This is a genomic window from Rhizorhapis suberifaciens (assembly GCF_014200045.1).
Lineage (GTDB): Bacteria > Pseudomonadota > Alphaproteobacteria > Sphingomonadales > Sphingomonadaceae > Rhizorhapis > Rhizorhapis suberifaciens.
The window spans coordinates 1-57,671 of record NZ_JACHOV010000008.1 but is presented as its reverse complement, the minus strand read 5'-3'; the positions used below and the strand labels follow the sequence as shown (position 1 = coordinate 57,671).

Genomic DNA, 57,671 nt, shown 5'->3' with positions numbered 1-57,671 from the left:
TGCCGTCGATATAGCCGTATAGCCGGTGCTGGGCGCTCGCCATTTCTTCAGCTGACGGCCGCGCCGAAAGGACGGTGAGGTCGGCATAAACCTGGCTGGCGTCGGCGTTGATGATCACAGCGTCCTGCCGCCCGGCCAGCGCCAGCGCCAGAGCGCTCTTGCCGCTGGCCGTAGGTCCGGCAATAAGCGCGACAGCCGGTCGGCCATCGGGGCCATGATTCTGGCCTGAAGGGAATTGCGAAATAGTCATGTTCGTTGCGACCATAGTGGCAAGCGGCGTTTTGCGTCAGGGGGATATTACGCAAGCGCGCGATCGTCTGGCGCAGGCGGGGTGCGCGCCAAGCGATACTGTCGATCTTGATGCGGGCAAGGCCGCCGACATCCTTTTTGCCCAAAATCCCGAAGCTGCCCGCCAGACGCTGCAAGCCATGGATGGCGCAATCGACGTGATTGTCCAGCCTGTGGCAACCCGCGAAAAGAAGCTGCTGGTCGCCGACATGGACTCCACGATGATCACCGTGGAGTGCATCGACGAGCTTGCCGATTATGCGGGCATCAAGGAGCAGATCGCCGACGTCACCGAACGCGCGATGCGGGGGGAGTTGGACTTTGCAGAGGCGCTACGCAGCCGCGTGGCGCTGCTCAAGGGCCTGGAGGAGAAGACGATCGACGTTTGTCGCATTGAGCGCGTGAAGATCATGCCCGGCGCCAAGCAGCTGGTACAGACGATGATGGCGCGTGGGGCGAAGACGGTCCTGGTGTCTGGAGGATTTACGCGCTTTGCTGAGCCCGTCGGCGAAGAGATCGGCTTTGGCCGCGTCGTGGCCAATATCCTTGATGTCGAAGGCGCGGCCCTAGCCGGCACGGTGCGGTTGCCCATCGTCGACGCCATGACCAAGCGCGCAGAGCTGGAACAGGCCGCCGCCCAGCACCACATTCCTAGCGAACTCACCATGGCCGTGGGTGATGGCGCAAACGACATATTGATGATGCAGGCCGCCTCTCTTGGCGTGGCCTATCACGCCAAGCAAAAGGCGCGCGAGGCCGCTGACGCCGAAATCAACCATGGGGATCTCAGCGTTCTACTTTATGCCCAAGGGATTGCGCGAAGCGCTTGGGTAGGGGGATAGGGACTGAACGCCCCCTCGATCAGTAGATCTTGGGTGAGCTTTCCTTCCCGGATCGTCGTGCTTCCCCGCATGGCATCGGGTTCCCACATTCGTGAAACAACAAGGCTGTAGCCAATCACTTGTTATTCCACGGTTACAGACTTCGCGAGATTCCTTGGCTGGTCAACGTCAGTGCCTTTGGCAACGGCGACGTGGTAGGCGAGGAGTTGGACCGGCACGGCATAAACCAACGGCGCTATTAGAGGGTGAACGCTCGGCATTTCGATGGTGGCCAGGCAGCCTTCGCCCGCTTGGGCCAGTCCTTCGGCATCGGATATGAGCACCACCTTACCTCCGCGTGCCTGAACCTCGTGCATGTTCGATGCCGTTTTTTCAAACAGAGGGCCTGAAGGGGCGATGACAATGACGGGTACGGCATCATCGATCAGGGCTATGGGGCCATGTTTCATTTCGCCCGCCGCATAGCCTTCGGCATGGATGTAGCTGATTTCCTTTAGCTTCAGCGCGCCTTCCAACGCCATGGGATAATCGGGCCCGCGGCCAAGATAAAGCACGTCCCGAGCCGGGGCGATCAGGTGGGCCATGGCTTCTATGTCGCCGTCGTGCAAAAGCGCCTGGTTCATGGCCGCCGGCGCTTCGGTCAAATGCTCGACAATCTCCGCTTCCTCTTCAGCCGACAAACGCCCATTGGCGCGGGCGAGATTTGCGGCAAGCGCCGCCAGCACCGCGAGCTGGCAAGTAAAGGCCTTGGTCGAGGCTACCCCGATTTCCGGGCCCGCATGAGTCGGAAGGAGAAGATCGGCCTCGCGCGCCATTGAACTCGTCGGCACATTGACGACGACGGCGATGATCTGCTTCTCGGCACGTGCATGGCGCAGGGCCGCCAGCGTGTCCGCGGTCTCTCCCGATTGCGAGATGAACAAAGCCAGACCGCCCGGCTCAAGCACGGGGTCGCGGTAGCGGAACTCGCTGGCAACGTCGATATCGACGGGGATCCTGGCGAATTTCTCGAACCAGTATTTGGCGACGAGCCCGGCATAATAGCTGGTCCCGCAGGCAACGATCGTAACCCGCTTTATGCCGCCCAGTTCGAAATCCATATCGGGCAGCGCCACCTTGTTCTCCAGCGGCCGAAGATAGCTTTGCAGGGTCTGTGCGACGACGACAGGCTGCTCAAAAATCTCCTTCTGCATGAAATGGCGGTGGTTGCCCTTGTCTATCATGGCGCCGGAGATGCCTGAGCTGGTGACCGGCCGGTCGACCGGCATGTTGTGCCGGTCGAAGATTTCAACGGTGTCGCGGCTCAGGACTGCCCAATCGCCTTCTTCCAGATATGCGATTTTCTGGGTAAGCGGCGCAAGAGCCAGTGCGTCCGAGCCCAGATAGTTTTCACCATCGCCATAGCCCACCACCAGGGGCGCACCCAAACGGGCGCCGATCAAAAGGTCGGGATGCTGGCGAAACATGATGGCCAGCGCAAAGGCTCCCTGCAGTCGGGGCAGGACGGCTGCGACTGCCTGACGCGGATCGGCTCCCCGCTCGATTTCTCGCGCCAGCAAGTGACCCACGACCTCGGTGTCGGTCTGGCTGGTGAAGCGGCGACCTTCATCCACCAGTTCATCGCGCAGAGGTTTGAAGTTTTCGATGATGCCGTTGTGAACCAGGGTTGCGTCGCCAACAACATGGGGATGGGCGTTGTCTTCTGTAGGGGCGCCATGAGTGGCCCAGCGCGTATGGGCGATACCGCTACGGCCTGGCAGGGGCTCCTGGATCAGTTTTGCAGCAAGGTTATTGAGCTTTCCTTCCGCGCGGCGGCGGTCGAGTATCCCATCGTGAACCGTGCAGATCCCGGAGGAATCATAACCGCGATATTCCAGGCGGCGAAGGCCCTCCACCAGCCGGTCCGCTACATCGCCCTTGCCCAAAATACCGATAATGCCACACATAGATTGCCCTAACTTTTGGTGCTGAACGCAGTCGAGACGCTACTGCGCCTTCTTCTTCGCACTCATTTTTTCGCGAAACTTTGCGGCCCATTGCGGCTTGACCGACTGGTGCCCACGGGCCAAAACGAGGGCGTTGCTTTCTACATCGCTGGTCACGACAGAGCCAGCGCCGACAATGGCGCCGTCGCCTATCGTGACCGGAGCGACCAACGAACTGTTCGAACCGATGAAAGCGCCCGCGCCGATCCGGGTGCGGTATTTCAGAAAGCCGTCATAGTTGCAGGTGATTGTCCCCGCGCCGATGTTGGCTCCCGGGCCGACCTCGGCATCGCCAATGTAGGACAGGTGATTGGCTTTCGCGCCCGGACCGAGCACGGCCTTTTTCATCTCGACGAAATTGCCGACCTTCGCCCCCCGGCCAATCTCCGCTCCGGGACGAAGGCGAGCATAAGGCCCGATCTCGGCTCCGCTGCGCACAAGCGCGCCTTCCAGATGCGAAAAGGCATGGATGGTGGCTCGGTCCTCCACCGTCACGCCTGGGCCGAAAACGACGTTGGGTTCGATGAGCACATCGCGACCTATCACCGTATCATAGCTGAAGAATATGGTTTCGGGCGCAGTCAACGTCGCGCCATCGCGCATGGCCTCGATACGGCGGCGGCTCTGCCATTCAGCCTCTACCGCCGCCAGTTCGATGCGGCTGTTTACGCCGGCAACTTCCCAATTTTCGGTTTCCACGACGGCGCTGGGGCGGCCTTCATGAGCCGCGAGCATGACAATGTCGGGAAGATAATATTCCCCGGCTGCATTGCTGTTACCAACCCTCGCGAGCAAGGCGAAGATATCCTCTTGGCGAATGGCCATGAGGCCGCTGTTACACAGGGTAACCGCGCGCTCCGCCTCATCGGCGTCCTTATATTCCACCATCTTTTCGATGACGCCCTGGGTGTCGCTTATGATTCGACCATAAGCGCCGGGGTTCTCGGGGCGAAAGCCGAGCACCACCGCAACAGGTGCATCCGGTCCATGCAGCCGTTCCAGCATCATCCGCATGGTTTCCGGCCGGACGAGCGGCACGTCGCCATATAGAATGAGCACATCCCCCGCAAAACCGTCGAAACTTGCCTCGGCCTGCTGAACGGCATGACCCGTGCCAAGTTGCTGGTCCTGAACCACGAGCGTCACGTCACGTCCAGCAACAACCGCTTCGACCTGTTCGCGGCCAGCCCCCACGACAACAATTTTCTTCTGCGGCGACAAAGTGTCGACACTCGCCAGAAGATGGAGCAGCATGGGTCGGCCCGCAATTGGATGAAGAACCTTGTGCGTCGCGGATTTCATGCGCGTACCTTGCCCTGCGGCAAGAATGATGGTGGCTAACGGGCGCATCGTTGCTTCTTATCGGTCCCTTGGCAATTGGGTCAGCTTCTCGTCCCTCTGCCATGTTTGGCTTGCATATGCCACTGGGCAAAGGGCATGAGCCGCCGTATGAAAAAAATTCCTTTCGATATCGTTGGCTTCGATCTGGACGGAACCTTGCTGGACACCAGCGGGGATCTCGCTGCAGCGGTCAATCATACGCTGGCGATTATCGGTCGCCCGCGGTTTTCCATCGAAGAGGTCAGGTTACTGGTCGGCAACGGCGCCAAGGTGATGCTTCAGCGCGGTCTTGAACGCTCCGGCGGCTGCACTGACGAGTTGATGGCGCAGTATCTGCCGGTGCTGCTGCAATTTTATGGCGAGAATCTGGCGCATCACAGCAAGGCTTATCCCGGGCTAACCGAAGCCATGGATGAACTGCACGCGCGCGGAGTGAGATTGGCGATCTGCACCAACAAATATGAACGTTTCGCCAAGGCACTGATCGAGCAGATGGGGCTGACTGAAAGGTTCGACGCGATCATTGGCGGCGATACGATGGGGCCAGGCAAGGCGAAACCGCATGCCGCCCCCATAGAGGAGATGATCCGTCGCTGCGGCGGAGGGCGGACGATCTTTCTTGGCGACAGCATCAACGACACAATGGCCGCCAAGAGCGCCGGCATTCCCAGCATCGCTGTGAGTTTCGGATTTCTCAACCAGCCGATCGAGGAGCTTGGCGCCGATCTGATCATCCATCATTATGAAGAATTGATCCCGACGCTGGAACATTGGGAAGTCGCCTAGAACCGCCACGACCGGCGGCGCTCGGTTATGAACTTCAAGATCATTGCAGCCAGCATGACCTCCTCCAAGCTTTTTCAATTCATTGCTTCCGCCGACCCATTAACCCCTGCTGAACCGCGGGTACGTTGAAGCGTTCAATATCCGCAAAACACATACTGGTCTGAAAGGCGCGTCTATCCTATATTGATTACACCGCCGTTGCAGATCGTAGGAGATGACATTGGCGATTAATGATCTCTTTTCGGAATTCACCCGGAACTATGAAGCGCGCCGCCAGGCGGAGATGACCTTAGAGGAATATCTCCGCGGATGCCGCGGAGATCCGATGATGTACGCCAGTGCGCCCGAGCGGTTGCTTGCGGCTATCGGAGAGCCTGAGATCATCGATACATCGAAGGATCAGCGGCTTGGCCGCATCTTCATGAATCGAACGATTCGCCGCTATCAGAGCTTTGCCGAATTCCACGGCATGGAAGAAACGATAGAACGAATCGTCAGCTTCTTTCGCCATGCTTCCCAGGGCCTGGAGGAGCGAAAGCAGATACTCTATCTGCTGGGACCGGTAGGTGGCGGCAAATCCTCGCTGGCCGAGCGGCTCAAGGCACTGATGGAAGTTCATCCCATCTACGTGCTGAAGGCTGGTGACGAACTCAGTCCGGTCTTCGAAAGCCCCTTGGCCCTTTTCGATCCGGAAACCCATGGCACGATGATGGAGGACCAGTACGGCATTCCCCGTCGCCGCTTGTCAGGCCTGATCAGTCCGTGGTGCCGCAAGCGTCTGGATGAGTTCAATGGCGACATCTCCCGCTTCAAAGTGGAAAAGATGCTGCCGTCGCGCCTGCATCAGGTCGGCATTGCGAAGACGGAGCCAGGCGACGAAAATAACCAGGACATTTCATCGCTGGTCGGCAAGGTCGATATCCGGAAGCTGGAAATGCTCTCTCAGCATGATCCCGATGCCTATAGCTATTCGGGCGGCCTCAATCGCGCCAACCAGGGACTTCTTGAATTTGTCGAGATGTTCAAAGCGCCTATCAAGATGCTCCACCCGTTGCTGACCGCGACGCAGGAGGGCAATTATATCGGCTCTGAAAATATCGGGGCGATACCGTTTACCGGCATCATCATGGCGCACTCGAACGAGTCCGAGTGGCAAAACTTCAAGAACAACAAGAACAACGAAGCGTTCATCGACCGCATCTACGTTATCAAGGTGCCTTATTGCCTACGGGCAACCGAAGAGCGGCAGATCTATGAAAAGCTGTTGCGCGGGTCCGAACTGTCCGGATCGCCCTGCGCTCCTGGCTCACTCGACATGCTGGCGCGCTTCTGTGTGCTGAGCAGGCTGCACGAGCACGAGAACAGCAATCTCTATTCCAAGATGCGGGTCTATGATGGGGAAAGCCTTCGTGAGGTCGATCCGCGAGCCAAGAGCATGCAGGAATATAAGGATGCTGCCGGCGTCGATGAGGGGATGGACGGGATTTCCACCCGGTTCGCCTTCAAGGCGCTTTCGGCGACGTTCAACCATGATCCGACCGAAGTGTCAGCCGATCCTGTGCACCTGATGTATGTGCTGGAACGGATGGTGCGGCAGGAACAACTGCCTTCGGATACGGAGACGCGCTATCTGGAGTTCATCAAGGGCGAACTGGCGCCGCGCTATGCCGAATTTATCGGCAATGAGATTCAGAAGGCTTATCTGGAATCCTACCATGACTATGGCCAGAACCTGTTCGACCGATATGTCGCCTATGCGGATGCTTGGATCGAGGATTTGGATTTCAAGGATCCGGACACCGGCCAGCTATTTGATCGCGAACTGATCAATCAGGAACTTACCAAAATTGAAAAGCCCGCGGGCATAGCCAATCCGAAGGATTTCCGGAACGAGGTCGTGAAGTTCGCTTTGCGCATGCGGGCAAGCAATAATGGCCGCAATCCGTCATGGACCAGCTATGAAAAGATCCGGGAGGTTATTGAGCGCCGGATGTTCAGCCAGGTCGAGGATCTGCTGCCAGTCATCAGCTTCGGGTCCAAGAAGGATACCGAAACCGAAAAGAAACATCATGAATTTGTCGAACGCATGATCGACCGGGGCTATACGGAGCGGCAGGTCCGGCGGCTGGTGGAATGGTATATGCGCGTGAAACAGGCAGGGTGATGGAGGATTGACGCAGAGCCTCTCGTTCAATGCGTTCCTGCGAAAGCAGGAGCCCAGGTCCAAGGGTCCAACTGGACTCCTGCTTTTGCAGGAGTACGATGTGCTTGTACAACAGGAGGCCCTAGCGCACTGATATGTATGTAATCGATCGACGCCTGAACCCCGGCGGCAAGAGCCTCGTCAACCGGCAGCGCTTCTTGCGCAGGGCGCGATCATTAGTCCAGCGGGCGGTCCGTGACAGCTTGAAGGGCCGCAGCATAAAAGACATCGATCAGGAAGGTGAAGTGTCGATCGTCCGAAAGGGCGTGCATGAGCCGAGCCTGCACCGCACACAAAGTGGCGGAAACCGCGATCACATCTTTCCAGGCAACAAGGAATATATCGAAGGCGACAAGATCCCGCGCCCGCCCGGTGGCAGCGGGCAAGGCAGCGGCGGCAGTGAGGCCGGGACCGGGGAAGGGGAGGACGAATTCCGCTTTGTACTGACGCGGGAAGAATTTCTGGACCTGTTTCTCGACGATTTGGAACTGCCGGACCTGGCGAAAAGGCGGTTGATAGGGGGGACATCGTTCGAGCTTCGCCGGGCGGGATTTCAAACCACCGGTTCTCCCGCGACCTTGTCCATAGGTCGCACCATGCGCAACGCCATGTCGCGCCGCATCGCCTTGAAGCGGCCGAAATCGGAAGACCTGAAGGCGCTGGAGGAGGAGATCGCCCGGCTGGAGGAACTGGGCGATACCGATGCGGACCTGCTGCTGAAGCTGATAGAAGAGCGCAACCTGCTTGAGCGGCGTCGCAAGCTCATCTCCTATATCGATCCCATCGACCTTCGTTATCGGCGGTACGAACATCATCCCAAGCCCATTGCCCAGGCGGTGATGTTCTGCCTGATGGATGTTTCGGGTTCAATGAGCGAGCATATGAAGGATCTCGCCAAACGCTTCTATGCCCTGCTCCACCTGTTCCTGACGCGGTGCTATCGGCATGTGGAGGTGGTGTTCATCCGTCATACGGACCGGGCCGAAGAGGTCGATGAAGAGACCTTTTTTTACAGTCGGGAAACAGGTGGAACCCTGGTTTCGAGCGCCCTCGACAAGATGATGGAGGTGGTCAAGGACCGGTATAATCCGGAAGACTGGAACATCTATGTTGCGCAAGCGTCCGACGGCGACAACATGTCGAGCGACAATCCGAAAACGGTCAGCCTGATGCAAAATGAGATCATACCGATCTCTCAATATGTGGCTTATCTGGAAGTGGGGCGAGAGGAGGACCCGATGGCGGGCGGAACGCTTTCCAGCGGGAGCGAACTTTGGCAGGCCTATGAACGGGTGGAGTCACCCCCTGAGCGCTTCGTCATGCGGAAAGTACATCACCGCCGGGAAATCTATCCTGTTTTCCGTGAATTGTTCCAGAAGCGCGGCGTGGGGGCAAAGACGACATGATCGATCGGGTAGGCACCCCTTTGTTCGAAGGCGGGGATTGGAATTTCGACCTGGTTCGGCGAATCTATGATGCGGTTGAGGACATAGCGATCAATGAAATGAAGCTGGACGTCTATCCCAACCAGATAGAAGTCATCACAGCCGAACAGATGCTGGACGCCTATTCATCCACCGGCATGCCCTTATTTTACAAGCACTGGTCTTTCGGCAAACAGTTCCTTGCAAACGAGATGCTTTACCGCAAAGGCATGCGAGGCCTGGCCTATGAGTTGGTGATCAATTCCGATCCCTGCATCAGCTATATCATGGAAGAAAACACCGCGATGATGCAGACCTTGGTCATTGCACATGCGGCCTTCGGTCATAACCATTTTTTCAAGAATAATTATCTGTTCAAGCAATGGACCGATGCCGAAGGGATCCTGGATTATCTGGAATTCGCCAAGGCCTACATCATGGGCTGCGAGGAACGCCATGGACAGCAAGCCGTCGAACGGCTTTTGGATGCCGCCCATGCGCTGATGCATCAGGGCGTTCACCGCTACCCACGCGCCAAAGTGCGCGACCTGAAGGCCGAGGCTGAGCGGGAGGCGGAGCGCCATGCACATCAGGAGCGGATTTACAACGACCTTTGGCGGACATTGCCTCGAACCGAAACCCATGCGCGCGAGCCGGCGGATGACAGACGCGCGGCGCTCAACCTTCCGCAGGAGAATATTCTATACTTCCTGGAAAAATCCGCGCCCCTTCTGCAACCCTGGCAAAGGGAAATCCTGCGGATCATCCGTTTGATCGCCCAATATTTTTATCCCCAGATGCAGACCAAGGTCATGAACGAGGGATGCGCGACCTATGTGCATTACCGGATCATGACGCGGCTGCACGAAAAGGGGCTTATTACTGATGGCGCCTTCATGGAATTCCTGCAGTCTCACACCAATGTGACGCATCAGCCCATGTTCGATTCCGGCCATTATGGGGGCTTCAATCCCTATGCGCTGGGGTTTGGAATCATGCAGGATATCCGCCGGATCTGCACAGAACCCACCGCAGAGGATCGTGTCTGGTTTCCCGATATTGCGGGGTCGCAGAACCCCGACGAGGTGATGAAGCATATATGGGCCAATTACCGTGACGAAAGCTTTGTCGGCCAGTTCCTCAGTCCGCATCTGATCCGCCATTGGAAATTGTTCAAGCTGGGGGACAAGGAGAAGGAGCCTGCGCTCACGGTCGACGCCATCCATAATGAACGGGGATATCGGGAAATCCGCCGCACGCTGGCAAGGCAATATGATATTGGCTGGATTGAACCTGACATTCAGATCGTTGATGTCGACATGGCGGGCGACCGGCATCTGATCCTGGAACACAAGGTTGCGCATGGCGTCCAGCTTGTTGCCTCCGACACTGAACTGGTGCTGCAACATCTTTCGACTTTGTGGGGATATGACGTTGTTTTAAGAGAAAAATCAGCGGAAGGTGGTAAGCCGATCAAGGAATATCGCGCCTCCCCGCGACCGACGGAGGGCTGATCCGGACGAACGTTACGCCTTGCTATTTCCTTTTGCATGAATTTGCGCTAAGGCATGCAGGTTGTACTTTTTGAGGATCGGAGCAGCACAGGCTTTCAAAGGGTCGGCGTCCGCAGACGCGAATAGATCCGCTGAATGGCCAATCATTGAAATGACGGAGTGATAGAAGCGCCGCCCAAAAGGCAGGCCGCACGGGAAGCTCTCTCCGGATTTTGAACGATACTGCTTCGAGATATCAAAATAGCAGGAGTTGCCTTCATGCTAAATTCCGATGACCCCTCCATCTATTTGGAACGCGCTGAAATGCACGAGCAACTCGCAGCGGGCACCGATGACCTTCCCGCCCGGAAGATGCACTTGGCCATGGCAGCGGAATATCGGCGCAAGGCCGCTGAAATCGGCGCCATTTCCATCGAACGCAACCACATGGACAATATGGTGAGGTTGCACGCAACCGCGAGTTAAGTCGGCACTCAATAAAAGCACCTTAACCTGTCAAGGTTCGCAAGGTGTCCGAGCTTTATGCAAAAAAAGCTAGAGTATGAAGATTTGCTTTGATCCGGTTGTCCTGAGCCAGGTCAAGGGACGCTGGCCTGCGGACGTGTCTCGACTTCGCTCGATATGACCGGATGTGGGTCTAAGGTCGTCAGCGCCCAAGTTAGCGGATGCCTGCGCCGGCGCTTGTGGCTTTTCAAATAGTGGTGCCGCTTGTCAGACTCGAACTGACGACCTACCGCTTACAAGGCGGTTGCTCTACCAACTGAGCTAAAGCGGCATTGCAAAGCCCTTTACAGTCACAATACCCCAAAGGTCCAGCCCTCCGTTCGTGCAATTTCATCCGTCAGGGACGCTGGCGACCAATAGGCTGGATCGGACGCATGCTTACGCATCCAGGCAGCGGTCAGGATGGCGTCGGTGGCATGGTCTTCGTAAACAGCGATCGGTCGATGCGGGGCGCTGTCCACTTTCAGCAGTGCGGCATCAAGCGTGGCCGCGTCCCTAATTTTTGTGCGGCCCTTCGGACGGCCAGCCGCGCGGGCCGCGATACTGGTGTAGATTTCGGTCACAGCCGAGCCGCTTTCGGGCAAGGAGTCAAAGGGCCAGATCGGCAAATGGCGGCTGAGCCGGTGGAGCAGGCGCATGCCGGCGAAGCTCGCCTTGGCCACCTGGGCTGCTCCAATAACATCATAGACCGTGGAAGGTTTGCCGCCTCCGTTCGCGTTGTAATGGGCTTCGCACCGGCGGAAATGCATGTAGGTGGATTTCGCGCCGTCCGCCTTTCCAAAGTAAAAATGACGGCGGTGATGTTGTTCAAGAAAGCTGGAGGCCCCTATGTCCTCGTCCATGCAGACACGGTCGACATAGGCCCAGAAGGTCTTTGCGGTCCCGGGGACATTATCACCAGGCAAATAGGCGCGGCGTTCAACAAGCGGCGGTGCAAAGCTGAAGTCGAAGCCAAAGAGAGTGGGTGAGGATCCGGCCTGAGAAAGCACCCAGTCGGCCACTTGCTTGCGCGACCATAACCGATTTGGCGGCGGTACTATTTCCGGTGCTTGGGTCCCTGCAGCACAAAGTGCCACGGCTATACCCTTGTGACGCGTACCTTTTGCTCCAGACCAATCGATCGCTGCAAAATGCGTGAAATATGGAAGCGGTCGAGCGCTATTTTCCTGCATTCCGGTTCGCCCGCAGTTCATTCCACCAGGCAATGCGTTCGGCCACCCGCTTTTCAAAGCCGCGGTCGGCGGGGTGATAGAATGTCTGCGCCTCCATCTCCCCCGGCCAATAATTGTCGCCGGAAAAGCCCTCTTCCATATCATGGTCATAGGCATAGCCCCTACCGTAGCCAATTTCCTTCATGAGCTTTGTAGGAGCGTTGAGGATGTTCTGCGGCGGCATTAGCGAGCCGGTGTCGCGGGCCGACTTCCACGCCGCTTTCTGCGCCAAGTAGGCGGCGTTGGACTTGGGTGCCGTGGCGCAATAAAGGCAGGCCTGAACGATGGCGAGTTCGCCCTCCGGACTGCCCAGGAAATCATAGGCGTCCTTGGCGGCGAGGCACTGCACCAGGGCCTGCGGATCGGCCAGACCTATGTCCTCGCTGGCGAAACGGACGATGCGGCGCAGCACGTACAGGGGTTCCTCGCCAGCGACCAGCATACGGGCGAGATAATATAGCGCTGCTTGCGGATCGGAACCTCGCAAAGACTTATGCAGAGCCGAGATAAGATTATAATGCCCCTCCCGATCCTTGTCGTACACCGCAACACGTCGATGCAGGAGGGCCGAGAGGCCTGCGGAGTCCAACGGTTTTTCGATGTCGACCGAATAGAGCGTTTCCGCTTGGTTGAGGAGGAAACGACCATCGCCATCCGCGCTGGCGATCAGCGCTTCACGAGCCGCCTCCGTAAGGGGCAGGGGGCGACCCAAGAGCTTTTCTGCGCGGGACAAAAGCTGTTCCAACGCGGCGCTATCGAGCCGATGGAGGATAAGAACCTGCGCGCGGGAAAGGAGCGCCGCATTGAGTTCGAAGCTGGGATTCTCCGTGGTCGCGCCCACCAAAGTGACGGTTCCATCCTCCACATAGGGCAGGAATCCATCCTGCTGGGCACGGTTGAACCGGTGAATTTCGTCCACGAAGAGCAGGGTCTTTTTACCCAGCCGGGCATGCTCCCGTGCGGCAGAGAAGACCTTTTTGAGGTCCGCGACGCCGGAGAATACGGCGGAGATCGCTTCGAACCGAAGACCCACGGCGTCCGCCAGCAAACGCGATATCGTGGTTTTTCCGGTGCCTGGGGGACCCCAGAAGATGATCGAACTTAACCGTCCAGCAGCCACCATTCTGCCAATTGCGCCTTCAGGGCCGGTGAGATGGTCCTGGCCCACGACTTCGCTGAGCGATTTCGGCCGCAGCAGATCGGCCAGCGGCGCGTCCTTCTCGGGTTCGGCGGGCCTGCATTCCTCATTGGCGCCGAATAGATCAGTCACGAATTGGCCTCGGGTCCGGGTGCATCATGACGATCTATATGGGTGAGCCGGATCGATTCCAACAGTGGCGCTCACCACAAGCCGATTTCAGGGGACGGGACTGTGCGCTGGCGGACCGAAACCGGAACTTCGGTGCTGAACGACACGCAAATAGGTTTCGGCAAGTGTCTGGTTTACTTGGTCCCAGCCATAATGCTCCGCACGCAAACCTCCGGCCCGGCCCGCCGCATGGCGAACATCGAGATCCTCGCAATAACGCTGCAGCGCATCAGCGAACTGTGTAATGGCCCCTGGCCTGATCAGCCGGCCGCTAACCCCATCGCAGACGAGACTTTCGCTTCCCGTCGCCTTCGCCGCGACGACCGGAAGGTTGCAGGCCATGGCCTCCAGCGTCACATTGCCAAAGGTCTCGGTCACCGACGGATTGAACAGCATATCCATGGAAGCAACGGTGCGGCCAAGGTCCCGGCCGGTCTGGAAACCCACAAAGACGCCGGAGGGAAGGCGGTTCTGGAACCATTCTCTGGCAGGACCGTCGCCGACAATCAGGACACGATGCTTAACGCCCTTGGCCATGAGTCGGTCGATTGTATCTGAAAAGACATCCAGGCCCTTTTCCATCACCAAACGACCGATAAAGCCAATTACAGGCTCCTCGTCAGCGATGTTCAAGCTACGCCGCCATTCCAGATCACGACGATTGGGGTTGAATATCTCCTGATCGATCCCGCGCGACCAGATCCCGACATTATAGCTCATCCGCTGTTCGCGCAGCAGTTGTGCCATGCTTTCGGACGGCGCGAATATGGCGTCGCAGCGACGATAAAAGCGGCGAAGCATTGCCTCGATCAGCGGTTCCAGAAAAGCGAGGCCATAATAGCGAGGATAGGTTTCAAAGCGGGTATGCACCGATGCAACGGCGGGAAGGCCGCGTTTGCGAGCGAAAGCTATCGCTGCATGGCCCAGGGGATCGGGGCTGGAAACATGGATGAGGTTCGGATTGAAACGCTCAATGTCACGGCGGACCGATCCCGACATCCGCAGCGGAATTCGATATTCACCGCGACCGGGTATGGCAACAGAAGGGGTGCCAACAAGGTCGCCTGTGGGGTGAAAGGCCGGTTCGGCCACCACTGGAGCGTAAATCCGCACCTTTACGTTCTGGCGCAATAAATATCCGACCAGCCGGTTCAGCGCCTGATTTGCACCGTCGCGAACATAATTATAGTTCCCGCTGAAGAGCGCTATGCGGAGGCCGTCGATGTCCATCCGGCTCCCATTAGAAGCGAAACGATCAGAGGACAAGAAAAGCGTTTTTGCCGCTGGTCGAACACAAGTGGAATCTGGTCCCCCCTGCTAACTTACCAGAAGCTTCTTCTCAGCCGACAGGGCCGTAGACATCTGATCGACAGCTCGCACTTCCGCATGGAGATATCGGCCGTCGAATAGTGCAATCTGCCTCAACCGGTTCAGGTCTGGTATGCGCAACCAGCGGGAGCGGAGTTCGATGAGTTCCAATGTACGCATTTCCTGCAGAGTGCGGTTCACGTGGACGGGCGTGAGGCCGGTTATGTCGGCAAGATCAAGTTGCGTAAGCGGCATTGCGCATTGGTCGCCACAGGTAAGCTTGGCCGCCTTCAGCCGATAATAAAGCTCGCAGAACAGGTGGCTGAGTTTCTCAAGGGCGCTTTTTCGCCCCAGGTTTACAATCCACTCAGTTTGCAGGTCGGCGCTTATACGTGTGTCGTTCCAAAGCAGGTCGTACACTTGGGAATCATTGGCCGCTCGTTGCTTAAGCTCTCGGCAAGGCAGGCGGATGGTTCGGACATTGGTCAGGGCCACAACATGCTGCGATGCCGCCGGATCGCAGGTCCAGCCCAACTCGCAATAATCGCCAGGCAGGAATAATGCCGTTATCTGGCGGCGACCGTCAGGCAGCAGCTTGTATCGGCAAGCCCATCCCTCATTGATAAGATGCACGTGATGTTGCAACTCGCCCTCGCGAGCCAGGCTTTGGTGGGCTCGAATATAGTGTAGGCTTTTTCGTCCCATTCTGCCGTCGGCGGCGGGCGGTCCGGCTTGAGCAACTAAGCTTTGAATGAACATCCTGGTCCTTCCCTGTTGGGCTGGCGCCCCGCTTCGTCGGCCAAACAACCTGCACGTCAAATGCACGAGAGAGGACTTGGGTCCGCCCTTGTTTCGGGAATTCATGGCATTGCGCGACGAACCGAAGAAAAGCGAAAGAAGGGTGCGGTTACGTACAAAGAAAATCCTTTGGAACGGTGCGCAACGATTCATTTTTGGGAGCAAAGCAGCCTCTGATGCGTCGAACATATCATAGTAGCTTTACCCAAAATGCGGGTTTTGAGCGGGTGGCGTCATGAAGATCGCTGACTTTCGTGCCAGCGAGGAGTAAGTACAATGACCAGCTCCGATCATGAGCGTTATTTCGCCGATCGTGAACGACACTGTCGAACGCTGGCTGAGACCCATAATGATCCATTTTTGAGGCGCATCTACCTGAAGTTCGCTGACAATTATGCCAGAGCTTTGGGGGACAAGGAGCATTCCCGGCCGCGGCCGCGATCAGAGGCTACAACTTCGGAGCCAGCGCCCAGGGTTCGGCGCACGGTCGTTTGAAAGCGTCGCCCGCGGCGTTCTGGAAACATGGTAGCGGCGGAGCATCGAGGCGCAGAATTCAGCGTATTCGAGCGGCTCAATCGGAGGGCTGCTGTGGTGCGCCTCAATGCCGCGATGCTCCGGCGTAAAGCAAAAGGTTAGCGTGACTTCAAACTCGGCAAGCGCCTCCATTTGCCGATCGAACCATTTCAGCGCGCCGGGTCGAAAGGAGTCCGCCCAGGACAGACCCGTACGCAGCTTCGTAACGCCAAGCCGCCGAAGCCATTGAACGGCTTCATCAAGGCGCGGGTCTTCGAAGTGGAACCACTGGCATATCCCCAATTGACCCTCCAAGCTTGCGAATATCGGAAGTGCGGCCTTGGGACTGCCGTCCGCGCGGATGAGCCCCATGTGGAAGTGGCGATAGTAGGAGGAACCTTCCGCTTCCTTATGCCGCGTCGTTGCTCCCCAGGCTAGCGGCAGGTCATAAAGGCTGTACCAGTGCACTGGATATTGCCGTGGGGCCAGCAATTCCGCCGTACGCGCCAAGCCCCAGGCCTGCACCTCTTCAGCCCCGAAAGAAGAGACGCCTACCTCCGTAACCCACACTGGCTTGTCTGTAATAGCCTCGATCTCGGCAATGCGGTTCGGCCATTCATGTATCGGCCACAGGTTCCAATCCAGGGGGAACCCGTGCACGGCCACGGCATCGACACTGTCCATAACGCCGAGATCTTCCAGCCGGAGAAGAAAGCCAGGGTCTATGGGTGAGATACCGCCCAAAACTCGTGTGAGACCGGGAGCCACTTCGGCAATCTTGTCCCCGGCAAGACGGGCCATCTCGGCAAAGCGTGCCCAGTCGGGATCGAGATCAGGATTCCAGTGCGACTTGTTATTGGGTTCGTTCCAGATCTTGACTGCCTTTATCATCGGTTCACTCCATTATAGGAATGGGACTGCTCGATGGCCCCACCAAATGTCATGACCAGATCTCGTTCATCGATGTCAGCCGATAGCCTTCATCATCTGCTTCGATGGAAGTGACGGAGGCGCAGTCGATTTCGAACCGCTTCCAATGATCGGGAGACAAGCCCAGAACATGGCAAATGGCGGCTCGGATCACGTCGCTATGGCTGACCATAGCGATTGTCGCTTTGGGATGTTCCTCCCGCATAAGATCAAGATGATTGGCGACGCGTGCCTGGACGTCTACAATGCGCTCGCCGCCCGGTGGGCGACTATGTGCTCGCGCTTCGTTCCAACGCCGCCAGCCGTGATCGGCATGAAGACTTTCAAAAACTCGGCCGGACCACTCGCCAAAATCGATTTCATCTAAAGCGGAGACAATCTGTGGGATGCCGCCACAGCTTTGGGCCATTCGTTCGGCCGTTTCCCGGGCGCGCTTGCGAGGGCTGCACTGCAAAATTGGTTGATGCTCCGCAAGTGCTGCGCCGAGTAGATCGGAGCGACGACGGCCTGTCTCGTTAAGCGAAAGATCCAAGGTACGTCCGCAAAGAACACGGTCCAGCGCATCATGTTCTCCATGCCGAATCAGGAAAAACCTCATTCCTCAATCTCACTTGCATCTGCTTAGAAATTAGGTGGCCGCGACAAATGAAGATTTATTCGCCTTATCTTTAACATATCCAAATGACCTTATAACTTTTCTATATCAAGCTATGACAAAGATGAAGATTGTCCACCAACATATGTAAAGGATGGAACAGAAGGCCAGATTTTTCATTTAGGCCCCGTGGTAAATATTAAAATGCGTCAACATTTATTCTGGTTTCGCAGATAACATAGGTTACATCTTATGAAGAAGCTCGTGCTCATTACGGGCGGCGCTGGTTTTATTGGTCGCGCCGTTACAAAAGAATTATTGTCGCAGGGCTATGGCGTAAGAGTGCTCGACGCGCTGATAGAGCAAGTGCACGCCGGCAGAGCGCAACCTCGGAATCTTGAACCCGATGTGGAGCTTGTCGTCGGGGATGTGCGCGATTCCTCTTCCGTAAGGCGCGTGCTGGATGGGGTGGATGCGGTCATCCATCTGGCGGCGGAGGTGGGCGTGGGTCAGAGCATGTACGCCATATCCCGTTATACCTCCACAAATGACATGGGCACCGCTGTCCTGTTCGAGCAAATGCTTGAAACATCAATTCAGCGCGTGATCACGGCGTCGTCGATGAGCATCTATGGCGAGGGGCTGTATCGATCGGCAGACGGAGATTTGTTCGAAGACGTTCAACGGCCGATCAGTTCGTTCGATCCTGTGGATGAAAAGGGAAGAGCCCTGATTCCCGTTCCCACCCCCGAGAGCAAGCGGCCAGCCCTCGCCTCTATTTATGCCATCGGGAAATATGTGCAGGAACGGATGACCCTGACGCTTAGCCAGGCCTATGGCATGGAGGGTGTCGCACTGAGGCTCTGGAATGTTTACGGGCCGGGTCAAGCGCTATCCAATCCTTATACAGGAGTGCTGGCTATTTTCTCATCGCGGCTTGCCAGCGGTCACAGCCCTTTGGTGTTTGAAGACGGCCAGCAGCAGCGGGACTTTGTACATGTGCGGGACGTAGCGCGGGCTTTTGCGCAGGCGCTGGAACGGCCCGAGGTCGTCGGCAAGTCCATCAACATTGCCAGCGGCCAGCCCCGGACGATTGAAAGTGTCGGACGTGACATCGCCCTGGCGATGGACCGGGACATCGATCCTACGATCACCGGCGAACGGCGTGCCGGCGACATACGCCATTGCCTCGCCGACATCAGCCTCGCTCAAATTGCGCTCGGTTTCGAGCCGCGCGAAGACTTTGCGGAAGGATTGGTCGAGCTGGCCGAATGGGTGGCGCAGCAGTCATGTGAGGACCGGGTGGTGACGGCGTGGGATGAACTGGCGGTAAGGGGGCTCGTGGCATGAACGGCAAGGATCACATCCTCATCACTGGCGGCGCGGGTTTCATCGGCAGCAACCTTGCCCAACGCCTTGTCAGCATGGGTGAGCGCGTGATGATCTATGACTCTCTGGCTCGGGCGGGGGTTGAAACCAATCTCGACCGGCTGAGAACGATGTATCCTGGCCGGGTGAAGGTTACCGTGGGCGATATACGTGACCATGACGCGCTGGCGGGGGTTGTAAAAGGCTCCCGAGCCGTTTTTCATCTGGCCGCGCAAGTTGCGGTCACGACCAGTCTGGAAGCCCCCGAGGAGGATTTCGAAGTCAATTGCCGGTCGACGGTGCGCCTGCTGGAGTTGCTCCGCAGGGAAGGCCGCATCGTGCCGCTGGTGTTCGCTAGCACCAACAAGGTTTACGGAGACCTTGCCGACGTAGATCTGGAGTTGCGTGACGGAGCGTGGAAGCCAGCAGATGACGGACTTGCAACCTTAGGCGTCGACGAGAGCCGTCCGCTGGATTTTCATACGCCCTATGGCTGTTCGAAAGGCGCGGCCGATCAATATGTGCTGGACTATGCCCGCCATCTCAAGGTTCCGGCCTGCGTCTTTCGGATGAGTTGTATTTACGGCCCCAACCAGATGGGCACGGAAGAACAGGGCTGGGTCGCGCATTTCTTGCGCTCCGCCCTGCGGGGGGTGGAGATCACCCTTTATGGAGATGGACGGCAGGTTCGCGATGTCCTGCATGTGAGCGACGTTGTCAGCGCTTATATCGCGGCCTGGCGAGCCATGCCAGCGGTGTCGGGGCAGGCGTTCAACCTTGGCGGTGGTCCGGACAATGCGGTGAGCCTGATTCAAATCCTCTGCCAGATCGAGTTGATGACTGGCAGGACCATTCATCTGCGGCACGGGCAATGGCGCGCGGGCGATCAGCGCTGGTTCGTGGCCGATGCCAGAAAGGCGCGCCGAACATTGGGATTGGGTGAGCCCACCCCGTGGCAAGACGGTCTCGCCGATCTTGCCGCATGGCTGGAGCGTAGCGAGGCGCGCGCCGATAACCGCGTGAGGGCCACGGCATGAGGGTGGCGCTCATCAACCCGGACTGGAGCTTTGACGGAAGCATCTATTTTGGCTGTCGCGAACCGCATTTGCCCCTGGAACTTGGCTATGCCGCAGCCCTCCTGGAAGCGGGCGGTCATGAAACCCTGTCGCTCGACGGGGCGCTCAGCGGCCTGGATAATCGCGAGCTTGCGACGGAAGCCGTTCATTTCGATGCGGAAATGACGGTCGTGACGACTGCCCCTACCTATCTTTTCTGGCGCTGTGCTCAGCCGGAGCTGAGGGTCCCGCACCAATTGTTCAAACTGATTGGCGAGGGCGGCGGAATCAAGGTCGCCATTGGACCGCACGCTTCCGCAACGCCCAGAGCGGCATTGCTGAAACTTGGTTGCGACCTGGTGGTCCGCGGGGAATCCGAAGAGGTCATTGTAGAGCTGGCGAATGGCGCGCCCCGGGATCAGATTGCCGGCATTGCTTATGAACGGGATGGTGAGACTGTCCTGACCGGCGCCCCTAGAGCCGCCGAGTTTATCGATCTGCCGCCGCTTCGCTGGCCGGAGAGTTGGCTAAAGCGGCACGCTCATCATCATCACCGTTTTGGAACGGAGGCGGAAGGCCCTGGCGCCGAAGTCGAAGCGTCGCGCGGATGTCCCTATCATTGTAGTTTTTGCGCCAAGATTGATTTCCGCGACAGCTATAGGCGGCGAAACCTGGATCTGCTGCTGGCGGAAATCGATGGCCTGATCGAAGCGGGCGTCACCTATATCTACTTCGTCGACGAGATATTTCTTCCCAATCGCCCTCTGCTGCAAGCGCTGGCGAAACGGCCGGTGGATTTCGGCGTCCAAACCCGCATTGACCTGTGGAAAGCAGATATGCTCGGCCTGTTGGGCGAAGCAGGCTGCGTCTCGGTCGAAGCGGGAATTGAAAGCTTCACGGAAGAAGGGCGCGCGGCACTCACCAAACAATGCCGCGAAAATACGTCCGCACTGGTTGAGCGGCTTGTGCATGCCCGGCGGAAAATCCCGTTCGTCCAAGGCAATCTGATCGCCACGGCCGATGATGATCCAGCTCTGGTTGCGCATTGGCGCGCTGTGCTCGAAAAGGCGGGGGTGTGGACCAACGATCCGGTCCCGCTTTACCCCTACCCCTCGTCACCCGATTACTGGAAGCTGTGGGGAGAGCCCGACGATCGTGCATGGGAGCGGGCGCACAACCACTATCTGCGGCAATTCCATCATTTCAGCGATATTCAGGAGGAACAGCCGACTCCGCTGGAGCAATTGGAGGCGGCATGCGGTTGCTGATGACAACGGATGCCGTGGGCGGCGTTTGGACGTACAGCCTGGATCTGACCCGCAGCCTTTGCGCACGGGGATGGAATGTCACGCTGGCGGTGCTTGGTCCTCCCCCCGATGCGGCCCAGCAAAAGCAAGTCACTGCCATAGCCAAATGCAACCTGGTCGTCACTGGATTGCCGCTGGATTGGGTCGCGGTCAGAAAAAAGGACATGGCGACAGCGGGGGAGGCAGTGGCCAGGCTGGCTGATCGTCGCCGGGCGGACCTCCTGCATCTCAACAGCCCCGCTTTGGCGGCGGAGGCCGCGCTTGGTCCGCCGGTTATCGGTGCATGCCACAGCTGCCTTGCAAGTTGGTGGCGGGCCATGCGCAGCGGGCCGATGCCGGCTGATTTTGATCAGCACAAGGCATTATTGCAAAAAGGATATGCGGCCTGTTCGGCGCTCATCGCGCCCAGCCGGAGCTTTGCAGAGATCACGGCAGCACTTTATGGCATCGACCGGCCTATTGTGGTCCACAACGGCTCGAAAACTCAACGGCGCTCGTTGCCACCGCGCGAACCGGGACTCGTTCTGACCGCCGGACGCTTGTGGGACGAAGCCAAAGGCATGTCCGTGCTCGTGCAGGCCGCCAAGGACGTTCCTGCGACCATCTGCGCCGCTGGTCCTGTTCAGGCGCCGCACGGCGACCGCATCGATCTTGGCACCATTGTTCATATCGGCACATTGGATGAAGTCAATTTCGCCCGTTGGCGAGGGCGGTCTGGCATCTTCGTTGCCTGTTCCTACTATGAACCCTTCGGCCTTTCAGTGTTGGAAGCCGCACTGTCAGGGTGCGCGCTGGTGCTGTCCGACATTCCCACCTTCCGGGAGCTTTGGGACGGCGCGGCGCTATTTTTCCCTCCAGGGGACAGTGACGCATTGGCCATGGTCCTGCGGCGGCTGATCGCAGACCCAGTGACCACGGCGAAGCTCGGCCAAGCAGCGCGTCGGAGGGCCGCTGGGTACAGCCTCGATAAAATGGTGGACCGGACCGAACAGATATATCAAGCGCATCTCCCCGCATCCGTTCCGGCGGAGGTGACTGCATGAAGATCGTATACTTCACGCACTCGCTGCTATCATGCTGGAACCATGGCAACGCCCATTTTCAGCGGGGCGTGTTGCGAGAACTGCAGGCCCTGGGCCATGAGGTCAAGGTCATGGAGCCTCAGGACAGCTGGAGCTTGTCCAATCTGCTCACCGATCATGGAGAGCAAGGTCTTTCCGCCTTTCATGAGGCCTATCCGGAGCTGACGTCAAATCGCTATGAACGGTCCGAGTTCGACGCCGAGCGGGCGGTGGATCAAGCCGACCTGGTGATCGTCCACGAATGGACCGACGCGGAGGTCGTCGCGGCATTAGGCAAGCTGCGCAAGAAGCGGTCAGGCTTGACCTTGCTTTTTCACGACACGCACCACCGGATGGTCAGCGATCCAGAGGCTATTCGAACCTTCGACCTTTCGGGTTTTGACGGTGTGCTCGCTTTTGGCGGAACCTTAGCCGAGATGTATCGGAAGGCTGGATGGGGCCGCCGGACCTGGGTTTGGCACGAAGCGGCCGATCTGCGGCTGTTCAAGCCTCCTCAAATGGAGACCGACCGCCAAGCGGTGGCTTGGATCGGCAACTGGGGCGATGACGAACGCGGCGACGAATTGCGGGAATATTTGCTGGTTCCTTGCCGGTCGAGCGGGCTTGCACTGGACATTTGGGGGGTGCGCTATCCCGCCCATGCACTTGCAACCCTACGGCTGCTCGGTGCACATTATCACGGATGGGTGGCCAATGCTCGGACGCCGGCGCTTTTTGCGCGCGCGATGGCCACCGTGCACGTGCCGAGGCGTTTCTATACGACTTTGCTGCCGGGTATTCCGACGATCAGGGTTTTCGAGGCGCTTGCTTGCGGCGTTCCGCTCGTTTGTGCGCCATGGGAGGACAGCGAGGGACTTTTCCGTCCCGGCGAAGATTATCTCGTCGCCCGCGATCCAGGGCAGATGCGGCGGTATCTGACCGCCCTTCGTGACGATCCTCAACTGCGCGCGGAGCTAGCCGCCAATGGGCTTCAACAGGTGCGCAGCCGCCATGGCTGCTCTCACCGCGCAGCCGAATTATTGGATATCCATGCCCAACTGACCAGCTCGACCCATCAGGAGCAAGCCGCATGAAGATCGCCTTTTTCGGATCGAGCCTGTTGTCGGCATATTGGAACGGGGCGGCGACCTATTATCGCGGAATACTGCGCGCGCTTGCCGTGTTGGGGCACGAGATTACCTTCTTTGAACCCGACGCATATGACCGGCAATCGCACAGGGACATGGCGCCTCCGGAATGGGCGAGGGTAGAGGTCTATGCCGCAACCGTGGACGCCGCGCGGCAAATGATCGGCAGAGCTGCCAGCGCGGACGTGGTCGTCAAGGCAAGCGGCGTCGGCATTTTCGACGACTTGCTCATGGAAGTATGGCAGGCGGCCCAACCCAACGCCCTGCGCATATTCTGGGACGTTGACGCGCCCGCGACCCTGGCGGAACTCAGCGAACAGCCGGATCATCCGCTTCGTCGGTCATTGCCGGACCTTGATTTTGTGCTAACCTATGGCGGCGGCCCTCCGGTTGTATCGGCCTATCGGGCGCTTGGAACCCAGCGCTGCGTTCCTGTCTACAATGCGCTCGATCCAGACACTCACCATCCAGTGCGGGCGGAGCGCCGGTTTGTGTGCGACCTGGCTTTCCTTGGCAATCGCCTGCCCGACCGAGAGGCGAGGGTGGAGGAATTCTTCGTCCTGCCAGCGCGGGAATTGCCGGACCGTTCCTTCCTCATCGGTGGGTCTGGCTGGGAGAGCAAATATTTCTCGCCCAATGTCAGGAAACTTGGTCATGTCCCGACCGCAGATCACAACGCCTTCAATGCTAGCCCGCAGGCCGTTCTGAATATTGCCAGGGACAGCATGGCGGCCACCGGATATTCGCCGGCGACCAGGATATTCGAGGCGGCGGGGGCAGGGGCCTGCATCATCACGGATGCATGGGAAGGAATAGATATGTTCCTGGAGCCCGGCACCGAAATATTGGTGGCCCGCGATGGCATTGACGTCGCAGGGATCCTGTCCGACCTGACTCCCGAAAAAGCGTCGGCGATCGGGTCGGCAGCAAGAGAGAAGGTGCTGGCGCGCCATTGTTATTCCAGCCGGGCGCGCGAAGTGGACGGGCTGCTTCGCGGCGCACTGGCGGAACGGCAGGCAGGATATGGACAATGACAGGCCGACGGATCGTGATCCTGGGGTTAAGCCTCAGTTCCTCATGGGGAAACGGGCACGCCACCACTTGGCGGGCGCTGATCAAGGCGCTCGCACGGCGCGGGCACGATGTTCTGTTTCTGGAAAGGAACGTACCCTGGTATGCAGCCAATCGGGACCTGCCAAAACCCGATTTTTGCAATCTGGCGCTGTATGACTCCATGGATGAGTTGAGGCGGTTCGGGGATGTAATTCGCTCTGCCGATGCAGTGATCGTCGGATCCTTCGTGCCTGATGGAATTGCCGTCGGCCAATGGGTGCAAAAAGTCGCGCAAGGATTTGTGGCATTTTATGACATCGACACTCCGGTAACGCTGGCGGCTCTTGAAAAAGGACGATGCGACTATCTGTCGGCCGAGTTGATAGCCAGATACGACCTTTATTTGAGCTTTGCTGGGGGACCAGTCCCGGCGCTCATTCAGCAATATTATCGAGCCCACAAGGCGGCGCCGCTTTATTGCAGCGTCGATCTGGAGCGCTATCGGCCCACCGGGACTGCGTTACGATGGGACTTGGGCTATCTCGGGACCTTTAGCGCTGACCGACAGATTGCGCTGGAGAAATTGCTTCTGGAACCGGCGCGCGCTGCACCGGAACTGCGGTTCGTAGTCGCTGGCGCGCAATATCCGAAAATCGACTGGCCCGCCAATGTTGAAAGGATCGATCATGTGCCGCCTTCTGCGCATGCCGATTTCTATTCGGCCTGCCGCTTTTCGCTGAACCTTACCCGCATCGATATGGTGAAGGCGGGCTACTCCCCAAGCGTCCGCCTGTTCGAAGCAGCAGCCTGCGGCTCGCCCATCATCTCGGACAGGTGGGTAGGGTTGGCTGATATCTTCCTGCCCGGCATCGAGATATTGATCGCCGACAATGGGGAGGAGGTGCTCGCTACTCTCCTGGACATGTCCGAGGCCGAGCGCTGCTCCGTCTCACAAGCTGCGCGGGAGCGGGTCGTGGTCGAACACAGCTCAAATGCCAGAGCAGAAGAGCTTGAGCTGTTGCTTTTCAGCTCGCAACAGTCGGGCCCGATAGTGCACGCGGCACAAAGGACGTCATCGTGAGCGGGGGAAGGGAGACCGGCGAAGCCCGCAAACTTTCCAATTGGAAGCGCAGAAGGCGTTTTCATGCTGATGCGGTTCATGCAGCGGAGTCACGATGATGGAAAGAGACAGCATTGCCATTGGACTGGTCGGCGTTGGCAATTGCGCCAGCTCGCTGGTTCAGGGACTTAGCCATTATATGGACGGCGCCAATGATCTGGTCGGGCTGAGCCATTGGGAGCTTGGTGGATATCGCGCGTCGGACATCAAAATTACCTCTGCCTGGGACATCGATCGCCGGAAGGTCGGACGGGATGTCGCTGAAGCGATCTTCGCCCCGCCCAACTGCACTGCTCGTTTCTGCGAAGCGGTGACGCCAACGGGGGCAGTCGTCCAAATGGCTCCCATTCTTGATGGTTGTCCGGCGCATATGGAGGAGATGCCCGTAGATCGCCGATTTGATCCCGCCAATCGACCGGAACCGTCGGCCGATGACGTGGTCCGTCATCTTGACGGTACCGGAACCCAGGTGCTGGTCAACTACTTGCCAGTGGGTAGCCAGCAGGCCACGGAATTCTTTGCCGAATGCGCGCTAAGAGCCAAAGTGGCTTTTGTAAACGCGATGCCGGTTTTCATTGCAAGCAACCCCGCGTGGGCCAGGCGCTTTGCCGAGGCCGGAGTGCCCGTAGTCGGTGATGATATAAAGGCGCAACTTGGCGCTACAATCGTTCATCGCGTGCTTACAGATCTCTTCGGGAAGCGAGGCGTATCGCTGGATCGGACCTATCAGCTCAACACAGGGGGAAACACGGATTTTCTCAATATGCTCAGTCGCTCCCGGCTGACTTCGAAGAAGATTTCAAAGACGGAGGCAGTTCAGTCCGTCGCGGCACGCCGATTGGAATCAGGGGATATTCATATCGGACCATCCGACTATGTCGCTTGGCAGAATGACAACAAGATCTGCTTCCTGCGCATGGAAGGACGCTTGTTTGGCGGCGTGCCGATGAACCTGGAACTGCGCCTCTCTGTGGAGGACAGTCCCAATTCGGCGGGCGTTGCAATAGACATGATCCGCTGCGCCAAGATTGCGCTCGACAGAGGATTGGCTGGATCCATTGACGCGCCCTCCTCTTGCTATTGCAAACATCCGGCGCGGCAGATGACCGATGACCGCGCGTTGGAAGCATTGGAGGCTTTCGTGGCAGAGCCGGTGCGGTGATGTGTCGAACGGCAAGAGGATTTCGAGGCAGATGGACATCTGCCGGCTCGAAATCGCAGAAAGCTAAGATATCTGGCCTCGCTCCGGCTCCATTTGAACTAAATCGAGTCTAAGATTCCCTGTTCACAAACCTCGAAAATCGGCTTTCCTTTCCTCGGGATGTTTCATCCTGGTGAAGAAACGCCAGTTCCGAGTCATCGAATATCTCGAAAAACTCTTCCCATTCGATTTCTTCCAAATTGTCTTCCGGTTCACCGAAGTCGATCCTGAGCACTCCGCCTTTGCGGCCTTTGGTCCGCACAACGGCGGGTCTTCCGCCGCGCTCTTCGGCCCATTGGCGGATTTCTTCATGATCGGTGGTTTTCACGGCCTGGCCCATCGCAACGCTCCCATTATAATTGCTGCAAGCTAAGTATATTCCGGCAATGGCGCGCCAACATAGGTGAACAGGGAGAATCGGCTGCGGAACCGCCCCTTTCAAAGACCGTTTCACCCAAGGGGCATAAGGAGAGAAAATATGCTGCGCTGGGCCCTCATTTTCTTGATTGCAGGCGTTGTCCTGGCCGTGCTCGGTTTCGGCGGTATTGGCGGCGCGTTCGTAGAAATAGCGAAGATCTTGTTCTTCGTCGCCATAGCCGTGTTTGTCCTGCTGCTCATAATGGGAGCCCTGGCAGGCCGCAGAGCGCCCTGATCTAGAATTGCATTGGACGGTGGGAGGTCGCCCCGATGGAACAAGAGCGACTGAACACTGCCTTGGAACGTAACATCAAGGCCATAAGCGAGCGTCGGCAACGAGAGGCCGAAGAGGCCACGCTGAAGGACCGAATAGCTGCTGGCATTGCGAGCTTTGCGGGGAATATGAGTTTCGTCGTGCTTCATGTCGTGATTTACGGCGTGTGGCTGCTCATAAACTCGGGTTTGTTCTCGATCGAGCCTTTTGACCCGGATTTCGTTCAACTGGCGATGGTGGCTTCCGTCGAAGCGCTGTTTCTTTCCACCTTCATTCTGATGACGCAGAATCGCATGTCGGCGGCAGCAGACAAGCGCGCCGATCTTGATCTGCATATAGTGCTACTCACCGAACATGAGCTGACCCGCCTCGCTGATCTGCTGATGCGGGTGGCTGAAAAACTCGACATTCCGGTCGAATCCGAACCCGCCTTGGAGGAAGCCCGCAGAGACATTTCGCCTGAAGCTGTTTTGGACGAGATCGAGCGGCAATCCGGGGATGGATCGGCGACATAACAACAGGGAAATGTTGGAACAGCGGCTTCGAACAGCCGTTGGTGAGGAAAAGGAGAAATGCCATGGTGGGTAAGTTTCCTAATCCCAGAGCAGAGTCGGCCAAGGCCCACGACGATACTGAAATTCTGGAAGGTGCCGGCGAAGGTCTTTCGCATTCAGGTGTTCGAGGCGGAAAGGTTGCACGGGATGTGGCCTCCCGTGACGAAGCGAAGCGGGCGACCGGGGATGCTGGTCTCACCCGCGTGCAAAAGCGCGACAAGATTCAGCCTAATCCCGCTCGTCGAAGCAATAATGAAGGCGGCTGAGTTCTTAAAGAATCTCGAACAGTCCCGCAGCACCCATCCCGCCGCCAACGCACATGGTGACGACCACATGCTTTACGCCGCGCCGCTTGCCCTCGATCAGCGCGTGTCCCACCATCCGGGCGCCTGACATGCCATAGGGATGGCCGATAGAAATTGATCCGCCGTTGACGTTCAGACGATCATCGGGAATTTCCAGCTTGTCCTGGCAATAAAGCACCTGGACGGCAAATGCCTCATTAAGCTCCCATAGGCCGATATCCTCCACCCGAAGATTGAAGCGTTTCAGAAGTTTGGGCACGGCAAATACAGGGCCTATACCCATTTCGTCGGGTTCCGTGCCGGCGACGGCCATGCCAACATAGCGTCCTAATGGATGCAAGCCGCGTTTTGCCGCTGCATCCGCGTCCATCACCACACAGGCCGACGCCCCGTCGCTGAGCTGGCTGGCATTGCCTGCTGTGATAAATCCTTTCTCACCAATCACGGGTTGAAGGGCGGCAAGGCCCTCCAGCGTGGTCTCCGGCCGGTTGCCTTCGTCCCTGTCAATGGTGACGTCCTGCATTGAAACGTCGCCCGTCTCCTTGTTCGTGACACTCATTTTGGCCGAGACGGCGATAATCTCGTCATCGAACTTGCCGCTCTGCTGAGCCGCGGCCGTGCGCTGCTGCGATTGCAGGGCGTAGGCGTCCTGCCGTTCCCGACTGATGCCATAGCGATTTGCGACGATTTCCGCGGTTTGGAGCATCGGAATATACACGGTCGGCACCATGGCCAGCAATTCAGGATCAGGCGCAATCCTCAGGTCCTTGGTCTGGACCAACGATATGGATTCGACACCTCCGGCAACGCACACGTCCATCCGGTCCACCACCACCTGCTTGGCGGCCGTTGCGATGGCCATCAGCCCCGACGCGCACTGACGATCCAGCGACATTGCGGCCACCGTAACGGGCAGTCCTGCCCGAAGAGCGGCCGTGCGTGCGATGGTCGCCTGGACGCCCTGCTGCAGTGCCGCACCAAAAACGACGTCATCTATCTCCCCCGCGTCGATGCCCGAGCGTTCGACAGCGGCGCGGATTGCGTGAGCCGCGAGCGTGGGAGAAGGCGTGGCATTGAACGCCCCACGATAAGCGCGGCCGATCGGTGTGCGGGCAGTAGAGACAATGACGGCATCGCGCATGACGATATCCTCTTCCAAGCAGTCGCTTTAGAATACACCGTATATTCGATTCACGTTGAACTGGCCAACCTTTGCGGTGACGCAATTCCGTCTTCGCGGCCGTTTCCGAATATCCCGAAGGCGATAGCTCCCGCGTAGATTTGCTTTGCATCGTGAGGTGAAAGCCGCCGTGCCCACGCACGTACATGATAGGCCGAATTCAGCATAGCCATGATCATTTGTGCGGCGATCAGGGCGTCTACGGGGCGCACTGTTCCTTCGGCTATGCCATCCATCATCATTCCGGCATAGCGGCGTGCAAGCCTGGTGGATTCGTCAAAGACTGCCGTCCTGAGCGCAGCGGGCAGCGACTGTCGCGCTGTGCCATGGAGCAGGGGGCTTGCATGAAAAAACTGCACTTCCAAAAGGGTGGCAATGGACGATGAGAGGTGCTGCCAATAACTTCCGCTGCTTTCATCGGCGGCATGTTGTGAGCGGGCTATGATGTCGAAGCTGCGCCGGAAGCAGGCGAGCACCAGATCATCCTTCGCGTCCAGATGATGGTAAAAGCTGCCCTTGGTAACATGGAGTTCCGATGCAATCCTGTCCACCGAAGTTCCGCGATAACCGCGATCGTTGATCAGTACCGTGGCCGCCCGCAGAAAATTTTCGAGCGAGTTCTTCGGCCCGGCCTCCGGCACTACCGCATCCAGGGATATCACGTGCGGATTCCAGCCCTGTCCGGGCGCGGCAATGCCATTTTCGAATATATCGAATGTTCTGGCCTTCACTCGGTCGAAGTCGCGAAGATCATAACGTTCCAGCCAGACCGGCAGCCAGTAGATGTTTTCCAGCAGCACATTGGCACGTGCTGAAAAAATTGCTCGTTCCCGTTCGTCGTCCGACTCTCCGAAAAGAGAACGCAGGCGGCGGAACATCGCGCGATAGCGCTTCATGGTTCCCTGCTGAATTTGTTCATCCAGAGCGCGCAATTCGGAAAGACCTGCATAGGAAGCGGTTTCACCTTTGCGAACCCGTTGCATGTCTTCAAAATTGGCATCCAGGAATGCCATCACGCGTTCTTGGGGAGTTTTACCGCTTTCTCCGCGCTCGATAAAGCTTTCCAGCCTTTCAATCGACCGGTTGTAGCAGGCGGCGGCGAGCAGTTCCTTTCGCTTGAAATAATAGGTGACGCTGGTTGTGTTCAGGCCAACCGTCTGGGCGACATCGGCAAAAGTCATGGCTTTTGCGCCGCGATCGTTGATCAGGGCAGACGCCGCCTCCAAAATACGCTCATATTTCGCCTGATAGCGGTTGGTCCGTTCAATGTCTGCGCAAGTCCCCTCTGCCATTGCCTGTCCTTCAGCCTACCAGCCTGCGTGACCTTTTGGTCATCTACTTGAAACGTTTTCGACCCTTTACCAACATTGGATGGATTAATTTTCACGTTTTGGGAGGCGGCACTGACGATCGGGTGTCAACTTACGCCAGACCAGCCAGTCGTACAACTTTCTACCTCGTCACGCGCAGGGCGCTTAATCGACGTGAAGAAAAATGCAAGCCGACCTGCTGAAGGAAAAGATGGAGACGGGCGGACGCGTCAATAGCTGAGTTTGCCCACTTTCGTCAGCCCGCTTCGGCCATATCCGCCGCGGCTGTGGAAATGCCGAGGCGAGGGAGTGCAATGGAGCGTTTTCCGGCGAAATCGATGCGGGTTACAATGAGCCCCTGTGTTTCCATATAGGCCAGCAATCGGCGAACCCGCCCGGGTGAACGCGTGCCATAGCTTTCCGCCAGCACATCGTCGGCCGGGCAAGGGAAATTGTCCAGCGCTGCTCTGGCGATCAGCAGGAAAGGCGCCAACATATCCTCCGGCAACCCCGACGTTATCGCCATGACAGGCTCCAGGCGCTCATCAATTTCACCGAAGAAGCCCGCACGAGCCATGGCAAAGCGACGACGAAAAGCGGGAAGGTCCATTGCATTACCCAGCAGCCGGTGCATGCGGCATCGAACCTGAAAATCCTGAAAAAGCACGGCGGCGGGCCTGTAAGCGCAGTCGGGATCGGCCACCATTTCCCGGAACACGTCCATGATGATGAACTCCCATTCACCCTCACCGGGAGCAGGTGGAGCAGCAGTTTCAGTTGCTGGTTGGCTCAAATCCGGCTTGGCGATGGCTCGGAGCAGATCTTCGGTGGCAACAGGCGCAGGGCGAGGCTCTGGACGGGGCGGGGGCTCTTCGCCCGTGGACGCAAAGAGCAGGCCTTGCAAATCCTTCGGCTCGTTGCTTGGAAGGGGCAGAAGGGAATGCCCGCCGCTGCGCGCGGAGGTTTCGACTGGGCCGATCTTCACTGCTACCGGCCGACGGCAGATTGCGGGGCCCAGGGCCAGAAAACGACCTCGTTCCAGATCCCGAATCGTCTCCGCCTGCCGACGCTCCATGCCGAGCAGGTCAGCTGCCCTGGCCATATCGATGTCGAGGAAAGTGCGGCCCATCAGGAAATTGGAAGCCTCCGCGGCGACATTCTTGGCCAGCTTGGCCAAGCGCTGAGTGGCGATCACGCCGGCCAGTCCGCGCTTGCGTCCCCGGCACATCAGGTTCGTCATTGCCCCTAATGAAGCCCGCCGGACTTCATCCGAAACTTCACCCGCGACCACCGGGGCGAACATCTGAGCTTCATCGACGACGACCAGAGCAGGATACCAATGATCCCGCGGCGCATCGAACAGGGCATTCAGAAAGGCAGCGGCGCATCGCATTTGCGATTCCAGCTCGAGCGATTCCAGGTTGAGCACTACAGAAGCCCGATGCTCCCGGATGCGGGCGGCAATGCGGGCGATCTCCCGCTCATTATAATCGCTCCCTTCAACGACGGCATGCCCGAAAACCTGGGCAAGAGTGACAAAATCGCCTTCAGGGTCAATGACGACCTGCTGCACGACCTTTGCGCTGCCTTCCAGAAGGCGGCGGAGAAGGTGCGATTTTCCCGACCCTGAATTGCCCTGGACCAGCAACCGGGTGGCCAGCAGTTCCTCTATGTCCATGAGCACGGGCTTGCCCGCGCTATCGGTTCCCATTTCGATTCTGACAGTCACGACACTGTCTTTGGACGATTGGATAGGTCGGGGGCAAGGGGATAGCAGGCCGGCTGGTCAGGCACTGCACATTTCCAAGCCGAAGGTGCGGCCGGACGAGGTCATCCAGTAGCTCCGGCCACCCAATCGGCCAATTCCGCGCGCGCACGTGACGTCATGGCTTCCTTGCGCTGCTTCTTGTGAACCTTGCCGTCAACCGGCGGGAAAAGGCCGAAATTCACGTTCATAGGCTGATAGCTTTCAACCTGCGCTCCGCCAGTGATGTGGCCGAGCAGTGCGCCAAGCGCTGTGGCGGGCGGAGGAGGAGCAATATTGCGGCCCGACAATTCCGCCGCTGCAAACCGGCCAGCAAGCAAGCCAATTGCCGAACTCTCCACATAACCCTCGCAACCCGTGATCTGCCCGGCAAAGCGGATATGCGGCGCTTTCCGCAAGCGCAATCGACTATCAAGCAGCTTGGGACTCTGTATGAACGTATTGCGATGCAATCCCCCTAGCCGCGCGAATTCGGCCTTCTCAAGTCCCGGAATGGTGCGGAACAGCTCGACCTGCGCCGCATGCTTCAGCTTGGTCTGGAAGCCCACGATATTCCAAAGCGTGCCGAGCGCATTGTCCTGCCGCAGTTGCACGACCGCGTGAGGCCAACGGCCAGTGCGGGGATTATCCAAACCGACCGGCTTCATTGGGCCGAAGCGCAGCGTGTCAACGCCGCGCGCGGCCATCACCTCAATCGGCATGCAGCCTTCAAAATAGGGAGTGTTTGTCTCCCATTCCTTGAACTCGGTCTTTTCACCGTCGACCAACCCCTGATGGAAGGCGATATATTGCTCCTTGGTCATGGGGCAGTTGATATAGTCCTTGCCGTCGCCTTCCGGACCAACCTTGTCCCAGCGGCTGGCCATCCAGCATATGTCCATGTCGATGCTGTCGCGATAGACTATGGGCGCGATCGCATCGAAAAAGGCCAGGGCCTCTTCGCCGGTGGCCGCGCCAATGCTCTGGGCAAGATTCGTGGCGGTAAGCGGGCCGGTGGCGATAATCGTCATGCCCGACGAGGGCAGGGCATCGATCCTTTCGCGCACAATCTGAACATTGGGATGTTCTGACAAAGCGCGCGTGACGCCCTTTGAAAATATGTCGCGATCAACGGCGAGGGCCGATCCGGCGGGCACCTTCGCCTTATCCGCTTGCGCCATGATCAGCGAGCCCATGACGCGCATTTCGGCGTGGAGAAGGCCGACCGCGTTGCGTTCGGCATCGTCGGAGCGGAAGCTGTTGGAGCAGACCATTTCCGCCAGCGCGTCCGTCTGATGCGCGGGAGTCATGTCCCCGCCACCGCGCATTTCGGAAAGGCGGACCTTAACGCCTGCTTGCGCGAGCTGCCACGCTGCTTCCGATCCGGCAAGCCCGCCGCCGATGATGTGAACCTGATACGTCATGGGGGCGGAGATAGACTTTGTGTGTTGGATGGCAAGGTTCTGTACAAGACATTCCTCATTCCCGCAGAAGCGGGGACCATCGCCGCTCCTGGTTTGACGTCAGATTGGAGGTGACCCTGGGTCCCAGCTTTCGCAGGAATGATGACTATTTATTTTCGAATCCCGCTGGAAAACTGTGTTTCCCGTCGGATCCCAACCGAAGCACCGCTTTGGTCACGACGGCACTCATCGGCAACTCCCCATAAAGATGCGGGAAAAGCTGTCCGCCTCGCGAAACTTCCCACTTCACCTTGTCGCCAAGGACCGCAAGGTCGACCATGGCCAGGATCAAATCGTCCTGACCCGCGAAATGCTTCGCGACGGTTTCGGCAGTCTGCGACTTGGCCGACAGGTGGATATAGCCGTGGGCCAGGTCGGCCGGGGCGCCTGAAAAGACGCAGTCGGTGCGAAAGGCCTCCCACTGGTCGCGGGTCAGTATCTTGTAAGCGAACAGTTCGGTCATGGTTCAGGCCTCTGCCTCGCCCAAGACTTCTTCCTCTTCTTCCGTCTCTTCTATCTTCGCCGCGCTTACCACATGTTCATTTTCGGCCACGTTGAACAGGCGGACACCCGCCGAGTTGCGGCCGATAACACGCAGGGTATCCAGGCCCATGCGAATGAGCTTCGCCTGATCCGTCACCAGCATCAAATGATCGTCCTTCTTCGCGGGGAAGCTGGCGACAACCGGACCATTGCGGGCAATATTGTCGATATTCGTGATGCCCTGCCCACCGCGATTAGTGCGGCGATATTCATAGGCTGAGCTCAGCTTGCCATAGCCATTGGCGCAGACGGTAAGAATAAACTGTTCCTGCTCGATGAGCTGCTGGAAGCGGTCGGCGGCCATAGTGGGCTCGCCCTCTTTTTCCGGCTTCCATGGGGCGAAACGCAGATAGTCCTCGCGCTCTTCCTGGCTGGTGCCTACCCGGTGCAGGATCGAGAGGGAAATAACCTCGTCATCTTCCCGCAGTGTCATGCCGCGCACACCGGTAGAGGTGCGGCTCTGGAATTCCCGGACATCCGTAGCGGCAAAGCGGATCGCCTTGCCTTGGCGGGTGGCGAGAAGCACGTCGTCGCCTTCGGTCAGCAGGGCGACGCCGATCAGGCGATCGGTCGTGTCCTCCTCGAACCGCATGGCGATCTTGCCATTGGACGGTACGTTGGTGAAGGAGTCCATGCTGTTGCGCCTGACGCCGCCCTGGGCCGTGACGAAGATGACGTGCAGCTTGCCCCATTCCTCCTCATTTTCCGGTAATGGAAGGACAGTCTGAATAACCTCGCTATTGGCGAGAGGCAGCAGGTTGACCATTGGCCGGCCGCGCGTGGCGGGACCGCCTTCCGGCAAGCGCCAGACCTTCTTGCGATATACCTTGCCATGGTTGGAAAAGAAGAGAACCGGCGTGTGCGTGCTCGTGACAAAGAGGTTGGTGATGGCATCCTCTTCCTTGGTGGCCATGCCGGAACGGCCTTTGCCGCCGCGCGCCTGGGCACGGAAGGTGTCCAGCGGCGTGCGCTTGATATAGCCCTGCATGGTTACGGTAACGACCATGTCTTCGCGTTCGATGAGGTCTTCGTCCTCGATCCCGTCGGCGGCAGGCGCAATGATCGAGCGGCGCGGGGTGGCGAACTCATCACGGATCGCCTCGAACTCGTCACGCATCACAGCATAGAGCTTCACCCGGTCGGCCAGAATTGCCAGATATTCTGAGATATTCTCAGCAAGTCCCTGCAATTCATTGCCTATTTCGTCGCGGCCAAGAGCGGTTAGCCGGTGAAGCCGCAGGTCCAATATAGCGCGAACCTGAAGGTCGCTCATTCTGTAGGTATCGCCCTCGACCTCATGTTCCACCGCTTCGACCAGGCGGATATAGGGCGCGATCTCGGCAACCGGCCATTCCCGCGCGAGCAGAGCTTCTCGAGCGGCCGCCGGGCTGGCCGATCCGCGGATGATGCGGACGACCTCGTCCAGATTGGTGACCGCGATGACAAGTCCGAGCAACAGGTGCGCGCGTTCACGCGCCTTGTTCAGCTCGAATTTCGTGCGGCGGGTGATGACCTCCTCGCGGAACTTGATGAAGGCCTCAATGATATCGCGGAGGTTGAGCAGTTCGGGACGCCCGCCACGAATGGCCAGCATATTGGCCGGAAAGCTCGATTGGGCCGGCGTGTGCCGCCAAAGCTGGTTCAGCACCACATCGGGCGTGGCGTCGCGCTTCAGGTCAATAACGATCCGCACGCCCAGGCGGTTGGACTCGTCGCGAATGTCAGACACGCCCTCAATCCGCTTATCCTTGGCGGCTTCGGCGATCTTTTCGACCAGGCCGGATTTGCCGACCTGATAAGGGATTTCCGTGAGGACGATCGAACGCCTGTCTCCCCGGCCTTCCTCGACCTCATAACGCGAACGCATGATAATCGAGCCGCGTCCCGTGTGATAGGCTGACCGAGCTCCAGACTGCCCCAATATCTGTGCGCCGGTGGGGAAATCTGGACCCGGAACGATCTCGAACAGCTCATCGACGGTGATGCTGGGATTTTCGATAAAGGCGAGACAGGCGGAAATGACCTCGCCCAGATTATGCGGCGGAATGTTGGTCGCCATGCCGACGGCGATACCGCCCGCGCCATTGACCAGCAGGTTGGGGAATCGTGCCGGCAGGACCTGCGGTTCGCTTTCCGAAGCATCGTAGTTGGATTGAAAATCGACGGTATCCTTGTCCAGATCGTCGAGAAGGCTGTTGGCGACCTTGGCCAGACGCGCCTCGGTATATCGCATGGCGGCGGGGGGATCGGGATCCATCGATCCAAAATTGCCCTGGCCGTCTATAAGCATGACGCGCATCGACCAGTCCTGCGCCAGTCTTGCGAGCGCGTCATAAATCGCGCTGTCGCCATGAGGGTGATATTTACCCATGACGTCGCCGACGATGCGGCTCGATTTCCGATAGGGCCTGCCCGCGACATAGCCTGCCTCCTGGCAGGCATAGAGGATGCGGCGATGCACCGGTTTCAGCCCGTCGCGCACGTCCGGCAGGGCGCGAGATACGATCACCGACATGGCATAGTCGAGATAACTCGACTTCATCTCATCGACGATATTGATGGGGCTGATGTCCGAAGGATCGGCGAGGCTCGTCTCGTCGGTGCTCAAATTTTGTGTCTCTTTTGGCTTGGGTTACAGGTTGAGAAGCGTTCTAGCGAAGGGGCAGGGGCCTGTCACCCCCTCGCGCGTGTACGCGCGTACGCGCGAAGAAAATTCAGCGCCGCACGAAACGCCACATTTTCTCCGTCGATGCTTCCGCGTCGAACGCATAGCCGTCGCTGTCGAAGCCCTTGAGCGATGCCGGATCCGATAGGAAGTTTTCGCACATGAAGCGCGCCATCATCCCCCGCGCACGTTTTGCAGCAAAGCTGTTGAAGCGAAGTCCGTTTGGCCCCTCTTCGCGAAAATCGATATCGATCACCCGGACATGAGGCGGAATATGGCCTTCTGCCGCCTTCCAATATTCGTTGCTCGCCAAATTGATGAGGACGTTTGTCTCTAGCGCCGACAAATCTTTGGAAATCAGATTTGCAATACTGTTACCCCAAAAGGCATAGAGGCTTTTTGCCTTGGGCGCCCAGCGCGTTCCCATTTCCAAGCGATAGGGGCGAATATTGTCCAGCGGGCGCAGCAACCCATAGAGTCCTGACAATATCCGAACATGCTCCTGCGCAAAAAGCACGGCTTCCTCCGCCAGCGTGCGGGCCTCAAATCCCACATAGACATCGCCCGCAAAGGCATAGATCGCCGGCCGTTCCGGTTGATCCAGGAATCCGGCGTAACGTCGGGCGTTAAGTTCAGACAGTGTATCGGAAATATGCATTAAGCGCTTGAGGTCCGCTGCTTTCAACCTGGCCGCGCCTCTGGCGAGTTCGGCAGTCTGCCGGGGGAATCGCGACGAAGTAGTCTGGAAATCGGGAAGCGGACTATCGTAATCAAGCGATTTGGCGGGAGAGATGAGGGCGAGCATTAAGGTCGCCTAGCCGATGAGGATCGCCGGGTCAAAGGGTGCGCCAAACGCGGCTAATCGCCTTAATCGCGTTCAACCGGTATTCAGTCGCGACTGGCTAGCAGATCAGGCAAGCATTGGTCTTGTGTGGGGCCGGCGGGCGATTTACTGAAGCAACTAACCAATGTGCAGGATGTCTACTGGAGGACAATTATATGCGTTTCGTCTCGACCATGGCCCTGGGCCTTATCCTTGCGGCCAGTGGCGTTGCCGTTGTCGGCGCTTCGCCTGCGATGGCGGCGAAAAAGGAAAAAGCGCCCAAGCAGAATTTCAGCAAGGAATTTCTTGCACAGGCAAGCACATTGCAAAAATCGATATCGTCAAAGGATTTTGCAGGTGCGCAATCCCACCTGGCGGCAGCTGAAGCGGCGGCCAAAACGCCTGACGACATTTATACTTTGAACATACTCCGGCTGCAGCTCGGCCTGGGCCTGAATGACCCAAAAGTTCAGCGGGCCGCCCTAGAAGGCATGCTGGGGAGCGGGGCCACGCCTCCGGCTGAGGTCGGCAAATATGAATTCTATGCCGGCGACTTTGCATTCAAAGCCAATGAACCCGACGCTGCTATTGGCCATCTGCAAAAAGCCGTGGCGGCAGGATATCCCGGTAGCGCAACCCATATCATGCTGGCGGAGTCCTATTTCAAGAAGGCCGTTGCAACGGCCAAGGGCAATCAGTTTACTCCCGACGGCAAGGCGGCCGTGCAGGCAGGTCTTCCGCACCTGAAGCAGGGTATCGAAGTCGAGAAGAGCGAAGGCAAGCCCGTTCCCGCCGCTTGGTATGAGCGCGGCTTCCAGCTTGCCTATGTGGCCGGTCTGCCCCAGGCGAGCGAGTGGGCGATGTATTCGGTAGAGGCCGATCCCAGCGCCAAGAACTGGCGCAGCCTGCTGCGCGGCTATCAGGACACCCACCGGACCATCAGCAAGGCGGAAAACCTGGACCTGATGCGCCTGATGCGAACCACCGGCTCGCTGGAAAGCGAATATGACTATTCGGAATATGCCGAAGCCGCTGTCAGCAGCGGCCTTCCCGGAGAAGCCAAGGCGGTGATCGACGAAGGACGTAGCAAGGGCAAGATTGCGCCTGCCAAACTTTCGGAGGTCTATCAGATCGCAAGCGGCCGCATCGCGGGCGACAAGTCCTCATTGCCGGCCGGCGAACGCGACGCCGCGAAAGCCGCAAATGGCAAGATCGCCTCATCCACGGCCGACGCCTATCTGGGCTATGGCGAATATGCAAAGGCGGCTCAGCTGTACCAACTCGCCCTGCAAAAAGGGTCGGTGGATGCTAATGAGGTCAATACCCGGCTCGGCATAGCGCTCGCCAAATCAGGTGATGCCGCTGGCGCAAAGGCGGCGTTTGCAAAGGTCGGTGCGGGATCGCGTCAGGACGTCGCTAAATTCTGGCTGCTCTGGCTGAACAAACAGCAAGGCTGATCTGATATTTGGTTCCGAACGGGAGCGGGGAACTTTTCTCCGCTCCCCTTTTTGACTCCGGCTGACTTTGGAGTTCTTCATGACATATCCTGCACGGCTCGCCCAATGGCATACAGCAATTCTTTTGGGCGTCTCGCTTCTGGCCGTTCCAACAACGATCGCGTCGGCAAAGGAAAAAACAAAGGGCGCCGAATTCGAGCTGAGCAAGGATTTCCGCACGGCCGCCCGCAGCGCACAGTCGGCCCTTGATTTGGGCGACGTGGGGAGAGCGAGCCAGCAGGTGGCCTCCCTGGAGGCCATGGCGGTGACACCCGGTGAAAAATATGGGGCGGCAGCCCTGCGAATGCAGCTCGCCGCCAAGCGTGCAGACCTTCAGGCGCAGCGCAAAGCGATAACCGCCATGCTCGATAGCGGCGGCACGCCGCAGAACGAGCTTCCTTATCTGCGCTATCTTGCCGGCTATTTCAGTTACATGCTGAATGAATGGAATGATGCAATTGCGCAGCTCAGCTATGCTCGGCAGCTCGGCTACAATAACCCTCAGCAAAGCTTGCTGCTCGCCGATGCCAGTTTGCGGTCCGGAAAAACGGCCGAGGGCATGGCGCTGCTGAACGAGGCGATGGCGCAACAGAAGGCCAGCGGCGGAACGGTTGATCAAGCCTGGTATGATCGTGCGGCCGCAATGTCCTACAAGCTGAAGGACTGGTCGGGACTGGCCGGATGGTACGCCAAAAAGCTGGCCAGCTATCCATCGCCCCAGAACTGGCGCAGCGCGATCAGCAATTATCTCGCCAACCCTGCGCTGACTTCGGCCATGAAGCTTGACCTTTATCGCCTGCAATCGGCTGCGGGCGCTTTGGCCAGTGAGCGGGATTATCATGCCTATTCAGCAGCCGCAGCTGAAAGCGGACAGTATGGCGAAGTGAAAGCTGTAGTTGATGCAGGCCGTTCGGCTGGCCAATTGCTCGCCAATGATTCCGCCACGGCCAGCATCTACAAAACGGCCAATGCACGCGCCGCCAAGGATAAAACAGCGCTGGCAAGCCGGGCGGCAAAGGCCGACGGTGCGATGGAGGCGGGGGACGGCTATCTCGCCATCGCGGACTATTCCAAGGCAGCCGAACTTTATCGCAAGGCGTTGGCGCAGGCGCCCGCCGATCCAGGGCTGATCAATACGCGCCTGGGTATCGCACTCGCCCGTTCGGGTGATCGTGAAGGAGCCAAAAAGGTGCTTTCAGCGGTGACAGGCCCATGGCGCGACATCGCCCAGTTCTGGCTGATCTGGGCGGGGCAGGGCGGAGCGGTTCAAACGCCGAGTTAATGCTTCGTCAGGCTTGAGACGAACGGGTCCAACCTCGATGCAGGCACAAGGACGATGGGTGCAAAAGCCAGCGACAAAAAACGTCGCGCTCTGTCCTTGCAAGAGCGCGACGCCATTGTCCGTTTCCTGCCTGATCAGGCTCAGCCGACGATTTCTTCCGGCTTGAAGAAATAAGCGATTTCGACGGCGGCATTTTCGTCGCTGTCGGAACCGTGCACCGAGTTCGCTTCGATCGATTCTGCAAGCGCCTTGCGGATCGTGCCTTCCGCGGCATCGGCGGGATTGGTTGCGCCCATGACGTCACGGTTGCGCTTGACGGCGTCTTCGCCTTCCAGGACCTGAACGACCACCGGGCCGGAGATCATGAAGCTCACAAGATCATTGAAAAAAGGGCGTTCGCTATGAACGGCATAAAAGCCTTCGGCTTGGGCCTTCGTCATCTGAATACGCTTGGAAGCGACCACGCGCAGGCCCGCTTCCTCCAGCATCTTTGTCACCGCGCCAGTCAGGTTGCGGCGAGTGGCGTCAGGCTTGATGATCGAGAAAGTGCGTGTCGCGGCCATGGCGAAAAACTCCGGTAAAATGTTTATGGATTTGGATTGGCCCGGCCTTAGCGGCGGCGGCTGCCGACGGCAAGGCCATTAAGGGCAATCAGGGACCTTGTATCCATTTACGCCCTTCCTGCCGCCAGAACCGCGGCTCCACGCCTTCACATTTGGTAAGACTCCGCCATCTTTGCCGGGCGGCGTCGATACTGTCCTGGTCGAAGAAGAAGAAGGCCCGGTCGAATTCCAGTGCTTCGTCCCGCCACAGTCCGTCGGACAGTGCAACATGGCGCGCGCCGTTAGCTGGCGTACAAGTGGAACTCAGGAGAATCGGCTGCAAGTCCGGATTGGGGCTTTTGGGCCGGCCATGTGGAAGAAAGGTCGCTGAACCAGCATTCCACAGCCCTTGAGAGATGCGGTCCAGCCGTTCTTCGTCCGCCGATACGACCAGCAGGCGGCCGCCATTATCCAGAATGCGCTGAGCAATGGAGGGCAACAGTTTTTCGACCGGGTCCCGGCTGAGCTGGTAGAAGTCAACCTGCATATCAGCGTCGATCCAGCCTCACTTCTCCAGCACATCAGCTACGAACTGGTCGAGCAAGCGGACACCATAGCCCGTCGCCCCTTTGTCCCAAGTGCCGCCGGGCTTATCCGCCCACACCATGCCGGCAATGTCCAGATGCGCCCATTTCACCCCATTTTCGACATAGCGCTGAAGGAACTGCGCGGCTGTGATCGAGCCGGCTCCGCGTGGGCCCACATTTTTCATGTCGGCAATCGGGCTGTCGATCAGCTTGTTATATGCCTCTGAAAGAGGGAACCGCCAGAGTGGGTCGCCTGCCGCCTTGCCGGCAGCCAAAAGCTGTTCGGCAAGGCCGTCGTCGTTGGAAAACAGCCCGCCATTTTCGCTTCCCAAAGAAATGATCATGGCCCCGGTCAAGGTGGCCAGATCCAGCATTATCTCTGGCGAATAGGTCTTCTGCGCCCAGTGCATGGCGTCGCAGAGCACCAAGCGGCCTTCCGCATCCGTATTGATGACCTCAATCGTTTGGCCCGACATGGACTTCACGACGTCACCGGGTCGTTGAGCATTGCCGCCCGGCATGTTTTCCACCAGGCCGCAAACGCCAACTACATGCGCCTTTGCTTTGCGCCCGGCCAGCGCCTTCATGACACCGGCTACAGCCGCTGCGCCGCCCATGTCCCACTTCATATCTTCCATTCCGGCAGCAGGCTTTATGGAAATGCCGCCGGTATCGAACGTAACGCCTTTACCGACAAACACCGCCGGTTTTTGCTGAGCGCCGCCGGTGCCATCCCAACGCAAGGCCAGCAGGCGGGGCTTGCGAACCGAGCCTTGCGCCACGCCCAGCAGCGCACCCATGCCAAGCTCCGCCATCTGCTTCTCGTCGAGCACCGTGATTTCGATCCCCAGCGCCTTTAATGGCTGGCAACGCTCGACGAAGCTTTCAGGATAAAGGACGTTGGCAGGCTCGGTGACAAGCTCACGCGCGAACATCACGCCTTCGGCAACAGCGGACAGTCGCTTCCACGCATCGCCGACGCCGTCGGCGTCGCTCACCAGCGTAACCTCCTTCAACGTCCGCTTCTGCTTGTCCGATAAGCGGGTGCGATATGTGTCCATCCGCCAGCCGCGAAGTGTCAGGCCGGTGGCGGCGCGGGTGACCGCCTCAGCATCTGCGCTGCCGTCGAATTCCACCGACAGCGATGTCGCGCCAGAGGTAAGGAGTTTAGCCACGAGCGCACCGCCCGCTTTCTCATAATCCTGCGCGCCCCCACTGCCCAGACCCACCAGCAGGACCCGCACAATCTTTCCGCCTTCTTCGGCAAATGTTTCAAAAATCGCAGCCGCCTCGCCATTGAAGCGAGCGGCAGTAGCCCCATCAACTACCAGCCGGGACGCGGCGAGGGGCAATTGCGTCAGCCCATCCTTGCGAACCGCAAAGGCGATAGTGTCGGCATTTGCCGGCCGGGCTGGGCTGATCGTAACTTGCATGGGCTGTCCTTGGAATCTGTTGGCCTGAAATCGGATAAAAGACACATAGGCAGCAATGTCCCACAGGCAAAGCGGTTTGAGGAAATATTGCCCGCGCACTTCAAACCCCTGCATCACCTTCCCACTTCCCAAGGGAAAAGATGGTGTGGCGCATTCATGTCGAGTTCGGCATCCAAATGAGACCGGGGTTATCGCTTTCATGAACTCGCGTCCCTTGACTTCGTCGGAACAAGCCTTGGCGGCGTCAATCTTTGGGGATGCCATCGATTATAGCAGGGTGCTTATACACAATCGCAAATGGTTCTGGTTCCAGCCCCGCCGGGTCACCATGGCGCCGGACGGTCATTTGTGGTTTCATCCAAAGGGTAAGCTGTTCTGTGCGGATTTCTGCACGACCTCCGTGCAGCGGCAAGGCCTGTTCATCCACGAGATGACGCATGTGTGGCAGCATCAAAAGGGCATCAACCTTGTCCTTCGACGTCATCCCTTCTGCCGCTACGACTATAGTCTGAAGCCGGGCTGGACCTTGCAACGCTACGGGATTGAACAGCAGGCAGAGATCGTTAGGCATATCTTTCTGCTGCGCAATGGCGTGCAAGTTCCGGGCGCTCCTCCCTTGTCGCATTATGCCGGTATTTTACCGTTTTAAAGCGGCTCGGGATGACGATCGCGCCATTTTCCTTATTGTTTTATTATGCTAAGATTGCGTATTAAAATAATAACAAAGAGGAATAAATGGTTACGCCTCTGAAACCTCTCATGCATTATGGGCTCTCCGCCGACAGGGGTTTTCTATCCGCCTTTGAAGCCGACGAGGTGCCGCTTCCATCCCTCCTGGCCCCAGTGGTGGCGACCGCCGAACGTCTTTCCGGCCTGCTCACCACCGGCCGGATCAGGCACTGGCTCGACCCGCTTCCTCTTCTGGATCTTCGGCAATTTGTGGCCGAAGCCGACGAGGCGCAGGTCCGGGTCGCGATGGTCCGCTATTCCTTCTTGGTTCAGGCCTATGTCTGGGGTGAGAGGGACCCTCCGACTGCACTCCCCGCCAATCTGGCGGCGCCGATCGTCACATTGGCGGACGCGCTGGGCCAGCACCCACTGCTCCCCTATTCCGCTTATGTCCTCGACAACTGGAGCCGCATCGACAAGCACGGGCCCATCGCGCTCGACAATATTCGCATGGTGCAGAATTTCCTGGGCGGCCAGGACGAGAATTGGTTCGTCCTCGTTCATGTCGCCATAGAGGGGCAAGCTGGCCGCGCCCTGGAGCTGAGCGTGGAGCTGATGGAGGCGTCCACAGCCGCAGAAGCGGGGCGCGTGATTGAACTGCTCATCGAAATGAACGGCATATGGGAACGGATGAACGCGCTGTTCGACCGCATGCCGGAGCGGTGCGATCCCTATATCTATTTCCAGCGGGTACGACCCTATATCCACGGATGGAAGAACAACCCGGTGCTCGGGGCCGGACTGATTTACGAAGGCGTAGGTCGCTATCGGGACGAGGCCCAGGCCTTTTGCGGGCAGACCGGCTCCCAAAGCTCCATCGTACCGGCGATGGATGCGCTGTTCGGCGTCACTCATCAGAATGACGCCCTCCGTGAGTTCCTGAAAGAACTCCACACCTATCGCCCGCCGCTCCATCGCCGCTTCATCGAAGATGTCGCGCTGGCCAGTACCTTGCGCGCTTTCTGCGTGGCGGAGGGAAGCGCGGAGATCAGGGCAGCCTTCAATGCCTGTGTCGAACAGGTCGCCCGCTTCCGTACCCGGCACCTGGAATATGCGGCGAACTATATCAACAAGCAGGCTGCGGCGGGGGCGGGAAACGACACCGACATCGGCACCGGCGGCACGCCCTTCATGCGCTATCTGAAAAAGCACCGGGATGAAAACCGGACGCAGACGATATAGGCCATGGGCTTAAGAAACAGTCGGCCAAAAAATAGTCGGCCAAAGAAATGGTCGGGGAGAGAGGATTCGAACCTCCGGCCCCTGCCTCCCGAAGACAGTGCTCTACCAGGCTGAGCTACTCCCCGACCGGGCCGGAATCAGCGATGAACCGGCAAGGCAGGCGGCGGTCTATATAAGCGGGTTTCCATGGTTGCAAGCGGAGAGATGGGCATCGTCAAGCATTGCTCGCGACCGTTTCGGACATCACATGAGACCCGCCGCGCGAAAGCTGAAGCAGGACTGTTGCGCCACGATAATGTGATCCAGAAGTTCGAGGCCCAAGGTCGCAGCCGTTCGGCAAAGCAGCCTGGTGACCACAATGTCGGCCGGACTTGGACTAGGATCGCCGGAAGGATGATTGTGCATCAGTATGAACCGGCGGTGCCCATGCACCAAGGCTTCGCGCACGATAGAGCGGGCTGGCAGCAAAACCATATCTTTGAGGAAATCGGTGTTGCAATGAACTTGCGCGATCTTTCCGTCCGCATCGACATATAAGACGAGAAGATATTCCAATGGCGAAATTGCCGGGAAAATCGCTTCAGCTTGTGGCTGACGATCAACCCGGATCTCCGGCGGAGCCGTTAAATGAGCGAAGGATGTTTGCTCAGTCATCCAAAAGCAATGGCTAATGCAAGCTTTAAAGACCAACTCATCTTTGTCGGAAGTGACGCCGATTTGGATGAAAATGGTTCATGCGAGCGTTCAGCTCGCGTCACTGATGGACCGGGCGGCTTCCTTCGGTTAAGCCTTTCGAACACATTGAATGAGGATCAGCATCAGTGGCCGACGTCCCCCATTATGAGCAGCAATATCTGGATCTGATGCGGCAGGTGTGGACAAGCGGCGCCGAAAAGGGCGACCGGACCGGGGTCGGCACGCGATCCGTTTTTGGCGCGACGATGCGCTTTAGCTTGGCTGCCGGCGCCATCCCGTTACTGACCACGAAGCGGATATATTGGAAAACGGCGGCGCGGGAGGTGCTATGGTTTTTGACTGGAAACACCAATATTCGCCCGCTGGTCGAGCAGGGGGTGCATATCTGGACCGATTGGCCGCTCGACAAATACCGTAAAGCGACGGGCGAAGAGATTGGCTTGGCCGAGTTCGAGCGACGGGTCATAGAGGACGAGAAGTTCGCCGACGATTGGGGTGATCTTGGGCCGGTTTATGGAGCGCAGTGGGTTAACTGGCCGCGTTATGAGCCGTTGCCTGACGGCCTGTACCGACGCGCCTCGCAGGGGCATAATCAGATTGCCGAGTTGGTGGAGGGGATCAGGAACAGCCCCGGCTCGCGGCGATTGCTGTTTACCGGCTGGAATGTGGATGAGCTCGACCAGATGGCGTTGCCGCCCTGCCATATGACATATCAATTCCATGTTGCGGACGGAAAGCTTTCGGGCTTGCTGTTTCAGAGGAGTTGCGACCTGGCCTTGGGGGTTCCATTCAACATCTTTTCTGCGGCGTTGATCGTCCGGATGCTGGCGCAGCAGTGCGAGTTGGAGCCGGGTGAGCTGGTCTGGAATGGCGGAGACGTACACCTATACCTTAACCATGCTGAGTTGGTGGAGGCGCAGTTGCAGCGGACGCCGTCTGGCGCGCCGACGCTGCACTTAATCCGTCGTCCCCCGACCATGTTCGATTACCGAATCGAGGACTTTGAAGTGCGAGACTACGCGCCGCAGGGACATATTGCGGCGCCGGTGGCGGTTTGAAATTTATCTTCCCTGCTCATGAAGCTTGCCCATCGCAGCCGATGGTAATATAATAACAACATAAGGTAATAATATTCCGCCTTCGACTCATTGAGGCGGAGTGAGGATGGAGCAGGAATGGCTCAGCATCGGGACAAACGGAACTTGCCGCCGCTCAGTCTTCATGTGCCCGAGCCCCATTTTCGACCTGGGGATGAGGTCGACTTCAGCGACATAGGGATTCCTCAGGTGGACGCGACGCGCAGGCCCGACGAGGCTGCGGCGCCGGCGGACATGAGAGACCTGGCCTATGGGCTGGTGCGCGTACTCGACGAAGAGCATCGCGCCACCGGCCCCTGGGATCCCAGATTGGATGGCGACACATTACTGAAGATGTTGCGCGCCATGGCACTGACCCGCGCGTTCGATGAGCGGATGTTCCGGGCGCAGCGGCAGGGCAAGACCAGCTTCTATATGAAATGCACTGGTGAGGAGGCTGTTTCCATCGCGGCTGCGTTCGCACTTCATCGGGACGATATGTGTTTCCCCAGCTACCGGCAGCAGGGGCTGCTGATCGCGCGGGATTGGCCATTGGTCGACATGATGAACCAAATTTATTCCAATCGGGCGGACCGGCTGCAGGGGAAGCAGTTGCCGATCATGTATTCCAGTAAGGAAGCGAGTTTCTTTTCGATTTCCGGCAATCTGGCGACGCAATGTCCGCAAGCCGTTGGCTGGGCAATGGCAAGCGCGGCAAAGGGCGACACGCGCATAGCCGCGGTGTGGTGCGGGGAAGGCTCGACGGCGGAGGGCGATTTCCATTCAGCCTGCACCTTCGCCAGCGTTTATCGCGCTCCGGTAATATTGAATGTCGTTAATAATCAATGGGCTATATCCTCTTTTTCAGGCTTTGCTGGAGCGGAGGCAACCACCTTTGCAGCGCGAGCCGTGGGCTATGGCATTGCCGGTCTGCGCGTGGATGGTAATGATCCACTGGCGGTCTATGCGGCAACGAAATGGGCGACGGACCGGGCGCGGGCAAATATCGGGCCGACGCTGATCGAGCATTTCACCTATCGCGCCGAAGGACACAGCACCTCGGACGATCCGTCCCAATATCGTTCGGTTATGGAAAGCAGCAAATGGCCGCTAGGCGACCCCATTGCGCGATTGAAGCGGCATCTTATCGGCCTTGGCCTGTGGGACAAGGAGCGGCATGCCGCCATGGATCTGGAGGTGGCGGAATATGTCAAAAGTTGCGCAAAAGAGGCTGAAAAGAACGGAATACTTGGGCACGGCCTGCACCAACCGCTAGAGACGCTGTTCGAGGGTGTTTATGAAGAAATGCCCTGGCACCTGCGCGAACAGCGGGAACAAATGTTCCAGGAAGCGAAAGCGGCCAGGCTGTGAACCAGGTGGCGATACAGAGCCGTCAGATGACTATGGTGCAGGCCATCAACGATGCCCTGGATGTGATGATGGGCCGTAACGCCGACGTCGTCGTTATGGGCGAGGATGTCGGCTTTTTTGGCGGCGTTTTCCGCGCCACTGCCGGGTTGCAAAAAAAATATGGCAAGACGCGCGTGTTTGATACGCCGATTACCGAATGTGGCATTGTTGGCGTGGCGGTCGGTATGGGCGTCTATGGCTTGCGCCCGGTCGCGGAAATTCAATTCGCTGACTATATCTATCCAGCGCTGGACCAATTGGTATCGGAGGCCGCACGGCTGCGCTATCGTTCAGCGGGTGAGTTCACCGCCCCCATTACCGTTCGCAGCCCCTTTGGCGGCGGGATTTTCGGCGGTCAGACGCATAGCCAGAGCCCGGAAGGGATTTTCACTCATGTTTCGGGCATCAAGACCGTCATCCCTTCGACCCCGCATGACGCCAAGGGTCTGCTGATCGCGGCCATAGAAGATAATGACCCGGTCATCTTCTTCGAACCCAAGCGCATCTATAACGGCCCGTTTGACGGCCATTATGACCGCCCTGCACGGAACTGGGCGGGGCATCCGGACGCAGAGGTGCCGGAGGGATATTATCGTATCGACCTTGGCAAGGCTCGTATCGTGCGGGAAGGGGAGGCGTTGACCATCCTGTGTTACGGAACGATGGTTCATGTGGTAGCCAACACCGTGGCAGAGTTGGGCGTTGATGCGGAAATCATCGACTTGCGTACACTCGTTCCATTGGACATCGACGCTGTCGAAGCCTCCGTCAAAAAGACCGGGCGATGCATGATCGTTCATGAAGCAACGCGGACGAGCGGCTTTGGAGCGGAACTGTCGGCGGTGGTGCAAGAGCGGTGTTTCTATCACCTGGAAGCACCGATAGAGCGCGTGACTGGGTTTGACACGCCTTACCCTCATTCATTGGAATGGGCATATTTTCCAGGGCCGATCCGCATTGGCGAATCGATTAAAAAAATCCTGAAGGATTAAACCCTTATGGCGCGTTTTATATTCAATCTCCCCGATATTGGCGAAGGTATTGCCGAGGCGGAAATCGTGGGATGGCGCGTGGCTGTGGGTGATGCGGTGGTCGAGGATCAGCCGGTTGCCGATTTGATGACTGACAAGGCCACGGTCGAGATGGAATCTCCCGTGAACGGCCGCGTCATCGCACTGGGCGGCAATGTCGGAGACCAACTGGCCATTGGTTCAATGCTGGTGGAAATCGAGATAGAGCAGGGGGAGGAATCTAAGGCGGAGGCTTCTGAATTTCAGGCAGATGAGGAAACTCAACTCCCATCGTCGAACGAGAATGGAGAGACAGAGCGAGAAAAGGATGGGGAGAATTTAGGCAGGAACAGCGGGAAAATTCTTGCCTCTCCCGCTGTCCGGGCGCGGGCCAAAGCCCTGGGCATCGATCTGGCGCTGATCCATCCGCAGGGCGAACGGATACGCCATGCCGATCTCGACGCTTATCTGCTTTATAACAATGGGAAAGGCTATCGGGCGCCGGGAGCTTCAGGGACCCGCCCGGACGAGGAGATCAAGATTGCCGGTCTTCGTCGCAAAATTGCGGAAAATATGGCGGCGTCCAAAAGGCATATTCCACATTTCACCTATGTCGAGGAAATCGACGTCACCGCCCTAGAGAATATGCGCGAGGACCTTAATAGCGGACGGAGCGAGAGGCCGAAGCTGACGCTGCTTCCCTTCCTGATCGTGGCGCTATGCAAGGCCGTGCCGGATTTTCCGATGGTAAACGCTACCTATGACGACGAAGCGGGCGTAGTGACAAGACATGGCGCCGTCCATCTAGGCATGGCGACGCAGACGTCGAGCGGCCTCATGGTGCCAGTTATCCGGAACGCGCAGAATCTGAGCATCTGGCAGCTAGCCATTGATATTTCGAAACTTTCGGCATCCGCCAGGAGCGGAAAACTTTCTCGTGAGGCGCTCTCCGGCTCGACGTTGACCCTAACTTCATTAGGTCCCCTGGGCGGCGTTGTTTCGACTCCGGTGATCAACCGGCCCGAAGTCGCCATCGTCGGCGTCAACCGGATCGTGGAGCGCCCGGTGATCCGCGACGGCGAAATCGTAGCGGCAAAACTGATGAATCTTTCCACCAGCTGCGATCATCGTGTGGTGGATGGCTGGGATGCCGCCAGTTTCATTCAGCGGGTAAAGCAATTGCTGGAAACGCCAGTTTTGCTGTTCGCGGAATGATAGCGAGCTAAATCCAGCCTCGACTTTGCGGGCTCCCTTATTCTAAGTGGCGTCGACCCTATTTCACCACTCCTACAAGGCTCGCACATTGAAACACGCACTTCCGGTCACGCGCGCGCAGGATTTCGCCGCCTGGTATCAAGCCGTCATCAGCGAGGCAGATCTTGCTGAAGAATCCGGCGTGCGGGGGTGCATGGTCATCCGGCCATGGGGCTATGGGATCTGGGAACGGATCCAGAAGCTACTCGACGCGGAGATAAAGCGGACGGGCCACGAAAATTGCTACTTCCCGCTGTTCATTCCACTCTCCTATTTTGCGAAGGAAGCAGAGCATGTCGATGGTTTTGCAAAGGAAATGGCCGTCGTCACGCACCACCGGCTGAAGGCTGAGGGCGGGTCATTGGTGCCCGATCCGGATTCGAAGCTGGAGGAGCCGCTGGTGGTCCGGCCGACTTCCGAAATGATTATTGGCGCTGCTTTTTCCCGCTGGATTCAAAGCTGGCGGGACCTGCCGATCCTGACCAATCAGTGGGCTAATGTGGTCAGGTGGGAGATGCGTACCCGCATGTTCCTGCGGACGGCTGAATTCCTTTGGCAGGAAGGGCATACGGCTCATGCTTCAGCCGAAGAGGCGCGCGAGGAAACGCTCCGCATGCTTGAGGTGTATCGCAGTCTTGCCGAAAACTGCTTGGCCTTACCGGTGATCGCTGGGGAAAAGCCGGAAAATGAACGCTTTCCGGGTGCCGTCGCGACATACTCCATTGAAGCGATGATGCAGGATGGCAAAGCGCTTCAGGCCGGCACCAGCCATTTTCTGGGCACGAACTTCGCTGTTGCTCAGAATATTCGTTTTCAGAACAGCCAGGGTGAGCAGGAGCTCGCCAACACCACCAGCTGGGGTGTTACAACGCGGCTGATCGGCGGGGTGGTGATGGTGCATGGCGACGATGACGGGCTGCGCGTCCCGCCGGTGATTGCGCCTCACCAGGTCATCGTTGTGCCGATGCTGCGCGATCAGCCGGAAGATGAAGAGATTCTGGCTTATTGCAAACAGATTGTCAGCGCGCTGTCACAACTAAGCGTCTTTGGCGAGCCAGTACGGGCGCTGCTGGACAAGAAGGCGATCAAAGCAGCGAACAAGCGTTGGAGCTGGGTGAAAAAAGGCGCACCAGTCATCATTGAGGTGGGTGGTCGAGATCTGGCAGCGGGCAATGTGTCGGTGCTGCGGCGCGATCGGCTTTATAATGAGGCCGGAAAGCTCGACAGCGCGATCGTCGTGAAGGAAAAATTTATTGGCGGTGCAGCGGTCATGCTGGAGGAAATTCAGCAGTCGCTTCATGACCAAGCGCAAGCTTTTCTTCAGGCTAATATCAATCGTGACATCACTGACATCGCGGGGCTTACCTCTTATTTTGAGGCTGATTCGAAATGCGGTTGGGCCGAGGTGCAATGGAGCAAGCCGACCGGCGCGGCGCTCGATCAGGTGGTGGAGACGCTGAAGGGCATGAAATTGACCTTGCGCAATGTGCCCCTGGATGCGGCGGCGGCGGATGGTGCTTGCCTGTTTACGGGCAAACCAGCCGTGGAACGGGTGCTGGTGGGGCGCGCTTATTGAGCTTTGCCTGTGCCTCGACCCGAACGAAGGCGTCAAATCGATCGACGACCGACCAAATTAGCCTTCCATTTCCTCTAACTCCCAACCTCGGGTTTCGTGGATCATGGCGCGTACGAAGAAAGGGAGCAAGTGCGCTCAGGGCATAGAAGCCATAGGTTATGGGCAGGCCGACGCCCTCAAGAGGGGCTGGTCGATAGCGCGGCCTGTCGGCAAGCCGCCTGAACAGAGGCTTCAAATTATATCGACGCAATCCCGGCGCTTGCCCGTAATCCCAGCCAATTCCGCACACCAGGTATCCGCCGGAATACCAACCATTCAAAGGCGGTGAGAAGGAGCAGGGACAGCGCGAGCAAAGGCAGGAGCGCCGCCAGCAGTGCAAGCAGGGCGGCAAGCCCTCCCATGCGGACTGGCATTGCCGGTAACGGCGGAGCGCCCAGTACACCCTTCGGTCTGCGCCGCCACCACATGACGAATCCACTGACCGACAACGTCATCAAGGCAAGTGCAGTCAGCACGCCGACGGCCTGGTTCGCCCAGCCGAAAAGCTGCCCCTCGTGCCAGGCGACGCCATAGCCGACCACGCGGTCAATCACATGTTTGCCGGAGAAGGTGTCGCGCGACAATTCGGCCCCGGTTATCCTATCATAGGCAATCGATATCCGGAGCGGTCGGTTCTGCGTATCGGACTTAACCGTCCAGCCCATCGCCGTGGGATCATCAATACGCTGTTGCGCGTCTGGCGGCGTTACTGTCACCGGGAAAGCAAGATGCTCTTCCCCGGCTTTGGCAACGATCTCGCTCAGTGAAACCAGCGTCGCGTCATGGTCCTGAGCGGACATATCCATGGCCATCATGGCGGAATGGTCATGCTCGCTGTGCATCGCATGTTCGCCTGCGTCCACTATGCGGCCGCCGATGGTCCAGTCCTGCTGGCTCTTGACCCAACCCATTTCGGCCCGCACAGCCTTGAAGGCGCTGCCCCATACATCCGTCCAGGGAAGACCGGTGACGAGCAATATCAGCGCGAAGCCCGCGATCCAAAAACCGGTGACGGCATGCAGATCGCGCCAGAAAACGCGATTGCGTCGCCGGAGACGCGGCCAGACCACTCCTGCAGGCCCCCTGCCGCGTGGCCACCAGAGATAAAGCCCAGTGAGGATCATGACGATAGCCCAGCTCGCGGCCAGTTCCACAAGCCAGCTCCCTCGCGGCCCGAGCAGAAGCTGGCCGTGGATGCGGTGGTCCACCGCCATTATCCGCTTTTCCGGATCGAGGCTGCCCAGCACCTTGCCCTGCGGCGAGACGAAGACGTCGCGCATCGCCCCCCGATCATTTGGACCATCTGGCAGGCCAAGGTGAATCATTGCGGCATCGCCGTTCCGTTCAGGCAGGCGGTAGCTTTGAAAACGCGCGCCAGGGAAGGCAGCCAGCGCCGCTTTCAATTGCACGTCAGGGCTGGCGGCGCGTTCGATCAGAAGATTGCGATATGCGCGTTCCTCCCAACGCTCTACCTGCGGTTTGAACAGGTAGATTGCGCCGGTGATCGAAAGGATCAGAACGAAAGGAATGACAAACAGCCCGGCATAGAAATGCCAGCGCCAGATCGTGCCGTAAAGCGCGGTACGTTCCATAATTACAACCTCCATCCGGCTTCGACGAGGAAGGTGCGCTGCGGATAGGGGTGAAATACCCAGGCGCGGTCGTTGGTGATGTTGTCGACACCTGCCGACAGGCGGAAATGATCCGTCATATCCCAGTTCAGCCGGGCGTCGAGCGCGAACAGCTCGGAGGTGAAACCGAAGCCGTCGCCACGCTGCAGGCCGAAAAGGTCGGTATTGGGCCGGCTCGCATAGCGCATTCCAAGCGATCCCTGCAAATGGTCGGCGATAGCATATCTGAGATTCGCGTTGAAGCGCCATTTGGGAATGCGTGGGAACTGCGCGCCCTCAGCGGTGGGAGCGGCATCATTCCTCAGCGTCTTTGCATTGATATATGCCGCGTTGGCATCAATGTTCATGCCGGGGAGCGGCCAGTCGTGCGTTTCGGCGATCATTTCCAAGCCATATTGGCGCGTGCAATCGATGTTCTTGAAATTGTTGGTGAGCACCCCATTCAGGTTGAAGCCGGTAAAGGAGAAGATTGTATTCTTCACCTGTTGGTAAAAGGCGGAACCAGTGAGTTTCAGCCTACCGAAATGATGCGCAATGAGCAGATTTGCATCCTTGCTTCTTTCCGGTCTGAGGTTGGGATCGAAGCTGCCGGCATTGAAACTGCCGTCGCCGTTGAGACTGCCCTGGAAAAGTTCTCCGACTGTTGGGAACCGGGTTGCCATCGCAAGGCTCAGCTGCAGTTGCGTGGCATCGTCCAGGAGATACTCAAAAGACAGGCTCGGACTGACGGCATCCTGCTCGCGCGAGGCATAGCGAAGATTCGCCTGCTGCCCAATAAGGCCGCCATCAAATGCCCGCCAATTATCATAGCGGACGCCCATCGAAATCGTAAGCGGATCGAGCAGCCAGCGTGCCTCGGCCCAGCCGGAAAGCTGGCGGCTCTTGCCGAAGGTGCGGCTGGAGAACGTTCTGCCGGTATCGCTAGCCCAATCCCCGAGCGAATAGCGGAACTGGTCGGTCTCATAGTGATTCACCGTGAAGCCGAAAGCCAATTCGCGAGCGGCGGTCTTGTTTTCGATTGTGAGGTCGCCCGACCACCAGCCGGTCGGTCCCTGCGCGGCAAGCACGCCCGGACCATGATCGCGACCCGCCGCATAGCCATCGGATGTGAAACCATCTGAACGGACGATCTGGTAGGTGGAAACCGAAAGTCGCGCAGTCGTGTTGTCATTAAACGGCGCGGCAAGATTCAAGCCGGTCAGAAATTCGTCACGCAGCGTCTTTGAAAAATTGGCTCCTGAAGCGGTATAGGTCTGGCTGCCAACGCTCACGCGGCCATCGCAGACCACATTGCCAGAAGCATCGCGCAGATAGCAGTCGGGACGCGTCTGGCTGTCCTCATTGTGCCAGAAGGCGAAGAGGAACTGTCCAGTGATGTTGCCGTCGTCATAGCGGACCTTGAGCTTGGCCTGGTTTTGGGTGATCCGCGCCGGCGATTGAGCTGCAAAGATCGGGTTTGTAGCTGTCCCCGGTGCATTGGGAATGCCAGTGCCCGCTGCCGTTGCCCGGGCCTGCTCAGGATCGACAATGGAGCCAGTCACGGCCATTCCTGCGGCGCCGGTGACGGGTGTGAGCCCGTAAAAGCTCATTGGATGGCCATCATTACGGAAAAAGCGTCCGGTCAGGCGCACTGAGAAGGGGCGGTCCTTTTGTTTCCAGCCAAGGCCAGCTTCACCCGAGAAGCCGTAATAATCGTCCCGCGTGCTGAACTGGTCATAGGGTTGGACGAAACCCTGAACTGCCGTAAAAACTTCGGTGTGCTTGGGGTCGCGCGTGATGATGTTGATAATGCCGCCCATCGAATTGCCCGCATAGCGCGATGAATAGGGGCCATAGACGATGTCGAACTGCTCGACCTCACCGGGACCGACCACGCCCCATTTGGGAGCGAAGCCGAAGCTGTTGCCGAGGAAGTTTGAGACGACGAAGCCGTCCACCATCACCAGCGTTCGGGCGCTCTGGGTCGAATGCGTGCCCCGAAATCCCGGCACGCCATTGCTGTCCCCGGAGTAGCGCTTCCGGACGAAGAAATTGGGCGCATATTTCATCAGGTCTTCGGTGTTGACGGCGTTGACTGCCTCCATCTGCTCCTGGCCAAGGCTGACCGCAAGGCCGCGTGGCGCAATTTCGATCGGCTTGTCCTTCTGGCCCACGACCAGGATGCTGCCACCATCCATCTCCGCGGATTCGGCATGGGCAGCAACAGGAACAGCAATAACAGCAATAAGGGCAAGCGTGGACACGCTGCCAGCCACCGAATTGAAACGCATGGGGATAAACACCTTGGCAAAGGCATACGCCTTGCCGGCGTCGCCACTGATCATAAGGCGCACCTAAGAGCCGGGCGCGCCGCGAATGAGATCAGAGGCTGGTTGGCGGTCCTGTTGATGGTGGCGGCGGTGCCGCAAGGCCGCGTCCGATGGTTACGCTGGCGATGGGAAGCACGAAAAGCGTGACGATCGCTAAGGGCGGAACGACTAGAGTGCCGTCGAGTGCTGGCAAGTCCAGCGCGGCACTGAAGCCGGAAAAGACGCACGGTTGATCGGACTGGGCGTCGGCAGGTTTTTCCTTGTGAACCCGGCCTTCATCATCGACCCATGCCGAAATCGCCCCCATGCCGGTACAGAGCGTAATGGCATAGCCGCTCCCGGCAGCGGCAGGCATCCAGCCTGCAGGAACCGCGATCCGCAGAAGGAGCGCGAACGCGACAAGGCTCAGCGCAATATTGGCGCGCAACGGGCTTGCTCTGAGTCGGTCCCCCTTCATGCGCGCCCAACTAGCCGCTTAATGATAGGCTGTCGACGGGTGATCCTAATCGTACGGCGTCCCAATGATCGTATGGTGTAGAGAGAACGTGGCTCCCCAGGGTCGTCGAAGATGCGAACTACGAGTTCTCGATTTCGCTACTCCGGACTACGCCAATACTGCCCAAAATCCTATAACGACCTTGCCAGATAGCCTACCTGTCAACACGGCACCTCATCTTACGTGGCCGACGGAGCAATCGACCAGACCTCTGGCGACCTTGGCCCGAGGCAGCGAAATGATCAAGGGCCCCACTAGGGTGAGGACCCATTGATATGAGCGTCGCGACCTGATTCAGGCTCTTTGAGGAGACTGTGGATGAGCCACCTGTACTGGCTGACGGAGGAGCATATGGCGCGTCTGTGACCGTACTTTCCCAAGGGCCATGGCAAACCAAGGGTTGATGAACGACGGGTGCTGAGCGGCATCGTTTTCGTCAATCGCACCGGGCTGCGTGGGCGTGATGCCCCGAGGGTCACCTACACCCGTAACTTCTCGATCATCAGCCTTTACGACCAGAAGCGCCTGCTCGCCGAATTGGGCGTCACCCAGGCTTTCTAAGCGGATGACGGTAGGAAACGGGGCGACATATATGGCGAACCACCTCGAAAGCTCAGCGGACGAATCGCCCGCGGCGCCACGTGGTCGGCCGGAGCTTCGATATGGGGAGGAAGGTTTGGACAACCATGACCGACCTGAGACATAGGTGACGTTTTGTACCGGACACATGGGTAACACCTCCCCCATGCAATTGCATGGGGGAGGTGTTGGATGCCGTGGA

General features: G+C 58.3%; 50 protein-coding genes, 2 tRNA genes and 1 pseudogene (1 of these 53 running past the window's edge). 28 read left to right on the top strand and 25 right to left on the bottom strand.

Annotated features, from left to right (window positions below; genetic code table 11):
• Positions 1 to 250: the beginning of a tRNA (adenosine(37)-N6)-dimethylallyltransferase MiaA gene (gene miaA / locus HNQ99_RS11005; protein ID WP_184475707.1), read on the bottom strand. Its footprint begins 710 nt before the window's first position; the window shows 250 of its 960 coding nt (coding positions 1-250); its start codon is at positions 248 to 250; its stop codon lies beyond the left edge, outside the window.
• Here miaA and serB point away from each other — a divergent pair.
• A complete protein-coding gene (gene serB / locus HNQ99_RS11000; RefSeq protein WP_184475706.1) occupies positions 249 to 1,130 on the top strand; it encodes a phosphoserine phosphatase SerB in 882 nt (293 codons plus the stop codon). The genes miaA and serB overlap by 2 nt on opposite strands.
• 122 nt (positions 1,131 to 1,252) lie before the next feature.
• On the opposite strand, the gene glmS is transcribed toward serB, so the two are convergent.
• Together glmS and glmU are read right to left on the bottom strand one after the other, a co-directional pair.
• Positions 1,253 to 3,076, bottom strand: coding sequence for a glutamine--fructose-6-phosphate transaminase (isomerizing) (gene glmS, locus HNQ99_RS10995; RefSeq protein WP_184475705.1), 1,824 nt, complete (start codon positions 3,074 to 3,076; stop codon positions 1,253 to 1,255).
• Positions 3,077 to 3,115: 39 nt separating this feature from the next.
• Positions 3,116 to 4,465 carry a bifunctional UDP-N-acetylglucosamine diphosphorylase/glucosamine-1-phosphate N-acetyltransferase GlmU gene (gene glmU, locus HNQ99_RS10990; protein ID WP_184475704.1) on the bottom strand — a complete coding sequence of 450 codons (1,350 nt, stop codon included), beginning with the start codon at positions 4,463 to 4,465 and terminating at the stop codon, positions 3,116 to 3,118.
• 99 nt (positions 4,466 to 4,564) lie between these two features.
• Here glmU and HNQ99_RS10985 point away from each other — a divergent pair, with 99 nt between their 5' ends.
• The 5 genes from HNQ99_RS10985 to HNQ99_RS10965 all read left to right on the top strand — a co-directional run bounded on the left by HNQ99_RS10985 (position 4,565) and on the right by HNQ99_RS10965 (position 10,848).
• Positions 4,565 to 5,242, top strand: coding sequence for an HAD family hydrolase (locus tag HNQ99_RS10985; RefSeq protein WP_184475703.1), 678 nt, complete (start codon positions 4,565 to 4,567; stop codon positions 5,240 to 5,242).
• A gap of 220 nt (positions 5,243 to 5,462) precedes the next feature.
• On the top strand, positions 5,463 to 7,406 hold the full coding sequence (locus tag HNQ99_RS10980; protein ID WP_281376805.1) for a PrkA family serine protein kinase: 1,944 nt from the start codon (positions 5,463 to 5,465) through the stop codon (positions 7,404 to 7,406).
• A 134-nt stretch (positions 7,407 to 7,540) separates the two neighbouring features.
• Positions 7,541 to 8,851: a YeaH/YhbH family protein gene (locus HNQ99_RS10975; RefSeq protein WP_184475701.1), complete on the top strand. Its 1,311-nt coding sequence runs from the start codon at positions 7,541 to 7,543 to the stop codon at positions 8,849 to 8,851.
• Positions 8,848 to 10,383 carry a SpoVR family protein gene (locus HNQ99_RS10970; protein ID WP_184475700.1) on the top strand — a complete coding sequence of 512 codons (1,536 nt, stop codon included), beginning with the start codon at positions 8,848 to 8,850 and terminating at the stop codon, positions 10,381 to 10,383. Before HNQ99_RS10975 ends, HNQ99_RS10970 begins: the two co-directional genes overlap by 4 nt.
• Before the next feature lie 258 nt (positions 10,384 to 10,641).
• A complete protein-coding gene (locus tag HNQ99_RS10965; RefSeq protein WP_184475699.1) occupies positions 10,642 to 10,848 on the top strand; it encodes a hypothetical protein in 207 nt (68 codons plus the stop codon).
• 234 nt (positions 10,849 to 11,082) lie between these two features.
• On the opposite strand, the gene HNQ99_RS10960 is transcribed toward HNQ99_RS10965, so the two are convergent.
• The 7 genes from HNQ99_RS10960 to HNQ99_RS10930 form a co-directional block, all read right to left on the bottom strand.
• Positions 11,083 to 11,158 (bottom strand) — tRNA-Thr (locus HNQ99_RS10960).
• Positions 11,159 to 11,177: 19 nt separating this feature from the next.
• Positions 11,178 to 12,059: a hypothetical protein gene (locus tag HNQ99_RS10955; protein WP_184475698.1), complete on the bottom strand. Its 882-nt coding sequence runs from the start codon at positions 12,057 to 12,059 to the stop codon at positions 11,178 to 11,180.
• Entirely contained in the window at positions 12,046 to 13,368 is a 1,323-nt protein-coding gene (locus HNQ99_RS10950; RefSeq protein ID WP_184475697.1) for a replication-associated recombination protein A, read from the bottom strand. Before HNQ99_RS10950 ends, HNQ99_RS10955 begins: the two co-directional genes overlap by 14 nt.
• 87 nt (positions 13,369 to 13,455) lie before the next feature.
• Positions 13,456 to 14,637: a glycosyltransferase family 4 protein gene (locus HNQ99_RS10945; RefSeq protein ID WP_184475696.1), complete on the bottom strand. Its 1,182-nt coding sequence runs from the start codon at positions 14,635 to 14,637 to the stop codon at positions 13,456 to 13,458.
• 87 nt (positions 14,638 to 14,724) lie between these two features.
• The gene (locus HNQ99_RS10940) at positions 14,725 to 15,420 is read right to left on the bottom strand and encodes a Crp/Fnr family transcriptional regulator (protein ID WP_184475838.1); all 696 of its coding nucleotides are present in this window, start codon (positions 15,418 to 15,420) and stop codon (positions 14,725 to 14,727) included.
• Positions 15,421 to 15,954: 534 nt separating this feature from the next.
• On the bottom strand, positions 15,955 to 16,917 hold the full coding sequence (locus HNQ99_RS10935) for a glycoside hydrolase 5 family protein (protein ID WP_184475695.1): 963 nt from the start codon (positions 16,915 to 16,917) through the stop codon (positions 15,955 to 15,957).
• 49 nt (positions 16,918 to 16,966) lie between these two features.
• On the bottom strand, positions 16,967 to 17,554 hold the full coding sequence (locus HNQ99_RS10930) for a histidine phosphatase family protein (RefSeq protein WP_184475694.1): 588 nt from the start codon (positions 17,552 to 17,554) through the stop codon (positions 16,967 to 16,969).
• Positions 17,555 to 17,803: 249 nt separating this feature from the next.
• Between HNQ99_RS10930 and HNQ99_RS10925 the strand changes: the two genes are divergently transcribed.
• From HNQ99_RS10925 to HNQ99_RS10870, 12 genes are all read left to right on the top strand, one after another.
• Entirely contained in the window at positions 17,804 to 18,901 is a 1,098-nt protein-coding gene (locus HNQ99_RS10925; protein ID WP_184475693.1) for an NAD-dependent epimerase/dehydratase family protein, read from the top strand.
• Positions 18,898 to 19,956 carry an NAD-dependent epimerase/dehydratase family protein gene (locus HNQ99_RS10920; protein WP_184475692.1) on the top strand — a complete coding sequence of 353 codons (1,059 nt, stop codon included), beginning with the start codon at positions 18,898 to 18,900 and terminating at the stop codon, positions 19,954 to 19,956. Before HNQ99_RS10925 ends, HNQ99_RS10920 begins: the two co-directional genes overlap by 4 nt.
• Positions 19,953 to 21,242, top strand: a complete 1,290-nt coding sequence (locus HNQ99_RS10915; protein WP_184475691.1) for a TIGR04295 family B12-binding domain-containing radical SAM protein — start codon at positions 19,953 to 19,955, stop codon at positions 21,240 to 21,242. The genes HNQ99_RS10920 and HNQ99_RS10915 overlap by 4 nt, the downstream gene beginning before the upstream one ends.
• Positions 21,230 to 22,324 (top strand): glycosyltransferase family 4 protein, encoded by a 1,095-nt coding sequence (locus tag HNQ99_RS10910; RefSeq protein WP_184475690.1) that lies wholly within the window; start codon positions 21,230 to 21,232, stop codon positions 22,322 to 22,324. Before HNQ99_RS10915 ends, HNQ99_RS10910 begins: the two co-directional genes overlap by 13 nt.
• Positions 22,321 to 23,436 (top strand): CgeB family protein, encoded by a 1,116-nt coding sequence (locus HNQ99_RS10905; protein ID WP_184475689.1) that lies wholly within the window; start codon positions 22,321 to 22,323, stop codon positions 23,434 to 23,436. The genes HNQ99_RS10910 and HNQ99_RS10905 overlap by 4 nt, the downstream gene beginning before the upstream one ends.
• Entirely contained in the window at positions 23,433 to 24,524 is a 1,092-nt protein-coding gene (locus tag HNQ99_RS10900; RefSeq protein ID WP_184475688.1) for a CgeB family protein, read from the top strand. The genes HNQ99_RS10905 and HNQ99_RS10900 overlap by 4 nt, the downstream gene beginning before the upstream one ends.
• Positions 24,521 to 25,624: a CgeB family protein gene (locus HNQ99_RS10895; protein WP_184475687.1), complete on the top strand. Its 1,104-nt coding sequence runs from the start codon at positions 24,521 to 24,523 to the stop codon at positions 25,622 to 25,624. The genes HNQ99_RS10900 and HNQ99_RS10895 overlap by 4 nt, the downstream gene beginning before the upstream one ends.
• Positions 25,625 to 25,718: 94 nt before the next feature.
• Complete coding sequence (locus HNQ99_RS10890; protein WP_246414910.1) at positions 25,719 to 26,825, top strand: inositol-3-phosphate synthase; 1,107 nt, start codon at positions 25,719 to 25,721, stop codon at positions 26,823 to 26,825.
• A gap of 172 nt (positions 26,826 to 26,997) precedes the next feature.
• Positions 26,998 to 27,237 (top strand): hypothetical protein, encoded by a 240-nt coding sequence (locus HNQ99_RS10885; protein ID WP_184475686.1) that lies wholly within the window; start codon positions 26,998 to 27,000, stop codon positions 27,235 to 27,237.
• Between the two features lie 105 nt (positions 27,238 to 27,342).
• Positions 27,343 to 27,516: a DUF1328 domain-containing protein gene (locus tag HNQ99_RS10880; RefSeq protein ID WP_184475685.1), complete on the top strand. Its 174-nt coding sequence runs from the start codon at positions 27,343 to 27,345 to the stop codon at positions 27,514 to 27,516.
• 35 nt (positions 27,517 to 27,551) lie between these two features.
• The gene (locus tag HNQ99_RS10875; RefSeq protein ID WP_184475684.1) at positions 27,552 to 28,070 is read left to right on the top strand and encodes a DUF1003 domain-containing protein; all 519 of its coding nucleotides are present in this window, start codon (positions 27,552 to 27,554) and stop codon (positions 28,068 to 28,070) included.
• A gap of 62 nt (positions 28,071 to 28,132) precedes the next feature.
• Positions 28,133 to 28,375 (top strand): hypothetical protein, encoded by a 243-nt coding sequence (locus HNQ99_RS10870; RefSeq protein WP_184475683.1) that lies wholly within the window; start codon positions 28,133 to 28,135, stop codon positions 28,373 to 28,375.
• Positions 28,376 to 28,379: 4 nt separating this feature from the next.
• Here the strand turns inward: HNQ99_RS10870 and HNQ99_RS10865 are convergent, their stop codons facing one another.
• The 7 genes from HNQ99_RS10865 to yaaA form a co-directional block, all read right to left on the bottom strand.
• Positions 28,380 to 29,555, bottom strand: coding sequence for an acetyl-CoA C-acyltransferase (locus HNQ99_RS10865; RefSeq protein WP_184475682.1), 1,176 nt, complete (start codon positions 29,553 to 29,555; stop codon positions 28,380 to 28,382).
• Between the two features lie 50 nt (positions 29,556 to 29,605).
• On the bottom strand, positions 29,606 to 30,886 hold the full coding sequence (locus HNQ99_RS10860) for a TetR/AcrR family transcriptional regulator (RefSeq protein ID WP_184475681.1): 1,281 nt from the start codon (positions 30,884 to 30,886) through the stop codon (positions 29,606 to 29,608).
• Between the two features lie 274 nt (positions 30,887 to 31,160).
• Positions 31,161 to 32,633: an ATP-binding protein gene (locus HNQ99_RS10855; RefSeq protein ID WP_322790361.1), complete on the bottom strand. Its 1,473-nt coding sequence runs from the start codon at positions 32,631 to 32,633 to the stop codon at positions 31,161 to 31,163.
• A 101-nt stretch (positions 32,634 to 32,734) separates the two neighbouring features.
• Entirely contained in the window at positions 32,735 to 34,072 is a 1,338-nt protein-coding gene (gene trmFO / locus HNQ99_RS10850; RefSeq protein ID WP_184475680.1) for a methylenetetrahydrofolate--tRNA-(uracil(54)-C(5))-methyltransferase (FADH(2)-oxidizing) TrmFO, read from the bottom strand.
• A 145-nt stretch (positions 34,073 to 34,217) separates the two neighbouring features.
• Positions 34,218 to 34,574, bottom strand: a complete 357-nt coding sequence (locus tag HNQ99_RS10845; protein WP_184475679.1) for a DUF952 domain-containing protein — start codon at positions 34,572 to 34,574, stop codon at positions 34,218 to 34,220.
• 3 nt (positions 34,575 to 34,577) lie between these two features.
• Positions 34,578 to 37,262: a DNA gyrase subunit A gene (gene gyrA, locus HNQ99_RS10840; RefSeq protein ID WP_246414909.1), complete on the bottom strand. Its 2,685-nt coding sequence runs from the start codon at positions 37,260 to 37,262 to the stop codon at positions 34,578 to 34,580.
• Positions 37,263 to 37,368: 106 nt separating this feature from the next.
• Entirely contained in the window at positions 37,369 to 38,124 is a 756-nt protein-coding gene (yaaA, locus tag HNQ99_RS10835; protein WP_184475678.1) for a peroxide stress protein YaaA, read from the bottom strand.
• 194 nt (positions 38,125 to 38,318) lie between these two features.
• On the opposite strand from yaaA, the gene HNQ99_RS10830 reads away from it, so the two are divergent.
• Entirely contained in the window at positions 38,319 to 39,599 is a 1,281-nt protein-coding gene (locus HNQ99_RS10830; protein ID WP_184475677.1) for a hypothetical protein, read from the top strand.
• Positions 39,600 to 39,678: 79 nt separating this feature from the next.
• The gene (locus tag HNQ99_RS10825; RefSeq protein WP_184475676.1) at positions 39,679 to 40,920 is read left to right on the top strand and encodes a tetratricopeptide repeat protein; all 1,242 of its coding nucleotides are present in this window, start codon (positions 39,679 to 39,681) and stop codon (positions 40,918 to 40,920) included.
• Positions 40,921 to 41,060: 140 nt separating this feature from the next.
• Here the strand turns inward: HNQ99_RS10825 and ndk are convergent, their stop codons facing one another.
• The 3 genes from ndk to HNQ99_RS10810 form a co-directional block, all read right to left on the bottom strand.
• Complete coding sequence (gene ndk / locus HNQ99_RS10820; protein ID WP_184475675.1) at positions 41,061 to 41,483, bottom strand: nucleoside-diphosphate kinase; 423 nt, start codon at positions 41,481 to 41,483, stop codon at positions 41,061 to 41,063.
• Between the two features lie 88 nt (positions 41,484 to 41,571).
• Positions 41,572 to 42,009 carry a DNA polymerase III subunit chi gene (locus HNQ99_RS10815; protein WP_184475674.1) on the bottom strand — a complete coding sequence of 146 codons (438 nt, stop codon included), beginning with the start codon at positions 42,007 to 42,009 and terminating at the stop codon, positions 41,572 to 41,574.
• 18 nt (positions 42,010 to 42,027) lie between these two features.
• On the bottom strand, positions 42,028 to 43,482 hold the full coding sequence (locus HNQ99_RS10810; protein ID WP_184475673.1) for a leucyl aminopeptidase: 1,455 nt from the start codon (positions 43,480 to 43,482) through the stop codon (positions 42,028 to 42,030).
• Between the two features lie 199 nt (positions 43,483 to 43,681).
• On the opposite strand from HNQ99_RS10810, the gene HNQ99_RS10805 reads away from it, so the two are divergent.
• Positions 43,682 to 44,131, top strand: coding sequence for a vgr related protein (locus HNQ99_RS10805; RefSeq protein WP_184475672.1), 450 nt, complete (start codon positions 43,682 to 43,684; stop codon positions 44,129 to 44,131).
• A gap of 86 nt (positions 44,132 to 44,217) precedes the next feature.
• The gene (locus HNQ99_RS10800; RefSeq protein ID WP_184475671.1) at positions 44,218 to 45,393 is read left to right on the top strand and encodes a PrnB family protein; all 1,176 of its coding nucleotides are present in this window, start codon (positions 44,218 to 44,220) and stop codon (positions 45,391 to 45,393) included.
• A gap of 48 nt (positions 45,394 to 45,441) precedes the next feature.
• Here HNQ99_RS10800 and HNQ99_RS10795 read toward each other — a convergent pair.
• Together HNQ99_RS10795 and HNQ99_RS10790 are read right to left on the bottom strand one after the other, a co-directional pair.
• Positions 45,442 to 45,518: transfer RNA gene (locus HNQ99_RS10795), tRNA-Pro, on the bottom strand.
• A 118-nt stretch (positions 45,519 to 45,636) separates the two neighbouring features.
• Positions 45,637 to 46,047 carry a JAB domain-containing protein gene (locus tag HNQ99_RS10790; RefSeq protein ID WP_184475670.1) on the bottom strand — a complete coding sequence of 137 codons (411 nt, stop codon included), beginning with the start codon at positions 46,045 to 46,047 and terminating at the stop codon, positions 45,637 to 45,639.
• 167 nt (positions 46,048 to 46,214) lie between these two features.
• Between HNQ99_RS10790 and thyA the strand changes: the two genes are divergently transcribed.
• The 5 genes from thyA (at position 46,215) to HNQ99_RS10765 (ending at position 52,415) form a co-directional block, all read left to right on the top strand.
• Positions 46,215 to 47,147: a thymidylate synthase gene (gene thyA / locus HNQ99_RS10785; RefSeq protein ID WP_184475669.1), complete on the top strand. Its 933-nt coding sequence runs from the start codon at positions 46,215 to 46,217 to the stop codon at positions 47,145 to 47,147.
• 117 nt (positions 47,148 to 47,264) lie between these two features.
• Positions 47,265 to 48,536 (top strand): 3-methyl-2-oxobutanoate dehydrogenase (2-methylpropanoyl-transferring) subunit alpha, encoded by a 1,272-nt coding sequence (locus tag HNQ99_RS10780; RefSeq protein ID WP_184475668.1) that lies wholly within the window; start codon positions 47,265 to 47,267, stop codon positions 48,534 to 48,536.
• A gap of 26 nt (positions 48,537 to 48,562) precedes the next feature.
• Complete coding sequence (locus HNQ99_RS10775; protein WP_184475667.1) at positions 48,563 to 49,567, top strand: alpha-ketoacid dehydrogenase subunit beta; 1,005 nt, start codon at positions 48,563 to 48,565, stop codon at positions 49,565 to 49,567.
• Between the two features lie 6 nt (positions 49,568 to 49,573).
• Entirely contained in the window at positions 49,574 to 50,800 is a 1,227-nt protein-coding gene (locus tag HNQ99_RS10770; protein WP_184475666.1) for a dihydrolipoamide acetyltransferase family protein, read from the top strand.
• Positions 50,801 to 50,888: 88 nt separating this feature from the next.
• Positions 50,889 to 52,415 (top strand): aminoacyl--tRNA ligase-related protein, encoded by a 1,527-nt coding sequence (locus tag HNQ99_RS10765; protein ID WP_184475665.1) that lies wholly within the window; start codon positions 50,889 to 50,891, stop codon positions 52,413 to 52,415.
• A gap of 236 nt (positions 52,416 to 52,651) precedes the next feature.
• Here HNQ99_RS10765 and HNQ99_RS10760 read toward each other — a convergent pair whose 3' ends face one another.
• The 3 genes from HNQ99_RS10760 to HNQ99_RS10750 are packed head-to-tail and all read right to left on the bottom strand — an operon-like array spanning position 52,652 to position 56,821.
• Positions 52,652 to 54,046, bottom strand: coding sequence for a PepSY-associated TM helix domain-containing protein (locus HNQ99_RS10760; RefSeq protein ID WP_184475664.1), 1,395 nt, complete (start codon positions 54,044 to 54,046; stop codon positions 52,652 to 52,654).
• A gap of 2 nt (positions 54,047 to 54,048) precedes the next feature.
• A complete protein-coding gene (locus HNQ99_RS10755; RefSeq protein WP_322790360.1) occupies positions 54,049 to 56,409 on the bottom strand; it encodes a TonB-dependent receptor in 2,361 nt (786 codons plus the stop codon).
• Between the two features lie 37 nt (positions 56,410 to 56,446).
• Positions 56,447 to 56,821 (bottom strand): hypothetical protein, encoded by a 375-nt coding sequence (locus tag HNQ99_RS10750; RefSeq protein ID WP_246414908.1) that lies wholly within the window; start codon positions 56,819 to 56,821, stop codon positions 56,447 to 56,449.
• 387 nt (positions 56,822 to 57,208) lie between these two features.
• On the opposite strand from HNQ99_RS10750, the pseudogene HNQ99_RS10745 reads away from it, so the two are divergent.
• Positions 57,209 to 57,364, top strand: a pseudogene (locus HNQ99_RS10745) (IS5/IS1182 family transposase); the annotation flags it as partial.
• Positions 57,365 to 57,671 lie beyond the last annotated feature (307 nt).

Coding starts and splice junctions, on each gene's coding strand:
- HNQ99_RS10945 (WP_184475696.1), bottom strand. CDS start 14,637: ATGGACATCGACGGCCTCCGCATAGCGCTCTTCAGCGGGAACTATAAT.
- HNQ99_RS10940 (WP_184475838.1), bottom strand. CDS start 15,420: ATGGGACGAAAAAGCCTACACTATATTCGAGCCCACCAAAGCCTGGCT.
- glmS (WP_184475705.1), bottom strand. CDS start 3,076: ATGTGTGGCATTATCGGTATTTTGGGCAAGGGCGATGTAGCGGACCGG.
- ndk (WP_184475675.1), bottom strand. CDS start 41,483: ATGGCCGCGACACGCACTTTCTCGATCATCAAGCCTGACGCCACTCGC.
- HNQ99_RS10930 (WP_184475694.1), bottom strand. CDS start 17,554: ATGAGGTTTTTCCTGATTCGGCATGGAGAACATGATGCGCTGGACCGT.
- HNQ99_RS10910 (WP_184475690.1), top strand. CDS start 21,230: ATGCGGTTGCTGATGACAACGGATGCCGTGGGCGGCGTTTGGACGTAC.
- HNQ99_RS10760 (WP_184475664.1), bottom strand. CDS start 54,046: ATGGAACGTACCGCGCTTTACGGCACGATCTGGCGCTGGCATTTCTAT.
- HNQ99_RS10895 (WP_184475687.1), top strand. CDS start 24,521: ATGACAGGCCGACGGATCGTGATCCTGGGGTTAAGCCTCAGTTCCTCA.
- HNQ99_RS10775 (WP_184475667.1), top strand. CDS start 48,563: ATGACTATGGTGCAGGCCATCAACGATGCCCTGGATGTGATGATGGGC.
- HNQ99_RS10770 (WP_184475666.1), top strand. CDS start 49,574: ATGGCGCGTTTTATATTCAATCTCCCCGATATTGGCGAAGGTATTGCC.
- HNQ99_RS10905 (WP_184475689.1), top strand. CDS start 22,321: ATGAAGATCGTATACTTCACGCACTCGCTGCTATCATGCTGGAACCAT.
- trmFO (WP_184475680.1), bottom strand. CDS start 34,072: ATGACGTATCAGGTTCACATCATCGGCGGCGGGCTTGCCGGATCGGAA.
- HNQ99_RS10920 (WP_184475692.1), top strand. CDS start 18,898: ATGAACGGCAAGGATCACATCCTCATCACTGGCGGCGCGGGTTTCATC.
- HNQ99_RS10975 (WP_184475701.1), top strand. CDS start 7,541: ATGTATGTAATCGATCGACGCCTGAACCCCGGCGGCAAGAGCCTCGTC.
- HNQ99_RS10965 (WP_184475699.1), top strand. CDS start 10,642: ATGCTAAATTCCGATGACCCCTCCATCTATTTGGAACGCGCTGAAATG.
- HNQ99_RS10845 (WP_184475679.1), bottom strand. CDS start 34,574: ATGACCGAACTGTTCGCTTACAAGATACTGACCCGCGACCAGTGGGAG.
- HNQ99_RS10860 (WP_184475681.1), bottom strand. CDS start 30,886: ATGGCAGAGGGGACTTGCGCAGACATTGAACGGACCAACCGCTATCAG.
- HNQ99_RS10755 (WP_322790360.1), bottom strand. CDS start 56,409: ATGATCAGTGGCGACGCCGGCAAGGCGTATGCCTTTGCCAAGGTGTTT.
- HNQ99_RS10815 (WP_184475674.1), bottom strand. CDS start 42,009: ATGCAGGTTGACTTCTACCAGCTCAGCCGGGACCCGGTCGAAAAACTG.
- HNQ99_RS10915 (WP_184475691.1), top strand. CDS start 19,953: ATGAGGGTGGCGCTCATCAACCCGGACTGGAGCTTTGACGGAAGCATC.
- HNQ99_RS10810 (WP_184475673.1), bottom strand. CDS start 43,482: ATGCAAGTTACGATCAGCCCAGCCCGGCCGGCAAATGCCGACACTATC.
- HNQ99_RS10830 (WP_184475677.1), top strand. CDS start 38,319: ATGCGTTTCGTCTCGACCATGGCCCTGGGCCTTATCCTTGCGGCCAGT.
- HNQ99_RS10900 (WP_184475688.1), top strand. CDS start 23,433: ATGAAGATCGCCTTTTTCGGATCGAGCCTGTTGTCGGCATATTGGAAC.
- HNQ99_RS10800 (WP_184475671.1), top strand. CDS start 44,218: ATGGTTACGCCTCTGAAACCTCTCATGCATTATGGGCTCTCCGCCGAC.
- HNQ99_RS10985 (WP_184475703.1), top strand. CDS start 4,565: ATGAAAAAAATTCCTTTCGATATCGTTGGCTTCGATCTGGACGGAACC.
- HNQ99_RS10880 (WP_184475685.1), top strand. CDS start 27,343: ATGCTGCGCTGGGCCCTCATTTTCTTGATTGCAGGCGTTGTCCTGGCC.
- HNQ99_RS10790 (WP_184475670.1), bottom strand. CDS start 46,047: ATGACTGAGCAAACATCCTTCGCTCATTTAACGGCTCCGCCGGAGATC.
- HNQ99_RS10825 (WP_184475676.1), top strand. CDS start 39,679: ATGACATATCCTGCACGGCTCGCCCAATGGCATACAGCAATTCTTTTG.
- glmU (WP_184475704.1), bottom strand. CDS start 4,465: ATGCGCCCGTTAGCCACCATCATTCTTGCCGCAGGGCAAGGTACGCGC.
- HNQ99_RS10925 (WP_184475693.1), top strand. CDS start 17,804: ATGAAGAAGCTCGTGCTCATTACGGGCGGCGCTGGTTTTATTGGTCGC.
- HNQ99_RS10970 (WP_184475700.1), top strand. CDS start 8,848: ATGATCGATCGGGTAGGCACCCCTTTGTTCGAAGGCGGGGATTGGAAT.
- HNQ99_RS10935 (WP_184475695.1), bottom strand. CDS start 16,917: ATGATAAAGGCAGTCAAGATCTGGAACGAACCCAATAACAAGTCGCAC.
- HNQ99_RS10865 (WP_184475682.1), bottom strand. CDS start 29,555: ATGCGCGATGCCGTCATTGTCTCTACTGCCCGCACACCGATCGGCCGC.
- HNQ99_RS10805 (WP_184475672.1), top strand. CDS start 43,682: ATGAACTCGCGTCCCTTGACTTCGTCGGAACAAGCCTTGGCGGCGTCA.
- HNQ99_RS10875 (WP_184475684.1), top strand. CDS start 27,552: ATGGAACAAGAGCGACTGAACACTGCCTTGGAACGTAACATCAAGGCC.
- HNQ99_RS10870 (WP_184475683.1), top strand. CDS start 28,133: ATGGTGGGTAAGTTTCCTAATCCCAGAGCAGAGTCGGCCAAGGCCCAC.
- yaaA (WP_184475678.1), bottom strand. CDS start 38,124: ATGCTCGCCCTCATCTCTCCCGCCAAATCGCTTGATTACGATAGTCCG.
- HNQ99_RS10780 (WP_184475668.1), top strand. CDS start 47,265: ATGGCTCAGCATCGGGACAAACGGAACTTGCCGCCGCTCAGTCTTCAT.
- HNQ99_RS10890 (WP_246414910.1), top strand. CDS start 25,719: ATGATGGAAAGAGACAGCATTGCCATTGGACTGGTCGGCGTTGGCAAT.
- serB (WP_184475706.1), top strand. CDS start 249: ATGTTCGTTGCGACCATAGTGGCAAGCGGCGTTTTGCGTCAGGGGGAT.
- HNQ99_RS10955 (WP_184475698.1), bottom strand. CDS start 12,059: ATGCAGGAAAATAGCGCTCGACCGCTTCCATATTTCACGCATTTTGCA.